This window comes from Streptomyces sp. NPDC101234 (genome assembly GCF_044767525.1).
GTDB classification, from domain to species: Bacteria; Actinomycetota; Actinomycetes; order Streptomycetales; family Streptomycetaceae; genus Streptomyces; species Streptomyces sasae.
In genome coordinates, this window is sequence record NZ_JBIWOA010000054.1 from 1 (window position 1) to 53,158 (window position 53,158).

At 65.2% G+C, this 53,158-nt stretch carries 34 protein-coding genes, 1 tRNA gene and 11 pseudogenes; 24 read left to right on the plus strand and 22 right to left on the minus strand.

Annotated features, from left to right (window positions below; all coding sequences use genetic code 11):
• Nucleotides 1–73: 73 nt before the first annotated feature.
• The 3 genes and pseudogenes from ACIRR9_RS50860 to ACIRR9_RS50870 form a co-directional block, all read right to left on the minus strand.
• Nucleotides 74–205, minus strand: coding sequence for a DUF6881 domain-containing protein (locus ACIRR9_RS50860; protein ID WP_403767313.1), 132 nt, complete (start codon nucleotides 203–205; stop codon nucleotides 74–76).
• A gap of 33 nt (nucleotides 206–238) precedes the next feature.
• Nucleotides 239–505 carry a hypothetical protein gene (locus ACIRR9_RS50865; RefSeq protein WP_403767316.1) on the minus strand — a complete coding sequence of 89 codons (267 nt, stop codon included), beginning with the start codon at nucleotides 503–505 and terminating at the stop codon, nucleotides 239–241.
• 283 nt (nucleotides 506–788) lie between these two features.
• Nucleotides 789–3,194 (minus strand): annotated as a pseudogene (locus ACIRR9_RS50870) (RHS repeat-associated core domain-containing protein); the annotation flags it as partial.
• Between the two features lie 367 nt (nucleotides 3,195–3,561).
• On the opposite strand from ACIRR9_RS50870, the pseudogene ACIRR9_RS50875 reads away from it, so the two are divergent.
• Nucleotides 3,562–3,750: pseudogene (locus ACIRR9_RS50875) on the plus strand (ISAs1 family transposase); the annotation flags it as partial.
• Nucleotides 3,751–4,082: 332 nt separating this feature from the next.
• On the opposite strand, the gene ACIRR9_RS50880 reads toward ACIRR9_RS50875, so the two are convergent.
• Nucleotides 4,083–5,426 carry a hypothetical protein gene (locus ACIRR9_RS50880; protein WP_403767319.1) on the minus strand — a complete coding sequence of 448 codons (1,344 nt, stop codon included), beginning with the start codon at nucleotides 5,424–5,426 and terminating at the stop codon, nucleotides 4,083–4,085.
• A 393-nt stretch (nucleotides 5,427–5,819) separates the two neighbouring features.
• Nucleotides 5,820–7,001, minus strand: coding sequence for a JmjC domain-containing protein (locus tag ACIRR9_RS50885; RefSeq protein ID WP_403767322.1), 1,182 nt, complete (start codon nucleotides 6,999–7,001; stop codon nucleotides 5,820–5,822).
• Nucleotides 7,002–7,430: 429 nt separating this feature from the next.
• Here ACIRR9_RS50885 and ACIRR9_RS50890 point away from each other — a divergent pair.
• Both ACIRR9_RS50890 and ACIRR9_RS50895 read left to right on the plus strand, forming a co-directional pair.
• Nucleotides 7,431–7,979, plus strand: a pseudogene (locus tag ACIRR9_RS50890) (hypothetical protein); the annotation flags it as partial.
• Between the two features lie 416 nt (nucleotides 7,980–8,395).
• On the plus strand, nucleotides 8,396–9,220 hold the full coding sequence (locus ACIRR9_RS50895; RefSeq protein WP_403767325.1) for a pentapeptide repeat-containing protein: 825 nt from the start codon (nucleotides 8,396–8,398) through the stop codon (nucleotides 9,218–9,220).
• 269 nt (nucleotides 9,221–9,489) lie between these two features.
• On the opposite strand, the pseudogene ACIRR9_RS50900 reads toward ACIRR9_RS50895, so the two are convergent.
• A pseudogene (locus ACIRR9_RS50900) lies at nucleotides 9,490–9,717 on the minus strand (ATP-binding protein); the annotation flags it as partial.
• A 20-nt stretch (nucleotides 9,718–9,737) separates the two neighbouring features.
• Here ACIRR9_RS50900 and ACIRR9_RS50905 point away from each other — a divergent pair.
• Nucleotides 9,738–9,857 (plus strand): annotated as a pseudogene (locus tag ACIRR9_RS50905) (ATP-binding protein); the annotation flags it as partial.
• A 102-nt stretch (nucleotides 9,858–9,959) separates the two neighbouring features.
• Here ACIRR9_RS50905 and ACIRR9_RS50910 read toward each other — a convergent pair.
• Nucleotides 9,960–11,747, minus strand: a pseudogene (locus tag ACIRR9_RS50910) (reverse transcriptase domain-containing protein).
• Nucleotides 11,748–12,280: 533 nt separating this feature from the next.
• Between ACIRR9_RS50910 and ACIRR9_RS50915 the strand changes: the two are divergent.
• Nucleotides 12,281–12,427: pseudogene (locus tag ACIRR9_RS50915) on the plus strand (ATP-binding protein); the annotation flags it as partial.
• A gap of 26 nt (nucleotides 12,428–12,453) precedes the next feature.
• Nucleotides 12,454–13,239, plus strand: coding sequence for a class I SAM-dependent methyltransferase (locus tag ACIRR9_RS50920; RefSeq protein ID WP_403767328.1), 786 nt, complete (start codon nucleotides 12,454–12,456; stop codon nucleotides 13,237–13,239).
• 109 nt (nucleotides 13,240–13,348) lie between these two features.
• On the opposite strand, the gene ACIRR9_RS50925 is transcribed toward ACIRR9_RS50920, so the two are convergent.
• Nucleotides 13,349–14,026 carry a hypothetical protein gene (locus ACIRR9_RS50925; RefSeq protein ID WP_403767331.1) on the minus strand — a complete coding sequence of 226 codons (678 nt, stop codon included), beginning with the start codon at nucleotides 14,024–14,026 and terminating at the stop codon, nucleotides 13,349–13,351.
• A gap of 99 nt (nucleotides 14,027–14,125) precedes the next feature.
• On the opposite strand from ACIRR9_RS50925, the gene ACIRR9_RS50930 reads away from it, so the two are divergent.
• The 5 genes from ACIRR9_RS50930 to ACIRR9_RS50950 all read left to right on the plus strand — a co-directional run bounded on the left by ACIRR9_RS50930 (nucleotide 14,126) and on the right by ACIRR9_RS50950 (nucleotide 17,341).
• Nucleotides 14,126–14,692, plus strand: a complete 567-nt coding sequence (locus ACIRR9_RS50930; RefSeq protein ID WP_403767334.1) for a hypothetical protein — start codon at nucleotides 14,126–14,128, stop codon at nucleotides 14,690–14,692.
• A complete protein-coding gene (locus ACIRR9_RS50935) occupies nucleotides 14,689–15,039 on the plus strand; it encodes a hypothetical protein (protein WP_403767337.1) in 351 nt (116 codons plus the stop codon). The genes ACIRR9_RS50930 and ACIRR9_RS50935 overlap by 4 nt, the downstream gene beginning before the upstream one ends.
• Before the next feature lie 93 nt (nucleotides 15,040–15,132).
• Nucleotides 15,133–15,357, plus strand: a complete 225-nt coding sequence (locus tag ACIRR9_RS50940; RefSeq protein ID WP_403767340.1) for a hypothetical protein — start codon at nucleotides 15,133–15,135, stop codon at nucleotides 15,355–15,357.
• A 73-nt stretch (nucleotides 15,358–15,430) separates the two neighbouring features.
• Nucleotides 15,431–16,507 carry an integrase core domain-containing protein gene (locus tag ACIRR9_RS50945; RefSeq protein WP_403767343.1) on the plus strand — a complete coding sequence of 359 codons (1,077 nt, stop codon included), beginning with the start codon at nucleotides 15,431–15,433 and terminating at the stop codon, nucleotides 16,505–16,507.
• A 123-nt stretch (nucleotides 16,508–16,630) separates the two neighbouring features.
• Nucleotides 16,631–17,341, plus strand: coding sequence for a hypothetical protein (locus tag ACIRR9_RS50950; RefSeq protein WP_403767346.1), 711 nt, complete (start codon nucleotides 16,631–16,633; stop codon nucleotides 17,339–17,341).
• Nucleotides 17,342–17,426: 85 nt separating this feature from the next.
• Here ACIRR9_RS50950 and ACIRR9_RS50955 read toward each other — a convergent pair whose 3' ends face one another.
• Nucleotides 17,427–18,011 (minus strand): DddA-like double-stranded DNA deaminase toxin, encoded by a 585-nt coding sequence (locus ACIRR9_RS50955; RefSeq protein WP_403767349.1) that lies wholly within the window; start codon nucleotides 18,009–18,011, stop codon nucleotides 17,427–17,429.
• 53 nt (nucleotides 18,012–18,064) lie between these two features.
• Between ACIRR9_RS50955 and ACIRR9_RS50960 the strand changes: the two are divergent.
• A pseudogene (locus tag ACIRR9_RS50960) lies at nucleotides 18,065–18,322 on the plus strand (hypothetical protein); the annotation flags it as partial.
• 163 nt (nucleotides 18,323–18,485) lie between these two features.
• Here the strand turns inward: ACIRR9_RS50960 and ACIRR9_RS50965 are convergent.
• The 3 genes from ACIRR9_RS50965 to ACIRR9_RS50975 form a co-directional block, all read right to left on the minus strand.
• Nucleotides 18,486–19,211: a dienelactone hydrolase family protein gene (locus tag ACIRR9_RS50965; protein ID WP_403767353.1), complete on the minus strand. Its 726-nt coding sequence runs from the start codon at nucleotides 19,209–19,211 to the stop codon at nucleotides 18,486–18,488.
• Nucleotides 19,212–19,495: 284 nt separating this feature from the next.
• Nucleotides 19,496–20,857 (minus strand): hypothetical protein, encoded by a 1,362-nt coding sequence (locus ACIRR9_RS50970; RefSeq protein WP_403767356.1) that lies wholly within the window; start codon nucleotides 20,855–20,857, stop codon nucleotides 19,496–19,498.
• Between the two features lie 200 nt (nucleotides 20,858–21,057).
• Nucleotides 21,058–22,494 (minus strand): IS1380 family transposase, encoded by a 1,437-nt coding sequence (locus tag ACIRR9_RS50975; protein ID WP_403767411.1) that lies wholly within the window; start codon nucleotides 22,492–22,494, stop codon nucleotides 21,058–21,060.
• An 879-nt stretch (nucleotides 22,495–23,373) separates the two neighbouring features.
• Here ACIRR9_RS50975 and ACIRR9_RS50980 point away from each other — a divergent pair.
• Nucleotides 23,374–23,466 (plus strand) — tRNA-OTHER (locus tag ACIRR9_RS50980).
• Nucleotides 23,467–23,715: 249 nt separating this feature from the next.
• Here ACIRR9_RS50980 and ACIRR9_RS50985 read toward each other — a convergent pair.
• The 4 genes and pseudogenes from ACIRR9_RS50985 to ACIRR9_RS51000 all read right to left on the minus strand — a co-directional run.
• Nucleotides 23,716–24,651 (minus strand): hypothetical protein, encoded by a 936-nt coding sequence (locus ACIRR9_RS50985; protein ID WP_403767359.1) that lies wholly within the window; start codon nucleotides 24,649–24,651, stop codon nucleotides 23,716–23,718.
• Nucleotides 24,651–28,121, minus strand: a complete 3,471-nt coding sequence (locus ACIRR9_RS50990) for a hypothetical protein (protein ID WP_403767362.1) — start codon at nucleotides 28,119–28,121, stop codon at nucleotides 24,651–24,653. The genes ACIRR9_RS50985 and ACIRR9_RS50990 overlap by 1 nt, the downstream gene beginning before the upstream one ends.
• A 182-nt stretch (nucleotides 28,122–28,303) precedes the next feature.
• Nucleotides 28,304–28,804, minus strand: coding sequence for an NUDIX domain-containing protein (locus tag ACIRR9_RS50995; RefSeq protein WP_403767365.1), 501 nt, complete (start codon nucleotides 28,802–28,804; stop codon nucleotides 28,304–28,306).
• A 35-nt stretch (nucleotides 28,805–28,839) separates the two neighbouring features.
• A pseudogene (locus ACIRR9_RS51000) lies at nucleotides 28,840–29,025 on the minus strand (tetratricopeptide repeat protein); the annotation flags it as partial.
• A 95-nt stretch (nucleotides 29,026–29,120) separates the two neighbouring features.
• Here ACIRR9_RS51000 and ACIRR9_RS51005 point away from each other — a divergent pair.
• The 3 genes from ACIRR9_RS51005 (at nucleotide 29,121) to ACIRR9_RS51015 (ending at nucleotide 32,401) form a co-directional block, all read left to right on the plus strand.
• Nucleotides 29,121–30,215 (plus strand): tyrosine-type recombinase/integrase, encoded by a 1,095-nt coding sequence (locus tag ACIRR9_RS51005; protein ID WP_403767367.1) that lies wholly within the window; start codon nucleotides 29,121–29,123, stop codon nucleotides 30,213–30,215.
• A 512-nt stretch (nucleotides 30,216–30,727) separates the two neighbouring features.
• Nucleotides 30,728–32,038 (plus strand): recombinase family protein, encoded by a 1,311-nt coding sequence (locus tag ACIRR9_RS51010; RefSeq protein ID WP_403767370.1) that lies wholly within the window; start codon nucleotides 30,728–30,730, stop codon nucleotides 32,036–32,038.
• 18 nt (nucleotides 32,039–32,056) lie between these two features.
• Nucleotides 32,057–32,401 (plus strand): hypothetical protein, encoded by a 345-nt coding sequence (locus ACIRR9_RS51015; protein ID WP_403767373.1) that lies wholly within the window; start codon nucleotides 32,057–32,059, stop codon nucleotides 32,399–32,401.
• Nucleotides 32,402–32,823: 422 nt separating this feature from the next.
• Here the strand turns inward: ACIRR9_RS51015 and ACIRR9_RS51020 are convergent, their stop codons facing one another.
• The 3 genes from ACIRR9_RS51020 to ACIRR9_RS51030 all read right to left on the minus strand — a co-directional run bounded on the left by ACIRR9_RS51020 (nucleotide 32,824) and on the right by ACIRR9_RS51030 (nucleotide 33,797).
• The gene (locus tag ACIRR9_RS51020; protein WP_403767376.1) at nucleotides 32,824–33,360 is read right to left on the minus strand and encodes a hypothetical protein; all 537 of its coding nucleotides are present in this window, start codon (nucleotides 33,358–33,360) and stop codon (nucleotides 32,824–32,826) included.
• Nucleotides 33,357–33,506, minus strand: coding sequence for a hypothetical protein (locus ACIRR9_RS51025; protein WP_403767378.1), 150 nt, complete (start codon nucleotides 33,504–33,506; stop codon nucleotides 33,357–33,359). The genes ACIRR9_RS51020 and ACIRR9_RS51025 overlap by 4 nt, the downstream gene beginning before the upstream one ends.
• Nucleotides 33,507–33,617: 111 nt before the next feature.
• Entirely contained in the window at nucleotides 33,618–33,797 is a 180-nt protein-coding gene (locus tag ACIRR9_RS51030) for a hypothetical protein (RefSeq protein ID WP_403767381.1), read from the minus strand.
• Between the two features lie 436 nt (nucleotides 33,798–34,233).
• Between ACIRR9_RS51030 and ACIRR9_RS51035 the strand changes: the two genes are divergently transcribed.
• The 6 genes and pseudogenes from ACIRR9_RS51035 to ACIRR9_RS51060 all read left to right on the plus strand — a co-directional run.
• Nucleotides 34,234–37,686: a LamG domain-containing protein gene (locus ACIRR9_RS51035; protein ID WP_403767384.1), complete on the plus strand. Its 3,453-nt coding sequence runs from the start codon at nucleotides 34,234–34,236 to the stop codon at nucleotides 37,684–37,686.
• Nucleotides 37,687–37,879: 193 nt separating this feature from the next.
• The gene (locus tag ACIRR9_RS51040; protein WP_403767387.1) at nucleotides 37,880–44,425 is read left to right on the plus strand and encodes an RHS repeat domain-containing protein; all 6,546 of its coding nucleotides are present in this window, start codon (nucleotides 37,880–37,882) and stop codon (nucleotides 44,423–44,425) included.
• 31 nt (nucleotides 44,426–44,456) lie between these two features.
• Nucleotides 44,457–44,867, plus strand: coding sequence for a hypothetical protein (locus tag ACIRR9_RS51045; protein WP_403767390.1), 411 nt, complete (start codon nucleotides 44,457–44,459; stop codon nucleotides 44,865–44,867).
• Between the two features lie 171 nt (nucleotides 44,868–45,038).
• Complete coding sequence (locus tag ACIRR9_RS51050) at nucleotides 45,039–45,395, plus strand: hypothetical protein (protein WP_403767393.1); 357 nt, start codon at nucleotides 45,039–45,041, stop codon at nucleotides 45,393–45,395.
• A 531-nt stretch (nucleotides 45,396–45,926) separates the two neighbouring features.
• Nucleotides 45,927–46,072: pseudogene (locus ACIRR9_RS51055) on the plus strand (transposase); the annotation flags it as partial.
• An 83-nt stretch (nucleotides 46,073–46,155) separates the two neighbouring features.
• Nucleotides 46,156–46,664 (plus strand): annotated as a pseudogene (locus ACIRR9_RS51060) (IS3 family transposase); the annotation flags it as partial.
• 85 nt (nucleotides 46,665–46,749) lie between these two features.
• Here ACIRR9_RS51060 and ACIRR9_RS51065 read toward each other — a convergent pair.
• Nucleotides 46,750–47,463, minus strand: coding sequence for a group II intron maturase-specific domain-containing protein (locus tag ACIRR9_RS51065; RefSeq protein WP_403767396.1), 714 nt, complete (start codon nucleotides 47,461–47,463; stop codon nucleotides 46,750–46,752).
• Nucleotides 47,464–47,466: 3 nt separating this feature from the next.
• Complete coding sequence (gene ltrA, locus ACIRR9_RS51070; RefSeq protein WP_403767399.1) at nucleotides 47,467–48,831, minus strand: group II intron reverse transcriptase/maturase; 1,365 nt, start codon at nucleotides 48,829–48,831, stop codon at nucleotides 47,467–47,469.
• A 776-nt stretch (nucleotides 48,832–49,607) separates the two neighbouring features.
• Between ltrA and ACIRR9_RS51075 the strand changes: the two genes are divergently transcribed.
• Nucleotides 49,608–50,867: an IS4 family transposase gene (locus tag ACIRR9_RS51075; RefSeq protein WP_403767402.1), complete on the plus strand. Its 1,260-nt coding sequence runs from the start codon at nucleotides 49,608–49,610 to the stop codon at nucleotides 50,865–50,867.
• Nucleotides 50,868–51,036: 169 nt separating this feature from the next.
• Here ACIRR9_RS51075 and ACIRR9_RS51080 read toward each other — a convergent pair whose 3' ends face one another.
• The gene (locus tag ACIRR9_RS51080; RefSeq protein WP_403767405.1) at nucleotides 51,037–51,642 is read right to left on the minus strand and encodes a reverse transcriptase domain-containing protein; all 606 of its coding nucleotides are present in this window, start codon (nucleotides 51,640–51,642) and stop codon (nucleotides 51,037–51,039) included.
• 457 nt (nucleotides 51,643–52,099) lie between these two features.
• Between ACIRR9_RS51080 and ACIRR9_RS51085 the strand changes: the two genes are divergently transcribed.
• Nucleotides 52,100–52,711 carry an IS3 family transposase gene (locus ACIRR9_RS51085; RefSeq protein WP_403767408.1) on the plus strand — a complete coding sequence of 204 codons (612 nt, stop codon included), beginning with the start codon at nucleotides 52,100–52,102 and terminating at the stop codon, nucleotides 52,709–52,711.
• Nucleotides 52,712–53,158 lie beyond the last annotated feature (447 nt).

Sequence of the window (53,158 nt, forward strand, 5' to 3'; positions counted from 1 at the left end):
CACCCGTCGAATACGAAGCCAACTTCTACCGAGCAACCACGAATCTCCAGGTCACAGCCAACATCTGAGATCTCTATGGAACCCGGAGCGGTTCAAAGGGCAGTTTTTTGCACCCATCCCTGAATTCCTGCACCTTTCGGACTTCGTATCCGTCATCGCCGATCTCGCTGCAAAATCTGATCGGCTCGGACTGGAAGTCATGCATCCAGTCCACCACCTTCCAAGATTTCACGCGAGGTCACGAGCCTTCGGATCGGATACGCCTTGCGATCTCGATGTCGTCCTTGAGTGCGCTCAGGCGGGGCGGGGTTCTGGAATCGTCCAGCACGACGACGTGCAGTCGATCACCGATCTTGGGGGAATCCGCGTCACCCCACCAAGAGGGATGCTTTCGGAGATCGATGAACCCCTCGGCGTCTCCCATGTCCACCATCACACCGACCGGGCTGACCAGTGTGATGGTGACGTCGAACTCTTCGTGGTCCCGGATCACCTCGTCACCCACCCCCGTTAATGGAGATCCACGTCTTGTTCAGGGTCAACTCATTGAATCTTTCAAGTTTGTCGACTGGAATGGTGAACTCGATTCTCGGGGTTCCGTTGGGCCCCTTGAGGTCGTATCTCCTCATGTATGGAGACTTGGCGAATTCCTTGAGGAAATCGGGATGCATGTCGTAGCGGACCATCCCGTCCGCAAAATTTCTGCCGGTTGGGCTCATGTACTCGGCCGCTACGCTACGTTCCCCGAAATATATCAGCCCGTCTGAGAGCAGTCCTCCACCGATGTCCACCCCTGGCTGATGGTTGGCGGGATTGGGCCCGTGGAGCCGTTCGTATTCGGCATCCTTGGCCTTCGGTGTCCGATAGATGGGAAAGGAGTCCGTACAGGGTGTGAGTCCGAGAGGGTCGATCCATGTATGGGGGTTGTGTACGTACGTGACGGGGTTTGGAGCCGGCGCGAGTCCGAGAGGGTCGGGTGTGAGGTAGCGGGCGGTCTCGGGGTCGTAATGGCGGAAGTAGTTGTAGTGGAGGCCGGTTTCCGGGTCGAAGTACTGGCCCGTGAATCGCAGCGGCGTGTACGTGGTGCTGTTGACCGACCATGCGGTCGTTCCCCACAGTGTGCTGCGGGAGCGCCAGGCCAGGTCCCCTTGTTCGTCCAGAAGCTCGGTGGGAGTGCCGACGAGGTCGCTGACGATTGCGAAGAACCGGGAGTCGATCTCGTCTTGGGGTGCGTCGGCCGCGGCGACGCGCTCGGTCTGGGCGACGGGACGCATCCCCTGGTGGTCCCATGTCAACGTGACGGGAAGCGGTAGCGCGACGGCAGCGGTGGTCTGTTCGCAGAGGGTTTCGCCGTCCCAGGTGAAGTCGGTCTGCTCTACGACCGACGCGTGGTCCGCGGCGAGCCGCTGTTTGGAGATGCGCCGGTTGAGTGGGTCGTACTGGTACTGCCATACCGTGCCGTCGGGAGTGGTCACGGAGGTGAGGCGGTCCTCGGCGTCCCAGGTGTAGCGCCAGGTGTCCGGCTTGCGGGACAGACGGATCTTCTGCCGCAGCGTGATGCGACCGGCCGCGTCGTGTTCGTAGCGGACTCGTCCCGCACCGGTGATGCAGGTGTCGGTGTAGGTGCGCCGGCCGGTGGCTTCGTGGCCTGGGTGACTTGCAGGCCACTCGGCCTGGGCCAGGTTGCCTGCCTGGTCGTAGGCGTAGCGTTCGGACCAGTCCTCGGCGTCGACGGTGGTGACCCTGCCTGCCGTGTCGACGCCGAAGCGGCTTGCTCCGTTGAGTTGGTCGTCGAGGGCGACGAGGTGGCCGTCCGGTCGGTACGTGTACGCACGCTGCTGGACCGGGCGTCCGTCGGCTGTCACCGATTGGAGCGCAAGACGCCCCTGGTTGTCGAAGGTGTTGGCCAGCGTGATGGTTCCACTGATGTGGCGGGCCAGTTCTCGGCCTGCCGCGTCGTACTCGAAGGCGAAGGTGCGCCCGGCGGTGGTGAGGGCTGTACGACGGCCTGCGGCATCGTAGGCGAACGAACTGGTCACACCGGTGGGGGTGGTACGGCTGGTACGGCGTCCCACAGCGTCGTATCCATACATGGTGGAGCGGTCGTTGACCGTCTCCGACAGCGCACGGCCGGTGGCATCGCGCTCGATGGTCAGGCTCACGCCTGGAGCGGTGGCTCGAAGGAGCTTCCCCGTCGTCGTGTACGTGAAGGTGGTCACCGCCCCGTCGACGTCCTTGCGGATGACCTGGCCCATCAGGTCATGTTCGAAGTTGGCCGTCTGGCCGAGGGCGTTGGTGCGAGCCGTCAGCCGACCCGCGGGGTCACGGGTGTAGGTGAGAGTGCGGCCGCCGAAATCCGTTTCGGATATCAGGTTCCCGGCCGCGTCGTAGTCGTAGTTCCAGGTCAGACCCTGAGGGTCGGTGACCTGGGTGAGGCGCCGCTCCGTGTCGTAGGTGAACGTGTGACGGACATCGTCCGGACCGGTGCGGGCCGCCGGCAGGTCGAAGTGCGTGTACTCGAAGCGGGACACCGCCCCCATGGGGTCGGTGTGGCTGGTGCAGTTGCCCTCGCCGTCGTACGTCCATGCCTCGGTGACGCCGTCGGAGGCCGTACGTCGAGTGAGTTTGCCCTCTACCGTCCATTCCAGGCTGGTCGTGTTGCCGAGGGGATCGGTGATCGTGATCGGGCGGCCGAAGGCGTCGCGCTCGTATCGGATCGTGGCGCCCAGGGGATCGGTGATCTCGATCGGGAGGCCGGCTCGGCCGCAGTGGATCTGGGTGGTGTGACCGAGGGCGTCGGTGGCCGAGGTCAGGTGCCCTGCTGCGTCGTACGTGTAGCGGGTGGTGGCTCCGGCCGGATCGGTGACAGCGGTGCGGTTGCCGTACTCGTCATACTCCTGCCGCCACGTCGTCCCATCCGGCCCCGTCACTGTGGTGGGCAGACGGAGTGCGTTGTATGAGGCGGTGGCCTCGCTGCCGTCCGGCCGGATCACCGCTTCCAGGTGCCCGTTCTCGTCGAAGCGGTACCGAGTGGTCTGTCCCAGTGGGTCGACGACGGCGGTCAGTCGGTGCTCGGCGTCCCACTCCTGGCGGGTGGTGTGGCCGAGTGGGTCGGTCTCCCGTATCAGGCGGAGCGCCTCGTTGTGCTCGTACTGCGAGGCGTGCCCCAGGGAGTTGACGACCGAGGTGGTTCGTGTGGGGCTGTCGCGGGTCCAGCAGGTGCAGGGCACCACGACAGCCTTCACCACCGCCTGGCAGCGAGCCCACCAGATTCCAGCCCTCACCTGACGGCCGGCCACCACCCCGACAAGGACCAGGAAGGAACAGACCAGCAGGACTCCGGCCCCGTGGAAGCCGGCGCACCCGCAGCGTCACGCGACGGCCAGTCCCGACACGGCACGGGACATACCGGGCAACCAGCCGCTCACGGCGACGCCGTCAGCCCCCGGAAGAATCGAGGCCAGCGCCTAGAGAACACCGATCATCACAGGTGAGGGCTCCGTCCCTGCATCAGGATGACGCTCAGTCAACATCCTTCAGAGCGCCATGAAAGACCGAGGCTGGGTACGAGATGTCGTCTTCGGAGAAGACAAATCCCAGGTCAGGACCCGTAACACACCTGCCGTACTCGCTGCCGTCCGCGACTTGATCCGCAGCGCGCTCAAGCTCGCCGGATACGTCAACACCGCCGCCGGACGCCGAGCCAACACCGAACGCCCACGCGTCCTCACCCTCTACGGCATCACATGATCAAACTGGACAACCTGGGCAAACGCCGGGGCCCTGTCCTCCTGCCTGCTCGCGCAGCCTATCGCTCGGCATTCCGTTCGGCCATACTGACGGTACGGTGTACGTCCGCTGTGGATGATCACACTGTTCGGTATTCTCCGAACCGGACCGAGAGAGGCATTCGTGGATTCGCCAACCACCGAACAACAAGCCGCAGCAACATCTACGTACGCGACGGAATCGCAGGCGCCAAAGTTGATCATTCAGGTAGATGAGATACATGTAGCGCGTGAGCGCTGTGCGGCCGTGGGGAAGAATGGCAACAATCGGGCAGAGCCGACCGCCCACTGAAGTTACGCTTCGAGGGCCGTCGCCCGATGGAGGAACTCTTCCACCATCTGCTCACGTTCATGGCCTCGATCTCTGAATCGATCTGCTAGCTCCAGGACCAGCCTTCCCGCTTGGCGAGACTGCAACGTATTCGCTTGGTTGGCTGCTCTCATTCCCAAGGTGCAGGCTTCTTCCAGATGGCCGCCATCCAGCCGGGCCCAGGCCATGTAGGTTGTGTTTGAGACAATCTGACGTCCGGTACTGTGGGGCAGGCTGCTCTCGGCAAACTCAAACATGCGCTTGGTCTGTCCAGTTTCGCGACAGCAGTACGCGAACTGATTCATCATGTAGTGCTCGTCGAGGAATCCCATCCACTCGGGGTCATCACCATGAACTGCCCTTGCGGCTTCGGTGCGGGCCATCGTACTGGCAGTTTTTCTGTCTTTCAGGGTTGCGTATGCCCTCGCCTCCATTGCCAGGGCGCGGGTTAGGCTGGCCGGGCTGCCGCTTTTCTGAGCCGAGTGGATAGCCACCTGGGCGATGTTCACCGCTTCTGCCGCGTTGCCTGTGAAGGTGGCAACATGACTGAGGGCGGAGAGGATGTTGCTGCCGATGGCGAACCCGGCGGAGCTGGCCTCGCCGGCAAGGGACAGCCCCTGCGTGAGGTATCGCTGTGCGAGCCCACACGCCCCGACGTCATAGGTCATCCACCCCAGGGTCATGCAGAGCTCGGCCGAGGCGACGTACAACTCCCGGCGGACGCTGTCTGTCGTTTGCGTACGGATCAGGGGAACGACATCATGGTGCAAATAGCTCGCCAGTGCTGTGCGCGCGTGCTTGCCGCCATACGTGTTGTCCGCTTCGATGAAGAGCTTCATCATCAGGCGCATGTTCTCGACCTGCTCCAGCCGCACTGAATTCCCGCCACTGCCCTCTCCGCTCAACAGATGGAGAAGCCAGTCACGTTGGGGCCCCAGGGCGGCGCTGGCAGAAAACGGCAGCAAGTAGAGGAACTCACGTCGTTCCATGTCGGCCTTCCCCAGCCTTTCGGTGACATCCAGGGTCGTGGCCAGGTCGGATTGCTGCTTCAGGGAACTCGAAACAAGATCCAGCTCCCATTCCCCACCAAACCCTATGTCCGCAGGGGTAACCGCCCTTTCCAGCTTCTGGCTCAGCGCTTCTGCCACAATGAGCGGCACCATGCCGCGGGGAGTCTTTCCTCTGACCCAATAACTCACGGAGGATTTGTCGTAGGTCAGCGACAGCCCGTAGGAGACGCCGATCATGTTGACACGGCGAGCCAGGCCCTCGTAGGAGCATCCCGCCTCCGCCATGACTTTCCGGAGCAGACTGTTCTGGATTGCCATCGCCTGCCTCTCTGCCGGCACGGCAGTGCCAAGACGAGACTACGGCGAGCAGGTGATCGAAAGTAGAGGCAGAGCCTCTATTCAACTCCGAGTTCAACCGAATCTTCGCGCGGACACCTGAGTCCCTCACTCTTCCCTGGTACAACTCGCACCACCTTTCGCTAGATCAACGTCGAAGCCCATCCTGGGATCCACACGGGGGGCGGAATCGGTCCAGAGCCCCCTGACTGGCGCGCTATCCGAATGAGGTGACGTGAGTGATGAGCGAAGATCAGCAACCGAATGGAACCAACCATCCGACTTCACAGGAGGTGGCCCTCATCATCGTGATACTGATGGTGATGACGTCAACGCGGGATGACACCCTGCACACCCTCTTCGTCGAATGGCTTCTCAGGGGGCTGGCGTTCCCACGCTGAGCAGCCCAGCGACGTGGAGTTCGAGGACGAACGCGCGGATCTGGTCCTCCTTCGCAAGCGAGCCCACAGCGGAGCATAGCTGCTGCAAAGTCAGCGTCGGTCGAGACATGAGGACCCTCAGGATGACGGAAGCCGGCTCCGCGAAGGTCCAGACGCGTCCCAGAGCGCCCAGGGTCGTTCGCCCTTCGACGGTGCGCGGCACTGCGCGGGGTGCGAGCCACTCCAGTAGCGACTCGGCCGTAACGTGGTACGGATCGGGGCGCACCAGGTCGAGATTGATGTGCGCACGGCTCGTCGCGGTCGCGTCGCTGACGTACAGGAACCGTTCGAGGCTGTCCGCAGTCAGTCGCCGCAGCACCTCATCCCTTACCCCGGCGAAGTATCTGCTTCGCTCCTCTTTGTCGGCGTGCCGGGGGATGTCCTGCCGTAGAACGGGACTGTCGAGCAGGTCCTCCGCGAGCCATGACAAGAAGTCGTATCCGGTGCGTCGTGTCACGCCTATGGTCAAGTGCAGGGAAGGTGTCTTGGTGGCATGGACACGGTGCCACTGACCGCGGGGAACGTACAACACGTCACCGGCATTGACCAGAAGGGTGTCTTCAGGTCCACATGGCGGCTCGGTGTTGGGCTCCACATCTTTGCGCATCGGCCAGTCCCTGCTGCTCCCGTAGAAGCCCCACGCCTTCTGGCCGAACACCTGCAGGACAATGACGTCGTGGTCATCCCAATGAAGATCGAATCCCTCGATCTCGGACCATCCCGCATAAGCGTTGACCACGACTGTCTCGCGAAAGACGGATTCGAGCGACAGAGCCAACTCGCGAACGTTGGGAACCATGTCGTCCACCGAGTCCAGGACCAGCATCGCGCCGTCCTGCAACTGTCGATACAGTTGAACCGGCTCGATGATCTCCGAGGGACCCGTCTGACTTGCCTGCCGCATGTACGCTTCCCGCGGAATGACGCTTCCCTCGCGGGACAGCCTGAAGCGTGGGTGGACGTGACGGTGTTCGGAGAGGAGAGAGCTGAGTTTACGCCAGTCCAGAAGCTCTACGAACCGATTGAACGGTCCGGGGAAGACAGCCGTTCGCTGTCCCCAGGTATCGGTGAGGAAATCCTCGATGCTCATCGGGGCCACAAGCGTCGCCAGATCCATAGCCTGCCCCCATGGTCATCTGCTCTGGACGAGCTTCTGCAAGGCAGGATCGCATGCGCGGCCCAGCAGGGTAAACAGCATGTTTGCGCCAGGTCCTAGCCTCTGCGTTTCACTTGCGGTGGCGTCTGGATCTTGATCGGAGACGCGAAAGTGCCTCCTGAGCTGGGATGGTGAGGCTTGTCGAAGGTCTCTGTCACCACAGCAAGAAGGTACTTGGGTGCGGCTCTTCTGAAGTGAGCTCTTCGGTCGCATTACCAGCATCGTGACGTCTCACAATGCCCTGCCCCATGGCCCGGCCGGGCGATAGGGTCCAGGTGTGCGTTGATCCTCCGGGCGGCAGCCACGTGCAGCCGCGGACGGTGCAGGGCGCCTCGTAATGAGGTCGCCCCAGCAGGCATACCCGTCATCACCACACCGGAGATCCACACCATGACTGCTCAGCAGCCCCTCACCTACGACGCGTTTGTCGAACTCGCCGTCGCCGACTCAGCCGTCGTCGGTCTCGTTCTCAAAGGTTCCCAGGCCCACGACGGCATGATCACCCCGTACTCCGACCACGACCTGTACGTGGTCCTTGCTGATGACGTCAGGACCGACTTGACCCGGTTTGCAAGTCACCGCAGCGCTGAGCTCGATCTCGTTATCGTCACTCTCACCGAGTTCTGCGGGGCCGGGATGCCTGGTTGGGAACGCTATGCCCTCGCCCGTGCCCGGATCGCGCTTGGCCGGCTCAACGGAGGCATCGCCCACATCCTTGCCGACTGGGCCCGGCTGGATGCCGATGAGGCATTCCGGGACACCGGAGGATGGCTCGACGCCTACGCCAACTCCCTCTACCGCTCCGTCAAGAACCACCGGGACGGCCGGGCTCTCGCCGCCCGCCTTGACGCGGCCGACAGCATGCGGTTCCTGCTCGAGTTGGTCTTCGCTCTCAACCGTCGCCCCCATCCCTACAACAAGTGGAAGGGCCCCTGGGAGAGCAAGACCCACCGCAGCGAGTGCCACCCCGGGGTGAACACCGGCGCCTGCTCCGTGTACGCCCGGATCACGGTGAACGGCCTCCCCGGGTCCGGATCGTCTTCTCATGCCCACTTCCGGGGAATGAATGAAACACCGAACACATGTCGGACGCACGTCGCCCTTCGGACGTTGACAACACCGATGCGTTGCCCTGGCTCGACGACAAAACCAGCAAGTGTTATCGATCGCCACGGAATGCCACGCGGCCCTGCCGGGCCGACTGGCCCAGCCCCTGGGGTGAACCGATGCCTACATCACCCGACCCGGGTCCCGACTCGACCGATCCCGCGCCCCACCCAGCACCGCCCGCCCCTGAACCATCGGACCCTGAACCACGGGACCCGGCCGTCGCGGAACGGGAACGTGAGCGGCGGATGCTGCGCACGCAGTGGGCCATGGTCACAGTGACCGGATTGCCTGGAATCGCCGCAGTGATCGCGCTCATCTTCACCTTCATTACCCTGCACCAAAGCCAGGCAGCCCTGAACATCACCGAGCAGGGACAGATTACGGACCGCTACAACGCGGCCGTCACCAACCTCGGCTCCGCCACCATCGACATACGCCTGGGCGGGATCTACGCACTCCAGCGCATCATGACCGACTCCCCTCGCGACCAGCCCGCCATCATCAGCATCCTGAGCGCGTTCATCCGTGTGCACGACCCCATACCCGCCTACGAAGCCAACACCATTCCGATGGACCCGCCGCCCCCACTGAAACCCGACATCGCCGCCGCACTCCATGTCCTAGCCAGCCGCACCGCGGCCCACGACGGCGGGAACGTCATCGACCTCAGCAACACCTACCTTGCCGGCACCGACCTTGCTAACGCAGACCTCCGCGGCGCTAACCTCGCCAGCGCAGACCTCCGCAGCGCCAACCTCAGCAACGCCTACCTTGCCGGCACCGACCTTGCCAGCGCGGACCTCCGCAGCGCCAACCTCGCCAGCGCTAACCTCGCCAGCGCAGACCTCCGCAGCGCCAACCTCGCCGTCACCGATCTCGCTGGTGCGGAGCTTAGCGGCGCCGACTTGGTCGAGACCGACCTCTCAGCCACCGACCTCGCCGGCTCCGACATCAGCGTGCAACAGGTGACCAAAGCGCGGCCCAATGAGGCAACGACGCTTCCTGACCAAGAGGCAGCCGATCCCCGTGTGCGGAAGCGAATCGCTGAAGTCGCCAGGAATGAAACGTGAGCGACAATCGATCCCGGGACCGCGCGGCGGTGTCTACCGATTTCCCTGAAGGGACTTGCCGGTGAGGGTGCAACGGAGGGGAAGCAGGAGGTCCAGGTCTGCGGTGGATCGGTGCTTGGGAGCACTCTCAAGGGACAGTAGGAGTTCCCCGGGGACGGACAGTTGATCTCCCCACTGGCGGACAGCGAGTGTCCCCGGTGGACAGTTGATCTCCCCACTGGCGGACAGCGAGTGTCCCCGGTGGACAGTTGATCTCCCCGATTGCGGGGTCAGCCGAGCGGGACGACGCCTCGGCCCGTGGTGGCTTCGGCGAGGCGGTGGCTGTCGCCCTGGTCGACGGTCGCAGTTGCGAGGGTCTTCGGCATGATCTCGTCGAATCCTGACGGGTGCAGATTGCTGCTGACGGCCAAACTCCGGCGTTCGTATGCGGCATCGACCAACCGATAGAAGCCCTCGGCCGCGTCGGGCGAGACCGGCAGGAGACCGATGTCGTCGATCTATGCGGATATCCGCATAGATCGACGAGCTGGGCTATATGGAACTGGACCGCAGGGGCGCTGAACTGCTGTTCCAGGTTCTGACGGAGCGTGAGGAGAAGAACAGCGTCGCCATCGCCTCCAACGAGAGTTTCAGCGGTGAAGTAAGCCGCCGACGAGGTGCCCCTTGCTGGAGTCCTTTTCCGACGGCCCCTTCCCGAACGGTACGGGCGCCTTTCAACGCATACCGCTCTCCAGTGACGTCATCTCCGGGTTGAGACCGTGGCCCGTCCTCTGTGGATTTCCCAATGGCAGTCGTGGCAGACCACAAGGGTCTTTCGTCGACGTTGCGCCATGAGCCTTATCCAGGGAGAGGGTTCGGGCCGACCGGGTCGGTTGAGATCTGCCATCTTGCGGATGTGGTGGACTTGAAGCCCATTCCGCGATCCGCACATCTCGCACTGCCCCGCCAAGAGCCGGTGGATCAGCTCGTTATTGCCGGTGTATCTCGTTGACGGTTTCCTGTCGGCCAGGTCAGCAAAGCGCTGCCGCTTCAGCGGGATTCCGCCGAAGCGAGCGACCAGCGGCTTCCTTCCACCACTTCGCTCGACTATGACCTGCATACACGTCCGTGGCCCGTCGGGCGTTTGGACGGTCGCCCTGTGTCGGCTGGCCATCCTGGAGACGGTGGACTGATGCTTCCTGGCCAGAGTCTTGAGCATGGATGTCTCCATGACCCAGTGCAGCATGCCCAGACGTCCAACGTCCTGGGCCAGAAGGTAGTACTGGACGAGTCCCCGGTATTCCGCTTGGTACTTCGCCACGATCGAGAAGTCCTGATCGTGTATCAGAGCCCCGCGAAATGCCGGTTTCCCGCGCTTCATGTACAACGCGCACCGCTTACGGATTACATCCCGTGGCACGTACAGGCCAATGCAGCCATTGACCGCTCGACGCCCGCGAGTGATCTTCGTGTCGGCAAGCTGGGTCCGCAGCTCGTACCCGAGAAAGCGCGCCGCCTGGGTGGCGGCGTGCGTGATCAAAGTCTTGGACTCGGAAAGTTCCAGCTTGAGTTCGTCACGCAGGAACTCCTTCATCCGTTCCTTGATCTCCAAGGCTTCTCGCTTCGAACCAGCAAAACCGAGCAGCCAGTCGTCGGCATACCGGACATACCGCAGCCGCCGGTAGTCTGGATCATAAGGGTCTGCGCTGGGGACGCGTCGCAGCTGCTGCCGAAGCGCACGCACTGCCGCCTTGTCGCCGCGCTGACTTGCCCGTTTGATCCTCGCCTCGACGCGCCAGTACTCCCGGCTTCGCCGGCGCAGCCTGCCCCGGTTGTAATCCGGCAACAGGTGCTGCTCGACGAACTGATCCAGCCGGTCCAGGTAGATGTTGGACAGAAGCGGCGAGGCCACGCCGCCCTGCGGCGCACCGCTGAGCGTGGCGTTCCACCGCCAGTCCTCCAGATACCCGGCCTTGAGCATCTGCCAGATCAGCCGCAGAAACCGTCCATCTTGGATTCTCTCTCCCAGAATTACGAGCATCACCTCGTGATCCAGGCTGCCGAAGCAGTCGGAGATGTCCCCCTCGACGAACCAGTGCGTTCCTTTCTAGAGTTCCACGACCTCATTCAGCGCGGTGTGGCAACCCCGGCCGGGACGGAATCCGTGGGAGTGGCGGGAGAACTGGACGTCGTAGTACGCCTCCAGAAGGAGGCGGACGACCTCGGCGACCAGCTTGTCCGACCACGTGGGCAGTCCGAGCGGACGCCATCTCCCGTTCTTCTTCGGGATGTAGGTCCGCCGCACTGGAGTCCACCGATACGTCTCGGCCCGTAATCGGCCGATGATCGCCTCGATCTTCCCCAGAGACATACCATCCACGGTCTCCCCGGTGACCCCGGGCGTCATCGCACCCTTGTTGGCGTAGATGCGCCCACAAGCCATCAGGAACAACTGCGGGTTGAACAACTGCCGATACAGTCTTTCCAGCGGCAATTTTCTCCTGCCGCCTTCCCGGAGGACGTCCAGCACCGTTGCTGCGCTCTGCATTACGCATACCTCCCATCGCCGGACGCCTCAATCACCTGTGCCCCTTCGCCCTGTGACCGGCTTTCCCGGCCTCCCCGGCAGGTCGTCACTCCTGCGACTACTACGGGTACTCCGTCGCCATAGGGCTCGCGCCCCGTAGGCGATCCTGTGGTACGTCTTCGTTGTACGTATCGAGCACGACGTAGGCCGCCCACTCATTCCCTTGGCCGCTCTCGCTGGGAGGCGCTCACGCCATGGAGGTTGCCCTAGCCTCCAACCGCGACCGAGACATGGCGTGACATCGAATTTCAGGCACCGTTTCGACGGGTGTCTTTCGCACCGCTGGGAATTGGACTTCAAGCAATCAAGCCTTAGCCATATCGCGCGGGCCTCGCGGCCCCCCGCCCTGGACGCCTCCAGACGGACACCACTTTCCGAGCATGCTGTTGTCCCCTCACGCTTTCGCGCTCAAGTAAGCCCGGCGACCCAAGAACCTCCCTCCAAGTTCATCCCGACTGCGTCGGGGATACAACGAAGCGCCTCACGGCGCACGCTGGACCAAGACCTTCACCGACCCCCGCCTCTGCGCGGCCATCGTCGACCGGCTCACCTTCGGCGGCAACCTGATCCAGACCGGCACCGACTCCTACCGCCTCGCCATCACCCAGGCCCGGGCAGCCGCACAAGGCAACGCCGGCTGAGGGCCGCATGCCGCTATCGTCGCAAGATGCCTGAAGATCTTGAGAAGTTCAACACCGCGATGACGACCTGGCAGGAGTGGCAGGACGCCCCCTGGGGCCGACTGCGCTACTCGATCGCTGAGGCAAATCTGCTCCGTCACCTTGGCGACGTGGACGGCGAATCGCTGCGGATACTGGACCTCGCCGGCGGCGACGGCGGAGACGCTATCCGCCTCGCGGCCCGCGGGCACCATGTCACCATCGTCGACTACGCACCCGCCATGCTCGCGGCGGCCACCGAGCGAGCCGTGGCAGGCGGCGTGACGGAGCTGATCAACTGCATCGAGGCCAACGCGACCGACCTGCCCCGCGACGTCGCCAACGGGGAATTCGATGTCGTGCTCTGCCATAACCTCCTGCAATACATGGACGATATCCCAGGCACTCTCGCCTCGGCACTGTCCCCGCTGAAGGTCGGGGGCCTGATCTCCGTCATGGCGATCAACCGGCATTCGGCGCCCTTGAACATCGCCGTCCGGGAGATGGACCCTGCAGCCGCACTCGACACCGATCAGGCGCGGACGCAGATGTTCAACTCGGCGTTGACGCTCCACACAGCTGAAGAGATCATCCACACCCTGCGGGAGGTCGGATGCCGGGACATCGCCCACTACGGCATCCGCAGCTTCTGCGACTACATCACCGACGACGCACGCAAGCACGAACCGGACTTCTACGCAGCCCTCGAACGCCTCGAACTCGCCACCACCGCCCGGCCGCCCTACATGCACACCGCCCGGCTCTTCCAGCTCACCGCCTGGAAACTGAGCTAGGGATCACCCCTTCGCGGTGTCAGTTCTCATCGACATTGGGTGCGGTTCCTTTGGAGGGAACGGGTTGTGAGCTCTGGGGCGGAGCTGACTCTTTGAACGCGGGGGCGTCCTACCAGCCGCCTTGGGGGCCGCCGAGGCCGAGGCCGCAGATCTCGCGCCACGTGGGCGAGACGGACCGGTTCTCCTCATTGTTGCCGACGGACACCCACAGTCCGAACTCGCCAGACGCCTGCATCATGCACTGCTCGCCCCACACGCCGTTCAGGCACAGCTGGAGGCCACACATCTTGGCGCGTGGCAGGCCTCGCCACACGCAGTCCCAGCTCACTCCCATGGAGAGGGGGCCAAGGACGGCGACCATCTCGTCCAGTTCCGCTTCGGTGCTGGTGTCCTCGTCGGTGCTGTCCGGCCCGCCGAACGGGCTGGTCATCCTGAGGTCCGTGTGCAGCCCGTCCGGCAGCGGCCACATGTCGAGCAGTTCGGATCCCAACCGTAGGTTAATCATGAACCGGTAGCTCGGGTCCTCACGGTCGAACACCGCGCCTCGACGGGCGAGCTCGTCGAGGAAGCCAGGAACGGCCGGCAGATCGTCGTTCCCATAGACCCGGGCGGCCGGGAATCCGGAGACCGCGTGCTCGAACTGTCGGAGCGTCTCGATCGGTTCGAGCTGCACCCACGGATCGCTCGCCCCGTCGGACAGGGCACCGAGGATCTCCCGCGCTCGGGCGACGCCCGTCGCCGCGTCGGGGATTGGTTCAAGCACGCGATAGAGAGTGGAACTGCCCATGGGCACTCCGTTCGCAGGCGGCAGAGGGACAATGATCTTTCATGCTCGGCTCACCCTACGGGGCCGCTGGTCTCTACCGTGGTGGAGGGGAGGTAGCAGATGGGTTCGTTGTTCGAGGAGTTGGAAGCCCGCGAGGCAGCGGCTCGGGCCCGGGTGGAAGGGCTGGAGGCCGAGCTTGCGGAGCTGTCCGCGAAGCTGGAGCTGGCCCGCGAGGGGCTGCGGCGCCTGCAGATCACGCGGGAGACGGTCACCGAGGTGCTCGTGGAGATGGAGCCGGAGGCGCTCGCCACGGCGGACGACATCGGACGACCGCCGTCCGGCGAGCGGGTGGCGTCGGCGTATGCCGGGGCCGAGCGGCAGGTCATCGGAGTGCTCACCGTTCCGAACTGGAACCCCGGCATGACGCCCGACGTGCTGCCCTCGGTATACCGCGACATCCTGGAAGTGGTGGCCGATGCGCCGGGGCCGGTCCGCGCCAAGCAGATCGTGCCGAGGATCGGGCTGCCGGCCGAGACCGGGAAGATCGACGGCACCCGGGCGAAGCTCAAGCGTTTGGTGGAGCGGGGCTGGCTCGGCGAGGAGGCCCCTGGGTTGTTCACGCCCTCAGCTCCGGCGTGCGCGGCTCGGTGGAGACGCTTGGCCTGGCCCCGTCGACGAGCATCGTGATCGAGTCCGACGGCTCCGTGGAGGCGGTGGACACCCTGCGATCGGTCGAAGAGGGCGCCTCCTGGCTCGGGTTCGACGTCCTCCACCACTCCTTCGACGAGGCGCTGTCGCATCCGAAACTGCTGCACCGGCAGCACGGCAGGAACGCGCTGGCTGAGGAGTGCCGTACCTGCCCGCTCGTGGACGTCTGCGGCGGCGGCTACCTCCCCCACCGTTTCAGTGCCGCCCGCGGCTACCAGAACCCGTCCGTCTACTGCGCGGACCTGGAGTACCTCATCCGGCACGTCCAGGGCTCTTTGCGGGAGTACGACTGGAATCCCCACACGGGGGCTGCCGCGTCACCGTAGGCGCCTGTGCCGTACCGCTGTGTGGGAATCACGCGTTGGTATGAACGAGTGCGGTAGCGACCGAAGCAATCGAGGAACGAGAGAGAGACACCGATGAGCGTGACGATCCGCCCTGCGGAGAAGCGGGACGTCCCGGCCATGGCTGAGCTGATCGAGGAGATCGAGCGGTACTACGGCGCGACCGACGCCGACATCCAGCCACTGGACGAACGCCGCGTCCAGGTCGAGGAGGCCCTTTTCGGCTCGCCGCCGCTGGCCTCCGCACTGCTGGTCGAGGACGACACCGGGGACATCGTCGGACTCGCCTGTCCCGCGTGAAAACCCGAGTTCGGGTCCCTGATCAGGACGTTTCACTGCGGGACGGTGGTGGACCGGGGCATGATCGAGATCCATGCGGTGGTCATGGATCTATCTGCTGACGCGCAGGTCGCTGGAACTGGCGGGCCTGAGGCTGCTGGGCGACGCTGCCAAGGACGTCGAACTGCTGGTGCTGCGGCACCAGCTCGCTGTGCTCCAACGCCAGCTCGGTAAACCGAAGTTGGAACCGGCCGACCGGGTCCTGCTGGCGGCCCTGTCGCGTCTGCTGCCCAGACAGAGCTGGAGCAGTTTCTTCGTCACCCCGGCGACGCTGCTGCGCTGGCACCGAGAGCTGATCGCCGGCAAGTGGACCTACCCCCACAAGAGCCTCGGTCGGCCGCCGATATCGCAGGAGACGCGGGAGCTGATCCTGCGTCTCGCGCGGGAGAATCCGTTGTGGGGACACCGCAGCGTGCAGGGAGAGCTGGCCCGGTTGGGCATCACAGTCTCCGCCGCCACCGTCCGGTCAGTACTGCGGCAGGGCAACATTCCGCCCGCGCCCCAGCGGGCTCACGACGCCGGGGTCTCCTTCCTACGCGCCCAAGCTTCCGGACTGCTGGCCTGCGACTTCTTCCATGTGGATACCGCATTCCGCCAGCGGCTGTACATGCTGTTCGCCATGGAAGTCGCAACGCGCCGAGTGCACGTCCTCGGCATCAGCGCGCACCCGAACCGGGACTGGGCGACCCAGCAGGTGCGGAACGTGATGATGGACCTCGAAGACCGGGTGGACCGGTTCCGGTTCTTCCTGCGCGACCGGGACGGGAAGTTCTCCGACGCCTTCGACGCCGTGCTCGCCGACGCGGGCGTGCAGGTGCTGCTTTCCCCGCCGAGATCGCCGAAGGCAAACGCCTTCGCGGAACGCTGGGTCGGCACCGTCCGCCGCGAGTGCACCGACCGCCTGCTCATCATGAACGAACGGCACCTGCGCACCGTCCTGAACACCTACACCGACCACTACAACCGGCACCGCCCCCACCAATCCCTCCACCAACGATCTCCCCAAGCCTCGGAGACCGGCCAGACGATACCTGCCATCCCCTTCAGGCGCCGCGTCCGCCGCACTCAACTACTCGGCGGCCTCCTCAACGAGTACCGGCAAGCAGCCTGACGGCAGACAGACAAACGGACTGATCAGCAGCCCGAACCAGAATTTTCACGCGGGACATGCCACGCCCGAGCCTCTCTCCCTGTCCGCCGGCTCAGCGGGGAGGCTCGGTCCTACGATTCCGGTGTGGAAGAGCTCCTACACCCCCGAAGCGACAGCGTCCGGCGTTTTCTCCGGCGCTGGTACGGCACATCCGACGAATCCTCGGAACCCACCCTCCTGAAACGAGGGAACATTCCGCCTGAACTGTTCGAATGGCACGAAGCAGCTACTTCGACCGGCACGCTGGTGACATTTCAGGACTATCCAGTGAAACTGGCAGACCTGAGAAGAGCCGCTGACGGGATGATGGTGTTCTGGATCGAAAACCAGCAGGGCTACTACTGGGCCGTGGATCCGAAATCCGCGGACCGCCAGGTCTTCGACCGCACGAACACCTCCGACGCGTGGAGGCCTACCGGCGAGAACCTTGAGCGGTTTCTGCTGCACCGCACCGTCCACGAGGCGCTGCTGGGAACAGAGACCAAGTTCTCCGCCGTGGTGCCGACCGAGGTGCTGGAGTCCGGCGCATTGAGCCGGTTCGCCGCTCTGCCTTTCGCACCCGCAGTCAACGAGTCACCGTCGACCCACTGGCTGTGCAGCGGCGACGCACTGGCCAGGGTGGCCCCGCCGCCGGTCGGCTACGCCTCGCCCGGTAAGGAGAGCTGGATGCTCACCGTCGCCGCCGCTCCCGGCGCCGACCTCCTTAAATACTGCACCGGCCTCGAAATGTACATTCACGCAAGGCCTCGTCGCGACGAACTGCCCGACGACCGGTTGGAGACGCCGCCCTTCTGAACTCCGAGAGCTACGCCGAATGCACGTCTGCCGGTGGAGCGTCCATACACTCCACCGGCAGACCATCACGCCGGATCACTCAGCTTCATCTGCGGTTTCCGACGTAGCGGGTCGTCCTTCCGGCCACGCTGATCCAAAGCTGGGCACCCTCGGGCAGGGCGTCCTCGATGTTGACTCCGCCTTGGTACCAACGCCCGTCGCAGTAACCGCATACGCCATCCGGGTGGTTGATGTACAGGCGGCCCAACTGGATGTTGTTCAACCGCATGTAGGCCGCGGCCTGCATCTCGACGTGGTGGCGGTTCTCATCCGTCATGCCCGGGACGGAGCGCCAGTCGACGATGCTGTCGACCCCGTCAGCCGCGTTGCGGTCTGCGCTGAGGAAGCCGCCGGAATCCGGTCCACTGCCCAGGGGAACCTGGTCGACCTGGACGTCCAGTACACCCGCGGTCACGTGCCCCTGACTCGCAGTCCACGCCTCACATGCCTGTCCACTGGTGTTATGGACGAGGATCGGAGTGGCGGCGGCCACCACGTAGTAGGTGTGTACGTCGCTGATGGTCAGGTTGTTGACGGTGGTGTTCTGGACCGTCCAGCGCTCAATCGCGGTGACCTGGACGTACGTTCCGGCACTCGTCTGGAGCCACTCGCCGGCCCGCAGTCTCGGCAAACCGAACCGCTACACCCACCCCGTCACGGACGGGAGCGACCGTGACTGACACGATGGCCCGCCACGACGACCCTGCCCACATCCCGCCGATCGAGCTGGTGTCGTTCGACTTCCTGCACCTGGACACCGACCCCTGGGGCCGCCCGGTCCTGCCCCAGGCCGAGCGCATCGAGGACGTGCGCGACCGGCTGCGCGACCCCGCCGCCGCCCGCGCCATCCTCGACCTGGACGGCCACCACACCCGCGTCCAGGACGTTGTCCTCGCTACCCCCGGTGCCCGCGAACTCCTCGACAACCTCACCGACTACGCGGCCCTTCCCGCCAGCCCCCGCCGCATCGCCATCGGCTGCGCGGGCGGCAAGCACCGAGCAGGCCGATCCCGCCAGCCGCTGACCGCGTCGAGGGTGAGCCCACCGGAGCCGGTGGCGGTCTACGGGCCTGGTCCGCGGCCCGGAATCGCGGTTGTCGACCAGATCACTCCGTTACGGTCAGGCACTCGGCGAGCAGGTCGACGACGTCGTGCCAGGCTCGCTGTGCGTGCCGTGGGTGGTAGCCGACGCCGGGGACCACGGTGTGGTCGACCGGTGGGTGGTGGAAGGCATGCAAGGCGCCGCCGTAGACCACGAGGCGCCAGTCGACGCCTGCGGCCTGCATCTCGGCGGTGAATGCTTCCCGTTGCGCGGACGGCATGATCGGGTCTTCCGACCCGACCCCGGCCCACACCGGGCAGCGGATGCGCGCCGCCTCGCCCGGTCGGCCCGTGGTCAGCGCGTTGACTGTCCCGATCGCGCGCAGGTTGACGCCGTCGCGCCCGAGTTCCAGCCCGACGGCGCCTCCGGTGCCGTAGCCGACGACGGCGATCCGGTCGGGGTCGGTCCGCGGCGCGGCGCGCAACACGTCGAGCGCCGCATGACCGATGCCCCGCATCCGGTCGGGGTCGGCGAGCAGCGGCATGCAACGGGCCAGCATCTCCGCGGGATCACCCAAATAGCGCCCGCCGTGAAGGTCGAAGGCCAGCGCTACATATCCCAGCTCGGCGAGAGCATCGACCCGGCGGCGCTCGATGTCGCTGAGCCCCATGCCCTCTGGCCCGAGCAGCACCGCGGGCCGGCGATCGACTCCAGCCGGGAGTGCGAGGTGCCTGATCATCGTCAGACCGTCGGCCGGGTACTCGACCGTGCGCGTGGTAATCGTCGTCATGTGACTGGACGGTAGTGATCGTCTAGTCCGGTCGGGCCGCTGTCCTGCCGCTGGCAGAGCAGCGCGGGTGTTCCTCTGAAATGCGGCGATGGCTCATGATCCGCCACAAACCCCGTTCCCGCGGCAGCGGTTTCGGATCACCTGCCCTGGCCACGGAGCTGGACGTGGACCTGCCGGTTCTCCGCCGGGGGCATACCCCGCGCCGGACGAGCAGCCATCGGATGCGCCTGCGGTCGCTACAGGGCGCACGCCCTCCCAAAAGTCGCTGGTCACTGGCTCTGGAGTCACAAGCCAGCAGCGGTGAGGATTCGATACATCTGGGTCGGCCGCAGCGCGGAGTTGGCAGCGGCATCGTCGGCTACCTGGGGGTCTGGGTCAGAGAGCAGATGCTCCAGCAACGCGTCCGTGATGTTGGGGTGACGGGCGACCCCGCGGCGCAGGAAGGACTCGGCAGCAGCGGCGAGTTGCTGGAGGTCTGGCACAGGTAGTTCTGGGTCTTGCAGGGCGAGGTAGCGCACGTTCGGGCTTGGTTCGTCAACGAACGTGCGCAACATGTGACGGGGGAAGTTGGGGTGGTCGACGAGTAGCGGTCGGATGTGGAATACGTCGCCATGTGCGCGTACTAGCCCTTCCAGGACCTCCGGTGGTGTGTCTGGCCGGCGGGCGGCAGCATGACGGACCACGAGTTCCGGGTCGTTGTCCAGCCGACGCCATGCCTCTTCAGGTAGGTCGTGACAGGAGGCCAGTACGCGCCGGAATGTTGTGTACCGGCAGTCCAGGTAGGTCATCCGCTCGTTGAGAGGCGCTTCGCGCAGCCAGTCCGGTTCAGCGAAGTTCCAATTCAGAGCCACCTTGGCCTCGATGCTTCCGTCCGCGCGTTCGGCTTCTACGAGCGCGTACAGTCGGTCCCGGGTTTCGGCGTCCACATGGCGACTCTGCGCCGCCGCGATCCGCACGAGCGGGTCGTCGATGTCCAGTAGCCGGGCAACCATCTCTGCCGATAGATGAGGGTTCCCGGCGACAGCCTGATGGACCTCCTCTTCCTCGCTCCGCATGAGCTGCGCAAACTGCTCCAGCGTGAGCGGGACGTAGCGCGCCACGTTGACGCGCATGGCAGGGTCGGCAAGGCAACGCTCCCTCCACTCACTCGGGACACCCGGTTGCCTGTGTTCGGTGGCGGCTGCACGGACCTGCGGATCCGGGTCGGCGAGTAGTTCCACTTGCAGCGCGAGAGGCCGGTCGTACCAGGCTCGCGCGACCGCGGCGCGCAGGCTCGGACTCATCGCGCTGACGAGTGCCGCCCGAGGCTGGCCGTAGGCTTCCTCCAGGTCATCGATGCCGATCGGCACCTTACGATCCACCATGCTGCGGACAAAGTCTGCGTACGCGTCACGGATCGCCGGATCGGGATGCTCGGCGATCCTGCGGCGCATCGCCGGGGAGATCCGGTCTCCGTGAAGGCGCACCGCGGTGTTGTCGTCGCCGTGCGTCAGCAGAGCCTCGACAACAGCGTCCTCCAGCCGCCCGCGACGCAGCGATATCCCGTGTCGACCGGCCTTGTGTGTGGCCAGGCGTATCAGGACGTCCTGAGGGGCTGTTGGGTTCCGCCCCAACCCGGAAAGCTGGGGGTGATCGAGGCTTGTCATGCGCTCAACCTAGTCGGGCCGCTGCGTGCCAGCCTTCCATCGGTCCTTAGCCTCGCCGTTTCGGTTGGGGTGATGAGGCGTTGCTCTTCGTCTGCTGTCGGGTGGGCGGGGTGATTTCGTTGCTTGGGCATGGCGGAGTCCCGACGCGGAGTCGGGTTCTCCGAGGTCTTTCGGGTCGTGGGTGGTCAGGGGTTCGCTGATCAGCCGGCGGGACGGGGCAGTGCGGCGAGGCGGTGGAAAGCCGTGGCCAGTTCGTGTTTCCAGGGCCAGGTCGCCGATATCCGCAAGCGCAGACGCCGACCGCCGCGGATGAGGCGGGCGGCGACGTGCAGCAATCGGTAGCGGAGCTTCTTCGGCTCGGCGGTGGCCAATTCCCCGTCCAGCAGCAGGACGCGCATCCAGGCCAGCAGGTCGATCGCCGTGAGGCTGAGTTCGAGCCAGACGGCATTGACACCGAAGTCGCGGGAAGGGAAGCGGCCGAATCCAGTGGTCTTGCCGCACCGGATACGGTCCTCGACAGTGGCATGCCCGCGGTGGCGGACTTCGAGGAACTGGGCGGAACCGCCGTCGGAGTAGGGGGTGTCGGTGAGGAACACCTGATGACGCAGGCCCTCGTCCTTGTCGAACAGGGACAGTTGGGCTCCAGGGTGCGGCCGCTCGCGGCGCACGATGATGCGGGTGCCGGCCGGGTAGCCGTCCAGATCGACCATGCCGGTCAGTTCGGCGACCTCGGCGCCATCACGCAGTGTCCCGTTCTGGTCCAGAGCGGGATGCCAGAGACGGTCGGGCATGGCCCGGACAGCGCGGCGGACCGGTTCGGTGATGGCGTATCCGACCGAGAAGAAGGTACGGATTCCTCGTTTCCGCATGTCACGGAGGTGAGCGAGGAAGGCTTTCGAGGATCCGGCGCTGTCGGTGCGGACCAGGATGTCCGTGCCGTGCCGGTGGGCGTCGGGGATCTGTGCGAGTGCCTGGTCGAACACCACGATGTGATCGGCGGCGGTGTTGGCGCCGGCGTTCCCGGGCCGCAGCCGCCCGGACAGCGCCTCGCCGGTGTTGGCCAGGAAGCACATCAGCGGGTGGAACCCGAAACCGCCCTTGTAGGTGGGCTCGGCCTGCTGTTTCTCGGAGTGGCAGGCCACCAGCGTGGCGTCGAGGTCCAGGACCAGGCCGGGCAGAGTGCGTCCCGCTATGCGGACTGCGGGTATGCCCTCACCGGTCTCGGCGGCCTGCAGCCAGGCGACCTCCCGAGCCGAAGCGCGGGCAGAGCGCACTGAAGCCAGTGCCCGCTCGTCAACGTCGGCGAGCAGCCGCCAGGCCGTCGGTGTCGAGGCGACCGAGCCGAACACTTGGGCCTGGTCCCGCAGTACGGCCAGGTCCGCAATGGCCTCGCCGCCGTCGGCGAGCATCACTGCCAGGTCGGTGGCGATCCGTCCCGGATCATGACCCGTCCCGCGAGGCCGCAGCGGCCTGAGAGCGGCGGAGTACCCGGCGGTCAACCCCGTGACATCGGCAAGATCCGCCAGTAACCGTGCCCCGGCATGACCGACCACCCCCGAACCATCGGCACTGACATAGACCTTGGGACGCAACCCGATACCCTGCACGTAGAAAGTGCCCTCCGCCTGGACCGACAGAACCCCTCAGCAAGGTTCATCGTCCCAGGTCAGGAAGGCACTTTCGCGTTTCCGTCTCGACAGCCGCCAAACCCAAGCGAAACGGCGAGGCTAACTGGCCCCGTCCGGGCGCCGACGGGGCCGTTCGCCCATCCAGGCCCCAGACCGCGATCACCGAAACGCTCGGCCCACGCGGGCACACACACCACCCCTCTGAACTGACTCGCCGTTCAGCAACGTCCAGCCGCGATCCAGCCAGCATGCGGAGAACGACGGATGACGACAGGTGACGGATCGTCAGATCATCCGGCCAAAATCCAGCCACGGGCAGCGAACGGGGCCCACCCGAATCCACGTCGGCCCCGCCCGACCTGGCGTTTTGCTAATTCGCCAGATCTACGGTAATGCATGGCCCATGCATTGAACCGGAATACATGAAGGCAGATCCTGACCTGCGGCGGGGCGTCCATGGCGCTTCTGAACAGGCACTTTGCTGTTGGCAAGCGATGGCATACGCCGGCCGCTTTCGACCGTCCTGCGGACTGTCTGCGGACTGGTGGCGAGCAGTCGGGCCGCCCCGAGCAGAAGGCGATGCCGCCTGAGCTCTCCGGCAGCAAGGAAGCGCTCGCGCGGCCATCCGACTCTGGACGCGTCCCTGTCGGCTCGGCCGGTCCCCCATCGGGGTCCGAACGCCAATCCATTGGATTAAAAGTCTCGGCCAAGGATTGCCGGGTGGTTCCGGACGCTGCCTCGGCGTCCGGAACTGCCTGGTCAGAGTATGTGCGTCGTGATGCGCGGTGCGGCTCGTGACGGCTCATGCCGCACCATCCGCTCACGCATGTAGCCCGCGTCATTGAGGACGAAGGTGCGAGGCCAGGCTGGGGCAGTGGGCGCCTGGCCGGCGCTCTGATAGCCATCGGCCAGGCCGGGGCACTCCGCCTTCGCCGGTAGCGCGGCCATTGCGCGTCTCGGGTTCGAATCCCGAAAGCGGCTCCGTCAAGGGCCAGATCACATAGCCCGTGACCTGGCCTTTTGTGTTGCTCGGGCCTGACACCTACGCATTACGAGGGCCTGCAAGATCGTGACGGGTGGTGCCGGGGCGTACCTCCGCGTCGTGTTTCTCCAGGTCAACAAGCTTTGATGGCTGCCTCAATGCCACCGAGTCCAACTGATGCCATAGGGTCCGCTCACGCGACGCTCACGCACAAAACTGGGATGACCAGGAAATAGTCGGCGGTGCCACTACTGCGCCTGGAGTTGCTCCCAGTTAATCGCCAAGATATCGAGCAGAGACCTGCGGTCCAGAGCCGGATGCAAGCTGTAAAGAACCTGAGCTAGGCGCAGCGCCACCTCTACCGACTCACCCGGCTGGAGCGCAAGCCGCTCCATGACGTCTGCAGCTGTGATGGGCAACAGACGGCCAGTCTCGGCAATGAGCGTCTGCTCCATATGACGGGTGGTCACCTCCTCGATGTCGGCGGTTGCCGGGACCAGAGACAGGGCTTCGGCCCAGCGTTTGCTGTATCGGTCCCGCACCTGGTGCAGGTTGAGGCCGTCACAGCCCAGATCACCAGCCGCTCTCTGCAAAGAGCCCAGATAGTCGACCACAACGTCCGTGCGGCTGAGTCGGTCCTTCCACAGATTGGACAAGGACTTGCTGTCAGGATGCTGCTCGATGGCTCGAGCAACTTCGATTGCCATCATCAGGTAGCGAAGGGCCGACCCAAGCAAGACCTCCAAACACTGTTGCCATTGTCCATCACCTGGAACCCGCGATCCACAGGCATCCCTGAACCAGTCGTAGCAGGTGTCACGGGTCTCTCGGTCGCGAGTAGTTGCGGGATCCAAGTTATGCGCGAAGAACGTGCGAAGCCGTCCGAGTACATGCTTGAATTTCTCAGCCTCGGCAGGGTCTATATTCACCCTCCTGGCCTGAGCCAGGAGGTATTTCATGCTCGTCCTCCATGCCTCGTCCAACCAAGAACTGAGCCAGATAGTCGTGGTGACAAAGCCATGTTGAGGGCTAGACAGGACCGGGCGCGGTGCCGTGACCGTGTCGCCAGCCGGACAGGACGTCAGGGCATCACACAACATCTCCAACTCGGTTTTACGGCCGTCGAGTTCAGCAAGAATAGTGAGCGGTCCATGTGCCGCGACTGTCTGATTGCCGATGCTCATCAGTCCTCCACCGATCCCGCCTCGTCTGACGGCAGGGGGACATCGTTACGGGAGATGATATTGGGGCCTCGCCTGTCACCTGGTTGGCGTGCCGGTTCAAGCAGGGGCCCTCGAAGGTTGAAAGTCACATAGGCATCAGGCAGGGCCAGCCCCTGAGACGGATCAGTGACACCGAAGTCATAAGGCTGGAAGGCTACTTCACGAGCCAACTCCTCAACCCAGCAAAGCCCCTTGCGCTGGTCCAGATCCACACGACGGACCACGGGGTGAAATCTCTGCGGGCTACCCGAAGAGTTACTGGCCACGTACATGGCAACAACACGCCGACGATACGAGTACGACTGCTGTTCAGCCTTGCGGAAGGCAGCGAACGCCGCAGCTACCTGGTCCAGGTGGAATAGCGCGAGGGCGCGCATGAACTCAACGCGCAGCAACGACAGTTCATCTGCAGCTTGGAGCCTGCCGGCCAGATCGAGGCATTCAGTCCAGTCTGCATGAGTGAGCGGCAGGGTGAGTCGCTCCCCCTCCATAAACCGGTGACCGGTCTTGGCTAGCCAGAAAAGGTCCACAAGCAGTCGGAGGCAGCGAGGGTCGTTCACGGCCGCGCTATGCGCCTGCAGGTGCTTTAGTGCAGCCACGATACCGGAGGGCTCAGGCGCGTTCCGAATGAGGCCGCTCACTCGGAGCGCGTACAAATAGGCAGCAAGGGGCTCGTCATGCTTTGCCAACTCCTGCAGCCGCTCGTCAGCGACCCTGTCGTCACGTGCGATACCTGCTATATCCGCGAAGCGCGCATTATACTTTGCTTCTTGTTTCGGGCTGAGGTCGGCAACATCTATAAGCAGCAGCCGCGAAATACATTCGGCGAGCAATCTAGTTGCTTCATTCGACCTTAGGGCTTTCTTATCGAACACATCGATGGTGACCCAGCACAGGACATCCATCGGGTAATATTTATCAGTCGACACCCGCATCGAATCTGCCGTGATTCGGAGAACGCGGCTTACAAGCTCGCTAACCCTATCGAAGGGCAGTGGCGACGGAACAGACCCTTCGGGACCACTACGCAGCAGTTCGTAAATTTTCGCGCCGGCAACACTGGCCTGCTCCACCATCAGATTGGCGCGTACACCAGTGCGTGACGAGGGTGGGAGGGTTGTCAGAGCCTCGTCGACAACACCCTCGGCTCGCTCCAGGATCTGAACCCGTTGCTCTGCATTGGGAAGTCGCTTACGCTGAGCAAATTTGACCCACTCTCGGCAGAGGTTCGTTTCCAACAGCGCCAGTCGCGGATTAAATACGACACTGGCTCCGTTAGCATGTGCGATTGCATCTGCCATGCGGAGGAAATGCCGAGCGTAGCGTTCCTCCTGTTCCCCCTGTGGTCCGATACGATTCAGCAAGTCCACCGCGAATTGAACCTCAGCGCCGCCAAATGACGTGCTGTCAGGACGAATTTCCGAGAGAACCTCCGCAATCGCCTTAATCTCAGACTCATCACTGATCTGCTCTTCGGCGACCAGGATTTGCGCTTCAAGTTCGTTTCGAGCCGACAGCATGTAATTGCCGTCGGCGCCCTCGATCCATCGAATAAGATCGACCTTCCCCAGGAGTTGCGGGAGGTTACGTACACCTTCGCGTCCGACGACACGGAGGGCGAGTTCTAGCGGGATGGACTGTCCATGCCGTGAGGCTACGAGCACAATATTGACTAGACGCTCGTAAGGACCCCGGTAAACCGACGCTTCAGACGTCTCCCCAATTTCACGCAATGCAATTTCTAGATTATCGACAAGGCCAGCCTTGGCCAGAGCTGCTGCCATCGCAGTTGGCGGCTTATAGTCGGGTGACTTACGGACGGCAGAGATCAGGGTCGACTCTGTGTGCCTGAGTTCGAGCACCAGGCCACCACTGACAGGACCCCGACTTTCCGGAAGAAGTCGATAAAGAGCGGACAGGAAGGTACTGTCCTTTTGAATCAGTTTTTTATCTCGGCCGGGAATGGTGATCCCCAGGGATTCAAGATAGAGTGAAAACCTCCGCATCTCGCTGCCGGTCAATGATGCGGGAGCCTCGATGATTTGCCGGGTCTTTTTAAGGTCACTAGTCCGATAGCAGCTGCCAACCAGTACGGCCCTGCGCCCTCGGGAGTCTAGGTACTTAGCCAATTTGAAGTATTCATCAGGGTCGACCATTCCATCCCAGACCAGCAGGGTTCCCGGGATAGAGACCTTCTCGACCCATTCGCAGAAAGAGTCGATCGCTTCAAATGAGGGACGATTTGCCCGTCGCGCGATATGAAGAACTGCATGCTGCCCCTGGCGAGCGATAGAGTGCGCTAGAGAGGCTAGAGCGATTGTCTTTCCACTTCCTGTCTGCCCCCAAAGCAGGAGAGGACGCTCCAAAAGCCCTCTGCTCGACAGCGCTGCCTCAACTCGGTTACGCAGGACCGTCTCAAACTCCCTCTGGAATTGGAGACCACTGCCGATTGCTGACCAGATATTCGATGATTCGGTTGCCCCGAGGAATTCTCTGAACCGAAGGTAGCGCAGCTCTTGTGATTGGGCCGGTGGGGCCGTTAGGAGGTTCACATCGATCGGCTGACCAAACGATGCCACGGCGTTCCAAATGTCCCTGGGGACCGTGTGCAGCTCCCTGCCATGGCGGATCTGGTGGCCGTCGGATTCGAAGCGTTGAAGGTCAGTCAACCGTCCACGGCGTCTTGCCCCCTCGATATAACTCGCGAAGTCTTCAGCGTGCGTGACGAGCGTTCCCTCCTCCACCGCTGCCGCGATGTACTCGTCTTCGAGCTCCGCAGAAGTCGCCGAGAATAGATGCGCCTGCCCGCGGCCCAGGCGGTGCAAAACTCCGTATAGATCTTCGGAACTGAACCAGTCATTGACGCCCCAGGCTTCGATTACCAGTACACCACGCGGAGTGATCAGCTCGTCGGGGAGGCGCTGAGCGAGAGCGCGTGCCTCCGATTTGCGTGCACCAAGTTCAAGACGGTTGGTCGGAGGTTGGTTCTCGGGGGGCTGGTCGGCACCTCCAAAGAGCAGTACGGCTTGGACCTGACGAGTACTCCTGGGGGCAGAGGGCCGATAGGAGGACGAGGCAACGGGTTGAACCTGGCGCCATTCGCTTCGCAGGGCGCGCAGAAACAGTGAGTCAACCGCTGTACTGAACACCCCGTTCCACGGCAGACTGACAACTACGCGGAGCCATGCTGGTGCATCGAGTTCGGCGGCAGACTTGGAGAGGGCAGCAATGGCGGCCTCTCTCCGTTCACGGGGGATGCGCAGCAGAAGCTGATACGAGTCGATGGGATCGGCGGTCACGCCCCCGGCTCGCGAGACGGGCCCGACCAGTGGGTCCTCGCCGCTCTCCAAGCGTAGGTACTTCTGTCCGAGGAGAAGAAAGCCTGGCCCCTGCTCGAGGCGGTTAATCAGATCCTCGTAGTGGGCGGTCATGTCTCTCCTCACGAGTGATACGAAGCCTAGCCAGCATAAGGATATTTGGATGGACTCGGTTGCGATTCGACAGATCCGCAAGTTGCCAGGATGGTCGGCAGTCGATGCCTCCGACTGCGGTAGGACTTCGGCCAGAGGTTCCAAGCCGACGACGACACCAATGCTCCTCTCAGAGTTGGCGTCTACGTCCAGCCGTCCAACGACACCTGAGGTCCGTCGGCAAGGTAGCGGTGGAGGGCGCTGGCTGTGGTGTCCACGAAGTTCTCGGGAATGGCGTCGGCATCGGCCCACCGGACCTGGGCGTGCTTGCGAGGTTCCCGGTTTTCGGGTTCGCCAGTCCACTCATGCGCGGCAAAGACGACGGTGAGGAAGCCGTTGGGGGCTTCGACGCCCCAGGCGCCGTGGATGATGTGGGCGACCCTCAGGGACTCCGGCTTCACGGTCAGACCGGTCTCCTCGTATAGCTCGCGTACCGCGGTTTCGGTGATGGGTTCGCCGGGTTCGCTCTTGCCGACGGGGAGGTCCCACATGCCCTGGGCGAACTTGGCGTCCTGGCTGCGCTGGAGGAGGACGACGCGGTTGGTGGCCTGGTCGTGGACGATGACGGCTGCGACCAGCAGGGTCATGGATTCGAGCGCGGGTTTGAGGGCCTTGGGCTGATAGTCGGTTGTCCGCTGAGCCACGGTTGTGTCCCTTCGTCGGCCGGTTGGTGGGCAGCTTAGGCCAGTGTTTCGCGTGCGCGGCGGGCGAGTTCGGCGGCTCCGGGCACTTTGCGGCGCTGGTAGACGGAGAGGGTGGAGCGGAGCCATGTGATCGCCTTGCGGGTGCGGTCGGAGGTCATGCCCTCCATGAGGGTCAGGGCCTGGGACCAGGCAGCGACGGCCTCGCCCCAACGGCAAGTGGCGCGCCCGATACCGGGACCTCGACGGCAAGGAGCACGCCCGCCACTTCGACCGCAAGATCGACGCCCAGCGCTGGCTCGACGAGGTCACGGCCAGCATGGTCACCGGCCAGTACGTGGACCCGCGATCGGCCAAGAAGCCCTTCAAGGACTACGCGGAGGAATGGCGGGCTCGCCAGCCGCACCGCCCCTCAACGGCCAAAGCCGTTGCCCAGCATCTGCGTTGCTACGTGTATCCGACATGGGAGAAGCGGGCGCTGGGCGCGATCAAGCCGGGCGACGTCCAGGGCTGGGTGACCGGGCTGACGACGACCCACGGCCTGGCGGCCAGCACCGCGCGAACCGTGTTCAACACGGTCAACGCGGTTTTCCGCGCGGCGGTCCGGGACCGCATGGTCCCCGAAAACCCCTGCTCGGACGCGAAGTTGTCACCGGTGCCACGCAAGCGCGTCGTGCCGCTGTCGGTCGACTATGTCCGCGAGTTGGCAGCGGCGATCTCTCCTCGCTACCGGGGCCTCGTCCTGCTGGGCGCCGCTACCGGCCTCCGCCCTGGCGAGCTCTTCGGCCTTCAACTCCGGCACGTCGACCTGCTGCACGCGGCGGTCACCGTGGAGCAGCAGATCCAGCAGGCGGCCAAGCACGGCGTCTACGTCGGGCCACCGAAAACCGCACGGTCGTATCGCACCGTGCCCCTGCCGAAGATGGCCGTCCGGGCTCTCAAGACGCATCTACAGGGCTTTCCCGTCAGCGAGCCCGGGGGCTGGCTGTTCACCGCTCCTGAGGGCGGCCCGGTTGTCTACGCCCACTTCATGGACGGTGCATGGCGGCCCGCCTGCCAGAAGGCCGGCATACCGAAGGGCACTGGTCCCCATGCCCTCCGGCACCACTACGCCAGTCTGCTGATCAAGAACGGCGAGTCGGTGCAGACCATCTCCGAGCAGCTCGGTCATACCAATGCCGCGATGACGCTGAACATCTACACCCACCTCTGGCCCGACTCCGAGGAGCGGACCCGCGCCGCCGTGGACCGCGCCTACGGAGCCGACAACGACGCGGACCAGGGTGATATCCCGACCGCCGAAGCAGCGCAACGACGCCGGTCGCGTTGGCCGGAGTTGGCAGTCCTGCGGACTCCCTGCGGATCGCTAGGCCGCCCAACCCACTCCGCCGCAGGTCAGACGGCCTTCTGGTGATCGCTTAGACGTTGAACCGGAACTCCACCACGTTCCGCCCTGCATCACGTAGCGCTACCCGATCTTCCATCCATGCCTCGCCCTTGACGCAGTCCTCGGCCGCCGACCTGGCCGCCACCAAGCCCTTGGCCGCCAAAGGACGGCAAACCTGTCGTGCGATATCTCTATAGGGGACATGCAAGCACAAACCGGTTCTCAGGCACCGGTGCCCAACTACACATACCCCCAGTCCCCATCCGAGCAGCACCCGGGTCCGGGCACCCCGGGGCAGGCCCGGGTGGCCCTCCCCGAGGAGCCACCCGAGGTGACCGAGTCCGTCGCTGCCACCCTCCTGCAGCTCCTTCGCATCCTGATCGCGGATTCGAGCCAGCAGCACCCCGAGCCCGGCAACGACTGACCGAGAGACGCGGGCGACCGCTGGCTCTTCTCCCCCATTCGAGGTACGACAGAACGCCACACAACACCCGCAGCGCGCACCACCCCGCGCGCCCGCACTGGGAGTCTCAGCGCACGTGATCCGTTTCGCCTTCGCCGGCCGCTGCTCCACCGAGGACCTCCAAGACCCCGAGGCCTCCAGAAACTGGCAGCTCACCCGCGCCCGAGCCCTGATCGAACCCGCCGGGGGCCAGATCGTCACCGAGTACTTCGACATCGGCCACAGCCGCTCCCTGCCCTGGCAGCGCCGCCCCCGCGCCAACGAACTCCTCCAAGCCCTCCGCAACCCCAACCGCGGATTCGACGCCGTCGTGATCGGCGAGCCACAGCGCACCTTCTACGGCAACCAGTTCGGCAACACCTTCCCCGTCTTCGTCCACTTCCGCATCCCCCTGTGGGTCCCGGAGATCGGCGGCCCCATCGACCCCGACAACGAGGCCCACGACCTCGTCATGTCCGTCTTCGGCGGCATGAGCAAGGGCGAACGCAACCGCATCAAGATCCGGGTCCGGACCGCCATGAGCTCCCAGGCCCAGCTCCAAGGCCGCTACCTCGGCGGACGCCCCCCGTACGGGTACCTGATCGGCGACGCGGGGCCGCACCCGAACCCGGCCAAAGCCGCGGCAGGACAGCGGATCCACCGCCTGGAACCCGACCCCACCGCAGCCCCCACCGTGGCCCGGATCTTCCAGATGTACATCGACGGCATGAGCGACAAAGCCATCGCCGCCCAGCTCACCCGAGAAGGCATCCCCTGCCCCTCCGCCCATGACGCGCCCCGCAACCCCCACCGCAAGAAGACCGCATGGCAGGCCGGAGCCGTCAGAGCGATCCTCACCAACCCCCGCTACACCGGCTACGAGATCTGGAACAAACAGCGCAAGGAGGAGCACCTCTACGACATCGACGACGTCACCCTCGGCCACCGCACCCGCATGACACACAACCCGGCCGAACAGTGGGTCTGGTCCAATGACACCGCTCACGAAGCCATCGTCACCACCCAGCTCTTCGACACCGTCAAGAAGATCCGCCAGCAGCGCGCCCGCATGCCACAGCGCCTCGAACGCCCCGGCCGACAACAGCAGGGGCAACGAGCGTACGCACTGCGCGGACGCGTGCGATGTGCAACGTGCGGACGCAAGATGCAGCCCGCGACAATCCGCACCACCGTCTACTACCGCTGCGAGTTCAAGGAACAGGAGCAGTCCCTCCACCCCGGCCTGGATCACCCCCGGACCGTCTACCTCCGGGAGGACGTGGTGTGCCGGGCTCTGGACCTGTGGATCGCGAAAGCCTTCGCCCCCGACCGGCTCACCGCCACCCTCACCGCACTCGCCCAAGCCAGCGCGGCAGCGCACGCTGCCGAGGCGCTCACGCCGGAGTAGGCTCAGGCCCGCAAGACGGTGAAAGAGTGCGAGCGGCGTCTCGCCCGCTACCAGGCCGCCCTCGAAGCCGGCGCCGACCCCGCCGTCGTCACTCAATGGATCAACGAGGCGCAGGCGGACAAGGAGGCAGCACGCAAGAAGCTCGACACGCCACCTGCCGCCACTCGAAAGAAGGAAACCCCCCTCAGCGCCGACCAGATCCGGGAGATCACTGAGAGACTCGGAGACATCGCACAACGCGTGCAGACCGTCGACGCAGAGAAGAAGAACCCACTCTACGAAGCCCTCGGGATCACGATCAGTTACGAACACGCAGGTAGGGCCGCGACCGTTAGGTCGAGACCCTCACGCGTATCGCTATAGCGAGTGTCCGAGGGGCGAGTTGACCGCTGACGATACGTTTGTGGTAGCGCAAGCGGGGCTGCGCTTTGGGAGCCAATCGTGAACCTCGCCCGACATTCTGTGTCAGAGTCACGGCTGCGCCACCAGCACGACACTGCTCACCTCGTGTACACCCTTGGGGGGTTACCCATGCGGCAGACCGTCGACGCCAGATTCGCCTGGGTAACGGCTGGGAGATCGCGCCCGGCATGCACGCCGGGTTTTCCAACGGCTCGCACTTCTTGTAACGGTTCAGGTACCGCCCCTCAGCCCGCTGCTGCTGCACCGCCTGGATGAAAGGTCATTTCACAACGGGCGAGGGTACCGCGCGTAGCGCGGCACACTCTTGGCTCGGGCGGGTCAGAGTTGCCCGCTATCTCAATACGAGTTACTTCTGACTTTTGTTATTTGCTCCTGTGGCAGCCAAGTTGGGCGTCGATCTGGGCGGCGGTTCTGGCACCGCTGCGAGTCCAGTACTGCCCGGGCTTCAGCTTCGCCGCGGACACCGTGCGCGGTGTGAAGACCCCGTCCAGCCCTCCACCGGACGGGTCCAGGTACCCCAACACCAGATCGCGGGGTATCGCGGACTGGGCCGGTTGTGGGGCATGACGCTCAAATCCATCGCCGGACCAGAGCGTTACAGCCCCGTTCCTGGCCGACGGTGTCGTGGGGTTGGAGGCCCACCACAGCACGTGCGGGTGCGCGGTCTTGTCGTCGTGGAAGTCCGTGACCTCCACACGACGGATCACGTCGGTGGGGCAGACGGGAAACTTGACGACGATCGCCTTTCCTTCGACGCGGGCGCCGAGCGCCGGGGGTACCGGGTCGGACATGCTGTAGACGCCGTACACCCAGGTACCGACTGCAGCAAGGATCGCCAGGACGACCACAGACCCCACCAGCACGAAGGGCCACAGAGGTCGTTCCCGGGACTGGGTCAATGGATGCACTGGAGGTAGTTCCCGTCCCTGTAATTGGCGCGGCGCTCCCACTTGTTGTGGCACGAGTTGACTCCCGCTCTGAGGTACATGTAGCCGAAGGTCATCCGCAAGGACGTCGACGGGGCGGTGACCACCTTCACGTACACAACGACTGGGAGGCTCCTTCCGACCCTCAGGGGCTGACCTGGAACTACGACTACGACGCCCCGTACCAGGCGGAGCGCCTCGTTGTGCTCGTACTGCGAGGCGAGCGCCACCTACGCCACGCCCTTCGCCAGTTCGAGATACACCACAACGCCCACCGGCCCCATCAAGCGATGAACCAGGCCGCACCACTTCGCGCGGTCCCCGAACCAATCACCGATCCCGGCCGCATCTCCCGTCTGGACATACATCGCCGAGACCAGCTCGCCGGAGTGATCCACGAGTACCGGCACGCCGCCTGACCTGGGCGGACGAAATATTCGGCAGCCGCAATGATGTCCCTTACCCCATAGCGTGACAAGGGCAACGTGACGGATGACACTATTGACCGCCACCCAAGATCCACACATGATTCCCACAGCTTTCGGTAAGGAAAAGTTAAGAGAATGGTGGGGGGCGTTCGTGCGAGAACGGTGGCGAGGCTGGCGTCACGCGATACGAGTGGGGACCGTAGTCATCACTCTCCTGGGAGGCACGGTTCCGGTACTCGGAGCCGAGGCGGCTCCGTCACTCGCTGGTGAAGGTAGCTTCTCGGCAGCGACTGACAGGACCGCCGAGTCGCAGGCGAGTGCGCTCGCGGCGAAGACCGGCGAGCGGGTCGCGGTGGATGTGAGGACCACTGAGTCGTCCCAGGTGTTCGCCAATCCGGACGGAACGTTCACTCAGGAGATGAACGCGGCTCCGGTGCGTGCCCGCAAGGACGACGGCAGTTGGGCCTCCATCGACACCACCCTCGTGCGTGACGCTGACGGTTCTATCAGGGCGAGGAACACGACGGCCGAACTTACCTTCTCGGGCGGCGGCAGCGGTGCCGGGCTGGTCACTCTGGGGGACGAGGGGCATGAGTTGCGGTTCGGCTGGCTCACCGCGATTCCCGAGCCCCGGATTGACGGCAGCACTGTCACCTATGCCGGGGTTCTCCCGGACGTCGACCTGAAACTGACGGCTCTTAACTCCGGTTACACGTCGGTGCTCGTGGTGAAGACCGCGGAGGCGGCGAAGAATCCGGCACTGGCCACGATCAGCATGTCCGTCTCCGCCAGCGGTCTGGATATCGCGCCGACGGCCGACGGGGGTTTCGTCGCGCGCGACGGTGACGGCTCGCCGGTCTTCGAGAGTCCGGCGGGGCGGATGTGGGACTCGGCCGGTGACACCGCGGACTTCGCTGCGGCCGGCGTCACGACCCAACTCGCCCGCGCTGCCGCTGTGACGGAGCCGAAGGCGACGGAGACGACTCCGCTACCGGAGGCCGGTGGCGAGCCGGCGCCTTCGGAGGGCCCCGGCAGCGGTGACGCGAAGGCTGAGCTGCCGTTGAAGGTCACCGGGACGACCCTGGAGATCACGCCGGATCCGGTGCTGCTGCATGGTGAGGACACTGTCTTCCCGCTGTACATCGATCCTCCGACCAAGGGCGTCGTGCTGGGTGACTGGACGGCGTTGGCCTCCAACGGCACGAAGTACTGGAAGTTCGACGGGGACAAAGGTGTGGGGCGCTGCTCCAACTACGCCGGCTACCTCTGCTCGAACACCCCGTACACCCAGCGCATGTACTTCGAGTACCCGTTGTCGTCGATCCACGGCAAGAAGGTCCTGGACGCGATGCTGGAGGTGTACCAGGTCTGGACGTTCACCTGTGATCCGCACTGGTACGACCTGAGCCATGTCACCAAGGGCATCTCCTCCAGCACCACGTGGTCGAGCCGACCCACCGCGGATGACCTGATGGGCGACCGGAACGTGGCCTACGGGCGGGGCTCGCTGTGCAGCCCGTCGCAGCCGGCGAACTGGGTGCGCTTCAGCGACCACGTGGGCGTGGAGACGAACGAGAACCTGACTCCCACCCTCGCCTCGGCCGCCGCGGACAAGGATCCGCAGATCACGTTCTCGCTGACCGCGCACGACGAGTCCGACGCGGGAGCCTGGGCGCGGTTCCGCAACGACGCGAAGCTGTCGGTGACCTACGTGTCCTACCCGGACAAGCCGACCTCGTACGGCGTGCAGCAGGGCAACATCGGGCAGGTCTGCAACGCCTCCGCCTCTGCCTTCGTCACCAGCGCCACCAAGCCGAAGATGCTGGCCACGGTGCAGTCCGCGGACGGCTCCAACGCGCAGTTGCGCGCCCTGTTCGAGGTGTGGAAGGCCGACGGCTCCTCCCGCGCCTGGTACGCGGCTTCGCCGGACGCCGCCTGGGTGGCCGACAACGCGGCGCGCGACGCGACCACCAGTGCGCTGACGCCGCAGGCGGACTACCGGATGCGGGTCAAGACGCAGGCCTACTACAAGACGGACCGGGGTGACACGGGCGTCCTGGACTCGGACTGGTCATCCTGGTGCTACTTCCGGGTCGACACCGACTCGCCGCCGCCTCCGGTGGTGACAAGCACCGACTACAAGCCGGCCGAGACCGACCCTGCCGCGGGCGGCGTGGGCACGCCCGGCAAGTTCACTTTCACCCCCGGGGACAGTGACCCGGTCGCGGCCGGGGTCCAGTCGGACGTCGTCAGCTATCAGTGGAAGCTGAACAGCGGCAAACTCTCCGATCCGATCCCCGTGCCCAAGGGCGGCTCCACCACCCAGTCCATCCCGCCGAACCAGGCCGGTGAGAACACCCTCCAGGTCTTCGCCTACGACGCGGCGAAACACAGCTCCCAGACCGGCTACTACAGCTTCCTGGTGAAGGGCGCCGAGAAGCCTGCCGGGATCTGGCACCTGGACAACGCCCTCACCGATTCCACGGAAGCCACTCAGCATCCGCTGACCGGTTCGGGTAGCACGTGGGACACCCTGGCGCGCAGCGGTTCCGGAGCGGGGAAGTTCAACGGCACGAGCGCCTACCTGGCCACCTCCGGCGCGGTGCTGGACACCACCAAGTCCTTCACCGTCTCGGCCTGGGCGCGCCTGACGAAGAAGGACGTCAACTACACCGTCCTGTCGCAGGCCGGCACGAACGCCTCCGGCTTCCAGCTGTACTACTCGACCGCCTACAACGCCTGGATCTTCAACCGCCACCAGACGGACGTCGTCGAACCGGCGATCACCCGCTCGATCGGCACCAGGCCGCCGGTCCTCAACGCCTGGACGCACCTGACGGGCGTCTACGACGCGGCGGCGAACACCATCCAGCTCTACGTCAACGGCGTCCCGCAGACCACGCCGGTGCCGTTCCCGGTCACCCCGTGGAAGGCGTCCGGCAACCTCCAGGTCGGACGGCTGTGGCACGCCGCAACCGGCAAGGAGTACTTCTCCGGGACCATCGACGAGGTCAAGGTCTGGTCCCGCGCACTCGCGGACACCGAGGTCGCCCACGAGGCCTGGCTGGAGGACGAGGACCTGAGCGACGGCACCGCCGGCGACCCGGTTCCCGCCCTTGTCGCCAAGTGGGATGCCACGGACCTGGCGAACGCGACCGGCACCACGGTCAAGGACACCAGCGGCTTCGGCCGCAACCTCACCCTCAACGGTGCCGCGCTCACCCAGATCACCACGGGCGACCCGGACATCGGTGAAGAGGTCACCACCACCCAGACGATGAGCCTGAACGGCACCAGCGCGTACGCTGGCGCGACCGGTCCGGTCGTCGACGATTCCGGTTCGTTCACCGCGACCGCCTGGGTCACGCTCGATCCCGCGAAGTTCACCGACACCAGCAAGTCGTACGCGGTGCAGGTGTTCGGCCAGTCGGGGACGAGCCAGTCCTCCTGGGGCGTCTGGTACGAGCAGCCCGTCGGCAGCTCCGACGGCCGGTGGACGTTCGGCCGTCCCGACAAGGACGGCACCGGGGCGGACTGGACGACGAGCGGTTCCACCGCGGTCAAAAGGACCCAGCTGGGCGTCCCCGTCATGCTGACAGTCGTCTACGACGCTCAGGCGGCGGCAAACCCCAACGACACCTCCCAGCTCGGCGGGCTCAAGCTCTACGTCGACAGCGCGCTGATGGGCGACGAGGACGGCATCGCGTTCTCGGCCCCCTGGCAGGGCTTCGGAGCGTTCGAGATCGGCCGGGCGAAGATCGACGGCGCCGCCGCGCGCTACTTCCCCGGAACGATCGACAGCGTCCGCGTCTGGGCCGGCGCCACCTCCACCGACACCATCGCCAACCGGCGCAACACCGAACAGCGGTAACGACCAGGGGTCAAGGGCGGGTCTCCGCGGCCGCCCTTGACCCACCATGCGCTGATCTGCTCACGCCCCTGCGCACTTTCACCGACGCGCCGTCGAGACCCGGCGTCCTCGGGTGACCAGTTGTCCCCCGAGCGACTCTGCCTCTACCCAGGAAACGGGGAAATCATTGTCCTCATCACCCTTCCGCCCACCCTTGCCAGGAGCTGTCGTACGCCGCTGGCTCGGCCGTGGCGCGTTGGTTCTTTCCCTCGCCGTCCTGCCACAGGTCGCCGTCCCCTCGGGCTACGACTTCGCTGCACAGGCCCAGCCTTCGACGGCCCGCAAGCCGTTGGAGGACCAGCCCGAGGCGAAGACCGACAAGGTGGGCGTGCTCAGACCCGGCGTGTCCAAGGCACCGAAGGACAAGGCCGCCCCCGCCTCCCGCAAGACGCGTGAACGGCTGAAGAAGGCCGCGTGGCCGAAGGGCGGAAGAGCCACCGCCGACGTCCCGGCGACGAGCAGGACCTCGGTCGCCGTCGGTGGACTCGACGTAAAGCTGGCCCAGGCGCCCGTTGCGAAGACAGGGACGAAGACCAGATCCGGTGTGAAGGCCACCGGCCCGGCCGAGAAAGTGGCGCTCCGCGTACACCCCCCATCAGCGGCGAAGAAGGCCGGTGTCAACGGCGTCCTGCTCACCGTCGACCCGGCGGGCGCCAGGTCCGGAAAGTCCGCCGGTGACACCGACAGGCTCCGCGTCTCCCTGGACTACTCCTCCTTCTCCGACGTGTACGGAGGCAACTTCGGCCCCCGCCTGCACCTGGTGACGCTCCCGGCGTGTGCGCTGACCACCCCGGCGAAGAAGGCCTGCCGCACCCAGACTCCGGTCAAGGGCGCGGACAACAACGCACAGGCCCAGACTCTGACGGGTACCGTCTCCGCCAGCACTTTGAAGGCCGGCACCCCGACGCTGCTCGCGGCGGCGGCCGACAGCTCGGGCGGCGGAGGCGACTACGGCGCCACCTCCCTGTCTCCGAGCGCGACCTGGGAAGCCGGCGGTAGCACGGGGGACTTCACGTGGAACTACCCGTTGCGGGTTCCCCCGGCCACGGCCGGACCGTCCCCGAACCTGTCCATCTCCTACAACTCCGGTTCGGTGGACGGTCGTACGGCCGGTGAGAACAACCAGACCTCGGTGATCGGCGAGGGCTTCTCCCTCACCGAGTCCTACATCGAGCGCAAGTACGCCTCGTGCAAGGAAGATGGCCAGACCGGCAAGGGCGACCAGTGCTGGAAGTACGCCAACGCCACCCTCGTCCTCAACGGCAAGGCCGTCGAACTCGTCAACACCTGTGCCGACAAGGCGGCCTGTGACACCGCCGCCCTCTCCCAGGCATCTGGCGGCAGTTGGAAGGCGAAGAACGAGGACGGCACCCGCGTCGAGCACCTGACCGGGGCCACCGGCAACGGCGACGACAACACCGAGTACTGGAAGGTCACGGACGCGTCCGGCATCCAGTACTTCTTCGGCAAGCACCGGCTGCCCGGGTGGAGCGACAAGGGAACCACCGACACGGCTGACGACGACCCGGTCACCAACTCCGTGTGGACCGTCCCGGTCTTCGGCAACAACGCGGGCGAGCCGTGCTACAAGTCCACCGGTTTCGCCGACTCCTCCTGCGACCAGGCCTGGCGGTGGAACCTCGATTACGTCGTCGACCCGCACGGCAACGCGTCCTCGTACTGGTACACCAAGGAGACGAACTACTACTCCAAGAACGCCGACACCACGGTCAACGGCACCGGCTACACCCGCGGCGGCTACCTCAACCGCATCGACTACGGCCTGCGCAGCGACCTGGTCTACAGCAAGCCCGCGGCCCAGCAGGTCCGCTTCACCTACGCCGAGCGCTGCCTGACCTCGTGCTCCAGCCTGACCAAGGACACCAAGGCCAACTGGCCCGACGTGCCCTTCGACATGATCTGCGCCGCGAGCACCAAGTGCACCACCCAGATTGGCCCGGCCTTCTTCACCCGCAAGCGTCTCACCGATGTCACCACCTCGGTATGGACGGGCAGCGGCACCGCTCAGCGGGACGTGGACGCCTGGCATCTGGACCAGGACTTCCCCGACACCGGTGACGCCTCTTCGGCGAGCCTGTGGCTGAAGTCCATTCAGAACACCGGCAAGGCCAACACCATCGCGGCCGCCATGCCGCCGGTCGTCTTCGGCGGCATGCAGCTGTCCAACCACGTCGAGGGCAGCGGCCCGGACACCTTGCGCTACATCAAGTGGCGTGTGCGCACCATCAAGTCAGAAACCGGCTCGACCATCACTGTCAACTACTCCGACCCGGACTGCATCTGGGGCAGCAGCATGCCGGCGGACATCGACAAGAACACCCGCCGCTGCTACCCGGTCAAGTGGTCCCAGTCCGGGGCGACCCCGGTCACCGACTGGTTCCACAAGTACGTCGTCACGTCCACCTTCCAGGACGACCCCTACGGCCACGGCGACACCGGCGAGAAGTACTACGACTACCAGGGCGGCGCCGGCTGGGGCTACGCCGACGACGAGGGCCTGACCAAGGCCTCCAACCGCACCTGGTCGCAGTGGCGCGGCTACGGCAAGGTCGTCGAGACCTCCGGCGACTCCGAGGGCCCGCGGTCCAAGAAGTCCACGCTCTACATGCGCGGTCTGAACGGTGAGAAGGAACTCGACGGCACCGCCCGTGTGGAGAAGGTCACCGACTCCACCGGCACCGCGATCGACGACTCCCGCCAGCTGTCCGGCTTCGTCCGCGAGACCATCGTCTACAACGGCACCGACGAACTCAGCGGCACGATCAACACCCCCTGGTCCCGCAAGACCGGCAGCCACACCTACAGCTGGGGCACCACCGACTCCTGGATCGTCCAGGCGAGCGAGACCGCCACCCGCACCAAGACCTCCACCGGTACCCGTACGGTCACCCAGAAGACCACATACGACCCCACGTACGGCATGCCGATCACCGTCGAGGACAGCGGCGACGCAGGCAAGAGCGGCGACGAGACGTGTGTGAAGACCAGCTACGCCCGCAACACCACAGCCTGGCTGGTGAACACGGTCTCGCGCACCGAGACCTACTCGGTACCCTGCGCGACCACCCCGACCGTCCCCGACGACGTCATCTCCGACGTCACCACGGCATATGACGGTCAGGTCGTCGGGACGGCGCCCACCAAGGGCGAGATCACCGCCTCCTACCGGGTCGCCAGCTACGACCCGGTGACCAAGGCACCCGTCTACCAGCAGGTCTCCGCCTCCACCTATGACAAGCTGGGCCGCCCGCTCACCGCGACCAACGCCCTCAACCAGACGGTCACGACCGCCTACGTCCCCGACGACACCGGCTACGGTCCACTGACGTCCAAGACCACCACATCTCCGTCCCCCAAGCTCTTCACCTCCACCACCGAGGTTGATCCCGCCTGGGGCGCGGCCACCAAGACCACCGATCCCAACGGCAACGTCACCGAGTGGGCCTTCGATGCCCTCGGCCGTCTCAAGTCGGTCTGGAAGCCGGACCGTTCGCGCACGCTCGGCGACGCCGAGAGCATCGTCTACGCGTACAGCATCAACAACGACAAGGAGACCTGGGTCCGCACCGACGCCCTCAAGGCCGACGGCAAGACCTACAACAGCTCGTACGAGATCTTCGACGGCCTGCTGCGCTCCCGCCAGAAGCAGGTCCCCGCGCCGGACGGCGGCCGGGTGATCTCCGAGACCCTCTACGACGACCGCGGCCTGGCCTACATCTCCAACGCCCAGGTCCACGACAACAACGCCCCATCGGGCACCCTGGCCAACACCTTCCCCGGCTCCGTCCCCGCCTCCACCGAGACGGTCTACGACGCCGCCGGCCGCGCCACCGAATCGATCTTCCGGGTCTACGACCAGGAGAAGTGGCGCACCAAGACCGACGACCAGGGAGACCGCACCGCCGTCACCGCCGCCGCAGGGGGCACCGGCACTCTGACGATCACCGACGCCCGCGGCCGGGTCACCGAACGCCGCGAGTACGGCGGCCCCGCCCCCACGGGCAGCGACTACACGCGCACGCTGTACGAGTACACGCCCGGCGGGCAGCTCAAGAAGCTGACGGGCCCGGACGGGGCGGTCTGGACGTACGGCTACGACCTGCGCGGCCGCAAGACCACCTCGACCGACCCGGACAAGGGCAAGATCGACACCACCTACAACGACGCCGACCAGCCGCTGACGGTCGCATCCACCCTCAAGGGCGTCTCCCGGACCCTGATCACCGACCACGACGAACTCGGCCGCAAGACCGGCACCTGGGACGGCACGAAGGACAACGCCCACCAGCTGACCAAGTTCACCTACGACACCCTGGCCAAGGGACAGCCGACCGCCGCGATCCGCTACGTCGGCGGCACCACCGGCAAGATCTACTCCCAGGTCGCCACCGGCTACGACGCCCTCGGCCGCCCCAAGGGCACCAAGACCGTCATCGCCGCCACCGACCCCCTGGTCGTCGCCGGCGCGCCGCAGACCTTCACCACCTCCACCACCTACAACATCGACGGCACCGTCCAGTCCACCTCGATGCCCGCAGTGGCCGGCCTGGCCGCCGAGACCGTCACCAACAGCTACAACGGCCTCGGCATGCTCACCGGCACCGACGGCATGACGGACTACGTCCAGAACATCGGCTACTCCCCATACGGCGAGATCGAGGAGACCCGCCTGGGCACCTCCACAGGTGCCAAGCAGCTCCAGATCCTCAACCAGTACGAGGACGGCACCCGCCGCCTGGCCAACACCCACACGGTCGACCAGACCAACACCGGCTACACCAGCGACGTCGACTACGTCTACGACGCCACCGGCAACATCAAATCGATCACGGACAAGACAGGCGGCAAGGACGCCCAGTGCTTCGCCTACGACGGCTACCGCCGTCTCACCGAAGCGTGGACCCCGTCGTCCAACGACTGCGCCACCGCCCGTTCGGCGTCCGCGCTCGGCGGCCCGGCCCCGTACTGGACCAGCTGGACCTACAAGCCCGGCGGCCTGCGCGACACCCAGATCGAGCACAAGGCCGCCGGTAACACCACGACCGCCTACGGTTATCCGACGGTCAAGGCCGACGGCACCGGCCAGCCCCACACGATGACCTCCGTCACGGTGGGCACCGCCGCAGCGAAGTCGTACGAGTACGACGAGCAGGGCAACACCACCAAGCGGTATGGCACCACGGGCACGGCGCAAAGTCTCGATTGGGACATCGAAGGAGAGCTCACCCGCCTCACCGAAGGCACCAGGACCACCGACTACCTGTACGACGCCAACGGTGAGCTCCTGATCCGTCGCGGCGCGGCGAAGACTGTGCTCTACCTGGCCGGTCAGGAACTCCACTACGACACGGTCGCGAAGAAGTTCACGGCTCAGCGCTACTACCCGGCAGGCGACGCTACGGCGGTCCGTACCGAGTCCGGCCTGTCCTGGATGGTCGACGACCACCACGGCACCGCCTCGATGACGGTCGACGCCGTGACGCAGGCCGTCACCCGCCGCTACACCAAACCGTTCGGCGAGGCACGCGGCACGACACCCTCCGCCTGGCCGGACGACAAGGGCTTCCTCGGCAAGCCCGCCGACGGTGACACAGGCCTGACCCACGTCGGCGCCCGCGAGTACGACCCGGCCACCGGACGTTTCCTGTCGGTCGACCCGGTCCTGGCCCCGGACGACCACGAGTCGCTGAACGGATACGCCTACGCCAACAACACCCCCGTAACCAAGTCCGACCCGACGGGTCTGCGGCCCATCACGGCCTGCGACCGTGGGTGCAGTGACGGCAAGGGCGGCAGCTACCACGACTACATGACCATGGGTCCGAACGGGACCTGGGTCTACCAGACCACGAAGCAATACACCCAGACCTTCCAGTACCAGAAGGCGGGCGGCGGCACCGGATCCGGCACCATGACGGTCATCGTCCACACGGCCGCGGGCCACAAGTCGGCGCAGATCGTGTTCAGGAAGGGGCCCGACCCGAAGCCCCAGGAGAAGGAAGGATGGACATGCAAATCCTGCTGGGCCATGGGAACCAACCCCAACTACGACCCGAAAGCCCACGACCTGCCTGACACAGGGAAACTGGCAACCTGGCAAAAGGTCGTCCTGGGGGTCGTCTCGGCCGTGGCGGTGGCCGTGGTCGCCGCACCGGTGGCCGTCGCGGTGGGCGAGGGATGCCTGGCCACGGCTCCGGTCTGTGCCGCGGAAATCGCCGAGATGGCGACCGGTGGCGCCTCCGGCGGCAGCCTGACCGTGGGCGCCGGAGCCGGAGCCTCGTTCACCTGGGCGGGCAGCAAGGTCCGGTACAGCGAGACCGCGACGGCCATCGGGGACGACGCCAACACGATCCAGAATTTCGTGCGGTCGACCGGAACCAACGGCCACGACGTGATTGTCCACGGCGACGAGGCGGGTAATTTTCGCGTCGACGGCCTCATCACTCACCCTGAGCAGATAGCCCAGCTCGTCCGGGAGAACCCGCACTACAGGGGAGGCCCCATTCAGATCGTTTCCTGCCACGCCGCCTGCGGTTCTGCGGAAGAACTTGCGGAAGCCCTGGGTGTCAAGGTCACCGGCGCGAGCAAGCACCAGGTGGATCTCGACCCCACCACGGGCACCGTGCGTGAGTGGCCGGACGGCCCCCTGGGCGCACCGGTTCCGGTGGGTTCGCGGTGACACATAGGATGCGAGCGGAAGGGACATCTCTATGACGAACATCGCCCCCCTGGGGATATTCGGGAGGATTGCAAGCCAGTCCGCCTTCTCGGAGATCGCCGAGGAACTCCGGCAGCGGACGGGTGAGATTCCCGTCGGGGAGCGGGCACAGATTGCCGGGTATCTGCGCTCCGGTACTCCCGTCATCGCGCTGATGGGATTCTCGGAGGACGTTCTGGGCAACAAGTTCTCCCGGTCCGGCGGCACCGCCATCATGAGCGACGGACGGTTCTTCTGGCGGCTTGATGCGGCTGACTACGTGGAGCACTACGGGATCGGGCTGCCGGAGGAGTTCCTATCCCACGGCGCGGCCCGGCAGTGGGTTCCGCCGGTCCTCACCCGTGAGGAGGTGGCCGCAGTCGACCGCCGTCTGATCGAGCTCAGACAGAACAACCAGGTCTGAGTCGCACCACGGACGCACCACGGCCGCAGCCCCTGCACAGTGGGCTGCGGCCGTTCTCGGTGTCGGTCTCAGAGGGCGAGGCCAGTGAGGACCAGGACTCGCTCGCTCGTTCGTTCAGGACGGCGGTGAATGGGCCGACATCCCGATCACCGTCAAGGAGGTGCGGTAGATATGGATCAACGGGAGTCGGGCCCGACAGGTCTGCAGCGGATTGCCGAAGGGGACGTCAGTCCGCGTGACATCCGGTGGCTCGTCCAGGTCGATGTCGAGTGCGCGGCGCTGGAGGAGCGATGGGGTTCGCCGGAAATCACCAGCGACGACTTCGCGGAGTGGTTCTGCTTCGCCTTCTCACCGGCGGAAGGGGAGGCGTTCCTACTGCTGCGACAGGTGCACCATCCCGTCGAGCCCGGATTCGTACTGAGCGCGACCAAGGGGCTCTACTCCCCCGAGACCGCCGAGAGGATCGTTCAGGCCCTGGACATTCCCGGTGCGAGAATCACTCGTGTGAACGCCGAAGCCACCCGGTGACGCGAGGCGCACGCTGCTGCAAGGAGTTGCATGGCATCTTGGCTCAGGCACCCTCGCTATCGCCCTGACGAGTGACTGGCTGTACCGACGGCTGGACATGGCTGACTGTGTCGAGCATCACCAGAGCCGCCAGCTCTGAACACACCACGGCCGGAGCCCCCACACAGCGGGCTCCGGCCGTGGTGTCCTGCCCGTGGCAGGTCAGAGGGTGAGGCCGGTGAGGATCACGCCTCGCCACCACCTTCTCCAGCCGGGACCTCGTTCCCCAAGGCACCTTCAGCAGCGCGTCCTGTACGCCTGCCCCGGAAAGGCAAAGCGTTCAGGATGTGCCGGCGGCCGGTTCGGCATCCTCACGAGGCGCCGGAGTCGTCGACTACCAGTACCCCGCCCGAGTGCGGGGCGGTGGCCGGGTCGGCCAGCAGCAGCTCCAGGCGGCGGGCATTGACGGCTTCCTGGATCCAGGGACCTGTCCCCGAGGGGTGGACACCTCTGAGCCCGGCCCCGGCAGGGGCCGGGGAGGAGGGATCTCTTATGGTGATGAAGGTCTACTCGCCCGAGTTCAAGGCGGACGCTGTCGCGCTGTACCTGTCGGATCCGAGCCATACCTTCGAGGGCATCGGCAAGGACCTGGGGATCAGCCGGGAGACGCTGCGCAACTGAGCGGGCCCGCCGCGGCCAGAACGGCGCCATGATCAAGAGCACGAAGGACGTCCCGGTGAGCGAGGCCACGAAGGAAGAGCTGGAGGCCGAGATAGCGGCCCTGCGCGCGGAGAACAAGGACCTCCGCAAGCAGAACGTGACGCTGGCCACCGAACGGGACATTCTCCGCAAGGCGACGAAGTTTTTCGCCACCGAGATGAACTGGTGAACCGCTTCAAGTTCATTGAGGACCACCACCGCGCCTGGGGCGTGAAGCGGTTGTGTCACGTGTTGGAGGTCGCCCGCTCCAGCTTCTACAAATGGCGGGCCGGCCGGAAGGCCCGCGCCGCGCGCGAGCGGGCGGACGCCGCGCTCGCCGAGCGGATCAGGGCCGTGCACACCGAGTGGGACGTCACCTACGGCCGGCCCCGGATCACCGCCGAGCTGCGCGACGATGGTGAGCGCGTGAACCACAAGCGCGTCGGACGGGTCATGCGCAAGTACGGCATCGCCGGGCTGCGGCTGCGCAAGCGCCAGTTCACCACCGTCCCCGAACCGTCCGCCACGCCCGTGCCGGACCTGTTCCGGCGCGACTTCACCGCGAGCGCGCCGAACGTCAAGTACGTCGGGTCGGGTAGCCGGAGGGAGTCTCACCCTCCGGCCCCCACAGAACCGTGCGTAACAGTCTCCCGTTACACGGCTCTTGTCACCCTGGTCACATCCAGTAGGTCCGGCACAAGCGCCAGTGCGCGAACATGCCCGGGTATCGCCGGGTGATGTCCTGGAAGCACTGCTTGGACTTCTTGAACCCGGACAGCCGCTTGTACTTCCGGCGGATCCAGCGCACCAGGTAGGCGTTGATACGCTGGAGGAAGGGCTTCAGCACCGAGGGGTAGAACGCCCCGTAGTACTGGATCCAGCCCCGCACGATCGGATTGATGAACCGCGCGAGCTGGGCAAAGGTGTGTCCGGTACGCCGGTGGATGCGCCAGCTGCGCACCTCGGCACCCATTCTCTTCAGGGCCCCGTCGCTGACCGCGGGCAGGAAACACGGGAAGGTGACCCCGTGCTTGCTGCGCGCTTTGCGGGCGCGGAAGGTGAACCCCAAGAACGTGAACGACGTGTGCTCGTGGGAGCGTTCGCGGTTCGCGTCCTTGCAGTAGACGATCCGGGTCTTGGCCGGGTGCAGTCGCAGTCCGACCTCTTCCATCCTGTTCCCGATCGCCTCGACCAGCTGCCTGGCCCGGCGTTCACTGACGCAGTGCACAACTGCGTCGTCCACGTACCTTTCGAACGGGACGCCCGGGAACTCCCGGTCCATCCACGTGTCGAGTAGGGTCGGGGACTGGCGCGGTAGATGAATCTCCGTTTCCAGCCCCCGCCACTTCAAACCGGACATGCGGTTCTCCCGCATCCGGCTTTCCGACATCGTTCACCGCTGGGCATGCGCCATTGCCCCGTGCCACTTTCCGGACATGCGGAAGACCCCGAGCCGACTGACCCACCCGTAGTTGTAGCGGGCAGCCCAATTCCGGCCTGAGAGGCCATGTTTCTCGCTGGCGAAAATCGCCAGCCGCTCGTGGACGTACTGGTCCACCGCTACGAACTTCCGCGCAGAGTTTCCCTTGCGGAAGTATCCGGCCCATCCCCGGAGCACGGGGTTGAGCTCGGCCACCACGGTAGCCACCGGCCGCTCGGTCCGAGAGCGTGAGGTAGCCGCGCGGACTTTGTCCCGCAGTACCTTCAACGCTCGTTGCGAGGGCCACCGGTACAGGTAGAACCTGCCCCGCCACTTCCACGACTCCACTTTCCGGTGGTGGAAGCCGAGGAACTCGAAGCCCTGCCCGCCTCGGGTGAGGCAGGTGATGCCGGACTTTTCGGGGTGTAGTCGCATCCCGAGCTGTCCCAGCACTCTCGCCGCCAGCTGCTGGGCCTGCTCGGCCCGTTGTCTGGTCGGCGACAGGACCACGAAGTCATCGCAGTACCTCACCAGCACTCCCAGCCGGCGGCCCTCGTCCTGCCATGCCTCATCGAGGACGTGCAGAGCGACGTTCGCCAGCAACGGGGAGATCGGTGAGCCCTGCGGGGTTCCCGCCCCGGTCGGGGAGGTCACCCCGCCCTCCAGTACTCCCATCCGCAGCCACGTCCGGATCAGCTTCAGCATCGACCGGTCCACCACGCGTCTCGCCAGCTGAGCGACGAGTGCGTCGTGCCCGATCGTCCCGAAACAGTCCCGGATATCGGCCTCGAACACCCATTCCCGACCTTTGTTCGCTGCAACGCGCACGGCATCGCACGCGTCGATCGCGGACCGTTTCGGTCGGAATCCGTAGCTCGCCTCGGTGAACCCGGCCTCGAATACCGGTTCGAGAACCAGCTTCGCGGCCGTCATCACCACGCGATCCGCCACGGTGGGAATCGAAAGCGGCCGGAACTCCCCCGGCCGCCCCGGCTTGGGAATCTGGACCCGCCGCAGCACCGACGGACGATACGTATACGTCCGCAGTCGTTCCGCCAGGTCCTGGAGGAATACATCCACCCCCGAGGCCGCCACCGCGTCGACGGTCACGCCGTCCACGCCAGGGGCTCCCCGGTTCGCGCACACGATCGACCATGCCCGCCACAAGACGTCCATGCGGTGGACGTGGCCATACAGGGCATGGAATCGTCGTTCGGGTTCTTGCTTGGCACAGCGGTAGAGCGTCCACTGCAAGGCTCGGACCTTGTCCAGAGGGCGGCCGTCCAGTCGTGCGACGCCTTCCTCCCGACGGATGGGACTAGCCGAAACGGCACTCATCCGGGCCCCTCCCCGTTCGTGAATCGCATCGATGAAGCAGGGGCCCTTCGCTCCCGGCGGGTTATGTTGTCCCGCCGATCAGCACTACTACGGCCCCCTCCGACTGCCTCTCGGCAGCCCGCCACTTCCCGGTTCCGCCGGTTATAAGCGGGCCACGCTCCCGGGCCGCATGCCCGGGGCCGAGTAGGCCCTCTCCAGTTCCCAGGACAACCCTCCGACCGTTCCACGCCCCTTACGCCGGGAGGTTCTTCAGCGCCCGCTCCAGGTTCCCGGACGCCTTCCATGGCCTTCGCCCTACGCATACGGGCTCGGCACCTCCTTGGCCCACCCCACCGGGCGGGGTCTACATGACGACGCTGCAGGCTTCACTTGATGTTGCGGACCGGTCGGTCGCACGCCCCCGAAGGACGCTTGTCACTCCACTTCGACGCAGTCCTCTCGAACGACGCCGGGAGTCAGCTACCGGGGACCCTGGCGTCTCCCCGGACCGGACTTGCACCGGCTGGCTGCCCTGAGCTTGACGTCCGGTTACATCCCCTCCACCTCTTTCAAGTTGAGACGACGCCCGGACTCCTGGACGTACACGCGTAGTGGAGGAACAGGTTCGCCAGTACGGGCGAGACCGCTGATCCCTGTGGGGCAATGCCGCGTAGATAAGTGTTTGGGGATTCTCTTTCCACATATGCACAACGACACGCCCGTGTTGGTTGTGGATGGTCAACCGGCATGGTCACTGCAGTTTGTGCCGGCGATGAAGCGGGCTATCTTTCTTCGTCATGGGTGGGGTTCGGGGTGGCTCGGCGGTTTCCGGTACGCGGTTGACGGACCGGGTGGGTATCGGGGTTCTGACGCGTCTGGTTGACCGGGATCTGGTCGATGAGGTATTGGCTGAGACGGGCCGGTTGGAGAAGCGGTCCCGCCTGCTGCCGGCCCGCGTTGTTGTCTATTACGTCATGGCGCTATGCCTATTCTTCGGCGAGTCGTACGAGGAAGTGATCCGTCTACTCGTCAATGGCCTGCGGTTTCTGGGGACATGGCGGAAGGACTGGAAGGTGCCCACGACAAGTGCGATTTCCCAGGCGCGTCGGCGCCTGGGGCCAGAGCCTTTGCGGGTCTTGTTCGAGCGGGTGGCTCTGCCGTGCGCTCAGCGGGGCACGCAAGGAGCCTGGCTGAGCCGGTGGCGGCTGATGGCCATTGACGGGTTCGTGCTGGACATTCCCGATACACCCGCGAATGACGCGGAGTTCGGACGCTCCGGCGGGACGAAGAACCCCGCTCCTTTCCCGCAGGTGAAAGTCGTGGGACTGGGCGAATGCGGGACACACGCTGTGGTGGCCGCCCGGCTGGGTCCCTGGCGTGTGGACGAGGGCGCCCTCGCAAAAGAACTCGTCACCGACTTCGAGCCGGGCATGCTGATCACCGCTGACCGGGGGTTTTACGCCTACCGTCTGTGGGAGACCGCCGCCGCGACCGGCGCGGATCTGCTGTGGCGCATGCCCGACGGACCCCATCTCCCGGTAGTCCGGCCGCTGAAAGACGGATCGTACGAGTCCTTTCTGCTCGACCCAAAAGTCAGGAACCGGCGCGGGAACCAGCGTTACCGCGGATCTGCGCGTATCGAGGAGCCGTCCGGGATCCCGGTCCGTGTCGTCGAGTACGAAGTGACCAACCGTGAAGGGAAAGGCGAGATCTACTGCCTGATCACCACGATCATGGATCCCGACGAGGCCGGCGCCGCCGAGCTGGCGGCCGCTTACGCAGAACGCTGGGAACTCGAATCCAGCCTGGATGAGATCAAGACTCACCAGCGCGGCCGCGGCGGCGTCCTACGTTCGAAAACACCGGACATGATCGAGCAAGAGATCTGGGCACTCCTGCTGACCCATTACGCGGTCCGGCAGCTGATGTGCGAGGCAGCAGACCAGGCCGACATCGACCCCGACAGACTGTCCTTCATCAGATCACTGCGCATCATCCGCCGCCAGGTCACCGACCAGGCGGGCTTTTCCCCCTCACCGTCTCACGGAAGCTCTTGAAACAGCCCGCACAGAAATCCTCGAAAGACTCAACCCGCGACGCCGGCACCGCACCAGCCCACGAGCCGTCAAACGCGTTCATGTCCACGCCTACAGAAAGAAGCTCCGCACCGAAACCACCATCCATCACCCCGACCCACCCGACATCAAAATCCTCGCTGTTTCTTAACTACCCGGCATTGCCCTGTGGGGTTCCCCGGTCCCGCTGTTGCAGGGTGCCGTCGGGCAGTTGCAGCGGCGCCTTGAGCCAGCGCGTGACGTACAACTTCACCCAGACGGCATCGGTGTTGGCCTCCACGGCCTTGACGACGAGGTCCCAGGGCACGCTGTCGAAGAACTTCTGGATGTCGAGGTCGACCACCCAGTCCTGTTTCCAGCAGCGTTCTCGGCACCGGGCCACCGCGTCCAGCGCCGACCGTCCAGGCCGATACCCATAGGAATCCGGGTGGAATCTTGGCTCCGCTCGCTTTTCCAACCGGGCGGCCACCACGGTCTGCGCGATTCTGTCCGCGACAGTGGGCACTCCAAGAATCCTGATTCCTCCGCCATGGGCCTTGGGGATCTCCACCGCTCGCACCGGAGGTGGAAAATAGCTACCCGAGGACATGCGGTTCCAGATCTTATAGAGATTCCCCTGCAAGTCCTTCTCGAAGTCCTCGATCGAGCAGCCATCCACGCCCGGCGCCCCCTTGTTAGCCCTGACCTTCTCCCATGCCTCCCACACTTCCCACTTCGAGATCTCAAACGGCTTTTCTGGAGACTTCAGCTCGTCCATGCGACTCCTCCCAGGAGCTCTGGTTGATCGAACGAACACAGCCACGGATGACCCGACCCCTTCGCTCCACCCCCGTTACAGGGGCTTCCTCGCTACTACGGGCCGGTCCGCCGGCGAGATCCACCTCGGTACTCAGTCCCTCGCGGTTTCGGCCGTCTCGGGACGCTCCCTCACGCCGCCCATGCGCACAGCGATGTCAGATCTCGCCTTCCCACGTTCCACGTGAAAGCAGCAGACCAGGCTCGCGTCGCCTCCATGCCGGGCACCGTCTGGCCAGTAACCGGGTTTCCGCCAGACTTGTCCTGGAGCCATATCTACAGCCCCAGTTTTGATGCCATCTGTAAGTTTTCGACACGTCATCAGCGATTCGCTTGCGCTCGCCTTCCTGATCCCCACCTGACGCCTCCTGGGCGCCTTTTCCACATCGCTCACCACGACGGTCTTCAGCCAACGCAGCATGTGGCGGTTTGAAACCTCTCCCCGAAGAGCGGTTCCGAAGGGCCTACCTTCATCTTCCACGCAGCATTGCTTTCCAAGAGGTTCCTACCTACATTCCACACCTCTCTTTTCGCATTCGTGGCACACCGACATCACCTACCTGCCGGTGGGCGACGGCGAGTTCCTGTATCTGGCGACCGTGATCGACTGCTTCTCGCGCCGGCTCGTGGGCTGGTCGATCGCCGACCACATGCGCACATCCCTGGTTGCCGACGCGCTTCAGGCAGCCGCCGCGACCCGCGGCAGCCTGGCCGGAGCTGTATTCCACAGCGATCACGGCGCCCAGTACACCTCCCGCCAATTCGCCGATATCTGCGCCGAGTTGGGGGTGCGGCAGTCCATGGGCGCGGTCGGCACGAGCGCGGACAACGCGCTCGCCGAGAGCTTCAACGCGGCCCTCAAACGCGAGACGCTCCGCGGTGCCCGCCGCTTCGACGGGGCCCGCGCCTGCCGCCTGGCCGTCTTCCGCTGGACCACCCGCTACAACACCCGCCGACGACACTCGGCGAACGGGCAGCAGGCACCGATCGCCTACGAGCAGCAGTCAGCTACCCTGACACTCGCCGCATAACGATACGAACAGGTGTCCACCCCTCGGGGACAAGGCCCCCAGACCGACTCGGACAGGAAGAACTGCAGGCGCTGTACCGCCGCATGTTGGGCGCCCGCCACCGGTTCGGCGCCGTCAGACAGGTCAGCGTCTTGTTGCGGTCCCGGGGTAGGAGCAGCCCGGCCAGGTACTCGCGAAACCCACGCCGCTGAGCCAGTGTCCCGAAGAGATCATCAAAACGGACCGCGTACGCTTCCAGCGGACCAGGCGCGGGCGGACACGGCAGCCGCTTCGTCATCTCAGGCTCCCCAGGCTGTAGTTGACGCCTTCATCTCACGCCCTACTCCCGTACGAACCCGCCGTCAACAAACCACTGAAGTTCCCCCCGCGAACTGGACAGCGGGTGTTTACGCTGCCGGGACGAGGTTCTGCCTGAGCAAGGATCTCGTTTCGAGCGGGGTGACGTAC

Excerpts from the sequence above, each read along its gene's own strand:
- ACIRR9_RS50860 (WP_403767313.1), bottom strand. The coding sequence starts at position 205 with ATGCATGACTTCCAGTCCGAGCCGATCAGATTTTGCAGCGAGATCGGC.
- ACIRR9_RS50880 (WP_403767319.1), bottom strand. The coding sequence starts at position 5,426 with ATGGCAATCCAGAACAGTCTGCTCCGGAAAGTCATGGCGGAGGCGGGA.
- ACIRR9_RS50885 (WP_403767322.1), bottom strand. The coding sequence starts at position 7,001 with ATGGATCTGGCGACGCTTGTGGCCCCGATGAGCATCGAGGATTTCCTC.
- ACIRR9_RS50895 (WP_403767325.1), top strand. The coding sequence starts at position 8,396 with ATGCTGCGCACGCAGTGGGCCATGGTCACAGTGACCGGATTGCCTGGA.
- ACIRR9_RS50920 (WP_403767328.1), top strand. The coding sequence starts at position 12,454 with ATGCCTGAAGATCTTGAGAAGTTCAACACCGCGATGACGACCTGGCAG.
- ACIRR9_RS50925 (WP_403767331.1), bottom strand. The coding sequence starts at position 14,026 with ATGGGCAGTTCCACTCTCTATCGCGTGCTTGAACCAATCCCCGACGCG.
- ACIRR9_RS50930 (WP_403767334.1), top strand. The coding sequence starts at position 14,126 with ATGGGTTCGTTGTTCGAGGAGTTGGAAGCCCGCGAGGCAGCGGCTCGG.
- ACIRR9_RS50940 (WP_403767340.1), top strand. The coding sequence starts at position 15,133 with ATGAGCGTGACGATCCGCCCTGCGGAGAAGCGGGACGTCCCGGCCATG.
- ACIRR9_RS50945 (WP_403767343.1), top strand. The coding sequence starts at position 15,431 with ATGCGGTGGTCATGGATCTATCTGCTGACGCGCAGGTCGCTGGAACTG.
- ACIRR9_RS50965 (WP_403767353.1), bottom strand. The coding sequence starts at position 19,211 with ATGACGACGATTACCACGCGCACGGTCGAGTACCCGGCCGACGGTCTG.
- ACIRR9_RS50970 (WP_403767356.1), bottom strand. The coding sequence starts at position 20,857 with ATGACAAGCCTCGATCACCCCCAGCTTTCCGGGTTGGGGCGGAACCCA.
- ACIRR9_RS50985 (WP_403767359.1), bottom strand. The coding sequence starts at position 24,651 with ATGAGCATCGGCAATCAGACAGTCGCGGCACATGGACCGCTCACTATT.
- ACIRR9_RS50990 (WP_403767362.1), bottom strand. The coding sequence starts at position 28,121 with ATGACCGCCCACTACGAGGATCTGATTAACCGCCTCGAGCAGGGGCCA.
- ACIRR9_RS51005 (WP_403767367.1), top strand. The coding sequence starts at position 29,121 with ATGGTCACCGGCCAGTACGTGGACCCGCGATCGGCCAAGAAGCCCTTC.
- ACIRR9_RS51035 (WP_403767384.1), top strand. The coding sequence starts at position 34,234 with ATGAACGCGGCTCCGGTGCGTGCCCGCAAGGACGACGGCAGTTGGGCC.
- ACIRR9_RS51045 (WP_403767390.1), top strand. The coding sequence starts at position 44,457 with ATGACGAACATCGCCCCCCTGGGGATATTCGGGAGGATTGCAAGCCAG.
- ACIRR9_RS51050 (WP_403767393.1), top strand. The coding sequence starts at position 45,039 with ATGGATCAACGGGAGTCGGGCCCGACAGGTCTGCAGCGGATTGCCGAA.
- ACIRR9_RS51065 (WP_403767396.1), bottom strand. The coding sequence starts at position 47,463 with ATGTCGGAAAGCCGGATGCGGGAGAACCGCATGTCCGGTTTGAAGTGG.
- ltrA (WP_403767399.1), bottom strand. The coding sequence starts at position 48,831 with ATGAGTGCCGTTTCGGCTAGTCCCATCCGTCGGGAGGAAGGCGTCGCA.
- ACIRR9_RS51075 (WP_403767402.1), top strand. The coding sequence starts at position 49,608 with ATGGGTGGGGTTCGGGGTGGCTCGGCGGTTTCCGGTACGCGGTTGACG.
- ACIRR9_RS51080 (WP_403767405.1), bottom strand. The coding sequence starts at position 51,642 with ATGGACGAGCTGAAGTCTCCAGAAAAGCCGTTTGAGATCTCGAAGTGG.
- ACIRR9_RS51085 (WP_403767408.1), top strand. The coding sequence starts at position 52,100 with ATGTGGCGGTTTGAAACCTCTCCCCGAAGAGCGGTTCCGAAGGGCCTA.